At 68.4% G+C, this 50,301-nt stretch carries 49 protein-coding genes; 35 read left to right on the top strand and 14 right to left on the bottom strand.

Features of this window, described 5'->3' with window-relative positions; translation table 11 throughout:
- Positions 1–280: 280 nt before the first annotated feature.
- Both ggt and X946_RS18795 read right to left on the bottom strand, forming a co-directional pair.
- The gene (gene ggt, locus X946_RS18800; RefSeq protein ID WP_038750617.1) at positions 281–2,170 is read right to left on the bottom strand and encodes a gamma-glutamyltransferase; all 1,890 of its coding nucleotides are present in this window, start codon (positions 2,168–2,170) and stop codon (positions 281–283) included.
- 156 nt (positions 2,171–2,326) lie between these two features.
- Positions 2,327–3,229 carry a LysR family transcriptional regulator gene (locus tag X946_RS18795; RefSeq protein WP_038750614.1) on the bottom strand — a complete coding sequence of 301 codons (903 nt, stop codon included), beginning with the start codon at positions 3,227–3,229 and terminating at the stop codon, positions 2,327–2,329.
- Positions 3,230–3,387: 158 nt separating this feature from the next.
- Here X946_RS18795 and X946_RS18790 point away from each other — a divergent pair, with 158 nt between their 5' ends.
- The 7 genes from X946_RS18790 to X946_RS18760 all read left to right on the top strand — a co-directional run bounded on the left by X946_RS18790 (position 3,388) and on the right by X946_RS18760 (position 14,525).
- Positions 3,388–5,514 carry a 3-hydroxyacyl-CoA dehydrogenase NAD-binding domain-containing protein gene (locus X946_RS18790; protein WP_038750612.1) on the top strand — a complete coding sequence of 709 codons (2,127 nt, stop codon included), beginning with the start codon at positions 3,388–3,390 and terminating at the stop codon, positions 5,512–5,514.
- 51 nt (positions 5,515–5,565) lie between these two features.
- Positions 5,566–6,777, top strand: coding sequence for an acyl-CoA dehydrogenase family protein (locus X946_RS18785; RefSeq protein ID WP_038750609.1), 1,212 nt, complete (start codon positions 5,566–5,568; stop codon positions 6,775–6,777).
- 207 nt (positions 6,778–6,984) lie between these two features.
- The gene (locus tag X946_RS18780; protein WP_038750607.1) at positions 6,985–8,127 is read left to right on the top strand and encodes an acyl-CoA dehydrogenase family protein; all 1,143 of its coding nucleotides are present in this window, start codon (positions 6,985–6,987) and stop codon (positions 8,125–8,127) included.
- A 25-nt stretch (positions 8,128–8,152) separates the two neighbouring features.
- Positions 8,153–9,358, top strand: a complete 1,206-nt coding sequence (locus tag X946_RS18775) for a CaiB/BaiF CoA transferase family protein (protein ID WP_038750604.1) — start codon at positions 8,153–8,155, stop codon at positions 9,356–9,358.
- Between the two features lie 436 nt (positions 9,359–9,794).
- Positions 9,795–11,084: a dicarboxylate/amino acid:cation symporter gene (locus X946_RS18770; protein WP_038750637.1), complete on the top strand. Its 1,290-nt coding sequence runs from the start codon at positions 9,795–9,797 to the stop codon at positions 11,082–11,084.
- 2 nt (positions 11,085–11,086) lie between these two features.
- The gene (locus tag X946_RS18765) at positions 11,087–13,120 is read left to right on the top strand and encodes a sensor histidine kinase (protein WP_038750601.1); all 2,034 of its coding nucleotides are present in this window, start codon (positions 11,087–11,089) and stop codon (positions 13,118–13,120) included.
- Positions 13,121–13,166: 46 nt separating this feature from the next.
- On the top strand, positions 13,167–14,525 hold the full coding sequence (locus X946_RS18760; RefSeq protein ID WP_038750598.1) for a sigma-54-dependent transcriptional regulator: 1,359 nt from the start codon (positions 13,167–13,169) through the stop codon (positions 14,523–14,525).
- Between the two features lie 77 nt (positions 14,526–14,602).
- Here the strand turns inward: X946_RS18760 and X946_RS18755 are convergent, their stop codons facing one another.
- Positions 14,603–15,139 (bottom strand): TlpA disulfide reductase family protein, encoded by a 537-nt coding sequence (locus X946_RS18755; RefSeq protein ID WP_038750595.1) that lies wholly within the window; start codon positions 15,137–15,139, stop codon positions 14,603–14,605.
- A 311-nt stretch (positions 15,140–15,450) separates the two neighbouring features.
- Here X946_RS18755 and X946_RS18750 point away from each other — a divergent pair, with 311 nt between their 5' ends.
- Positions 15,451–16,002, top strand: coding sequence for a hypothetical protein (locus X946_RS18750; protein ID WP_038750592.1), 552 nt, complete (start codon positions 15,451–15,453; stop codon positions 16,000–16,002).
- 673 nt (positions 16,003–16,675) lie between these two features.
- Here the strand turns inward: X946_RS18750 and X946_RS18745 are convergent.
- Positions 16,676–17,512 (bottom strand): thioesterase II family protein, encoded by an 837-nt coding sequence (locus X946_RS18745; protein ID WP_081989791.1) that lies wholly within the window; start codon positions 17,510–17,512, stop codon positions 16,676–16,678.
- 513 nt (positions 17,513–18,025) lie between these two features.
- Here X946_RS18745 and X946_RS18740 point away from each other — a divergent pair.
- Complete coding sequence (locus tag X946_RS18740; RefSeq protein WP_038750589.1) at positions 18,026–18,469, top strand: GNAT family N-acetyltransferase; 444 nt, start codon at positions 18,026–18,028, stop codon at positions 18,467–18,469.
- A gap of 114 nt (positions 18,470–18,583) precedes the next feature.
- On the opposite strand, the gene X946_RS18735 is transcribed toward X946_RS18740, so the two are convergent.
- Entirely contained in the window at positions 18,584–20,158 is a 1,575-nt protein-coding gene (locus tag X946_RS18735) for a YifB family Mg chelatase-like AAA ATPase (RefSeq protein WP_038750585.1), read from the bottom strand.
- A gap of 141 nt (positions 20,159–20,299) precedes the next feature.
- Positions 20,300–20,551, bottom strand: coding sequence for an accessory factor UbiK family protein (locus X946_RS18730; RefSeq protein ID WP_004198021.1), 252 nt, complete (start codon positions 20,549–20,551; stop codon positions 20,300–20,302).
- Between the two features lie 365 nt (positions 20,552–20,916).
- Between X946_RS18730 and X946_RS18725 the strand changes: the two genes are divergently transcribed.
- The 7 genes from X946_RS18725 (at position 20,917) to ptsP (ending at position 28,329) form a co-directional block, all read left to right on the top strand.
- On the top strand, positions 20,917–21,255 hold the full coding sequence (locus tag X946_RS18725; RefSeq protein ID WP_027789049.1) for a P-II family nitrogen regulator: 339 nt from the start codon (positions 20,917–20,919) through the stop codon (positions 21,253–21,255).
- Between the two features lie 32 nt (positions 21,256–21,287).
- Positions 21,288–22,784 carry an ammonium transporter gene (locus X946_RS18720; RefSeq protein ID WP_038750581.1) on the top strand — a complete coding sequence of 499 codons (1,497 nt, stop codon included), beginning with the start codon at positions 21,288–21,290 and terminating at the stop codon, positions 22,782–22,784.
- 321 nt (positions 22,785–23,105) lie between these two features.
- Positions 23,106–24,395 (top strand): glutamate--cysteine ligase, encoded by a 1,290-nt coding sequence (gene gshA / locus X946_RS18715; RefSeq protein WP_038750578.1) that lies wholly within the window; start codon positions 23,106–23,108, stop codon positions 24,393–24,395.
- 27 nt (positions 24,396–24,422) lie between these two features.
- Entirely contained in the window at positions 24,423–25,379 is a 957-nt protein-coding gene (gene gshB / locus X946_RS18710; protein WP_038750575.1) for a glutathione synthase, read from the top strand.
- A gap of 170 nt (positions 25,380–25,549) precedes the next feature.
- Positions 25,550–26,014 carry a PTS sugar transporter subunit IIA gene (locus tag X946_RS18705; protein WP_038750572.1) on the top strand — a complete coding sequence of 155 codons (465 nt, stop codon included), beginning with the start codon at positions 25,550–25,552 and terminating at the stop codon, positions 26,012–26,014.
- 76 nt (positions 26,015–26,090) lie between these two features.
- Positions 26,091–26,360, top strand: a complete 270-nt coding sequence (locus X946_RS18700) for an HPr family phosphocarrier protein (protein WP_010101417.1) — start codon at positions 26,091–26,093, stop codon at positions 26,358–26,360.
- Between the two features lie 178 nt (positions 26,361–26,538).
- The gene (gene ptsP / locus X946_RS18695) at positions 26,539–28,329 is read left to right on the top strand and encodes a phosphoenolpyruvate--protein phosphotransferase (RefSeq protein WP_186448546.1); all 1,791 of its coding nucleotides are present in this window, start codon (positions 26,539–26,541) and stop codon (positions 28,327–28,329) included.
- A gap of 105 nt (positions 28,330–28,434) precedes the next feature.
- Here the strand turns inward: ptsP and X946_RS36575 are convergent, their stop codons facing one another.
- The 4 genes from X946_RS36575 to gpmA all read right to left on the bottom strand — a co-directional run bounded on the left by X946_RS36575 (position 28,435) and on the right by gpmA (position 31,964).
- Positions 28,435–28,569, bottom strand: a complete 135-nt coding sequence (locus X946_RS36575; RefSeq protein ID WP_268811009.1) for a hypothetical protein — start codon at positions 28,567–28,569, stop codon at positions 28,435–28,437.
- A complete protein-coding gene (locus tag X946_RS18690; RefSeq protein ID WP_038750567.1) occupies positions 28,566–29,324 on the bottom strand; it encodes a HesA/MoeB/ThiF family protein in 759 nt (252 codons plus the stop codon). The genes X946_RS36575 and X946_RS18690 overlap by 4 nt, the downstream gene beginning before the upstream one ends.
- A gap of 107 nt (positions 29,325–29,431) precedes the next feature.
- Positions 29,432–31,006: a S41 family peptidase gene (locus X946_RS18685; RefSeq protein ID WP_038750564.1), complete on the bottom strand. Its 1,575-nt coding sequence runs from the start codon at positions 31,004–31,006 to the stop codon at positions 29,432–29,434.
- 205 nt (positions 31,007–31,211) lie between these two features.
- Entirely contained in the window at positions 31,212–31,964 is a 753-nt protein-coding gene (gene gpmA / locus X946_RS18680; protein WP_038750561.1) for a 2,3-diphosphoglycerate-dependent phosphoglycerate mutase, read from the bottom strand.
- 133 nt (positions 31,965–32,097) lie between these two features.
- Here gpmA and X946_RS18675 point away from each other — a divergent pair, with 133 nt between their 5' ends.
- The 5 genes from X946_RS18675 to X946_RS18655 all read left to right on the top strand — a co-directional run bounded on the left by X946_RS18675 (position 32,098) and on the right by X946_RS18655 (position 35,079).
- The gene (locus X946_RS18675; RefSeq protein ID WP_038750558.1) at positions 32,098–32,505 is read left to right on the top strand and encodes a rhodanese-like domain-containing protein; all 408 of its coding nucleotides are present in this window, start codon (positions 32,098–32,100) and stop codon (positions 32,503–32,505) included.
- A gap of 11 nt (positions 32,506–32,516) precedes the next feature.
- The gene (gene grxC, locus X946_RS18670) at positions 32,517–32,777 is read left to right on the top strand and encodes a glutaredoxin 3 (protein ID WP_038750555.1); all 261 of its coding nucleotides are present in this window, start codon (positions 32,517–32,519) and stop codon (positions 32,775–32,777) included.
- Between the two features lie 116 nt (positions 32,778–32,893).
- Entirely contained in the window at positions 32,894–33,373 is a 480-nt protein-coding gene (gene secB / locus X946_RS18665) for a protein-export chaperone SecB (RefSeq protein WP_038750552.1), read from the top strand.
- A 25-nt stretch (positions 33,374–33,398) separates the two neighbouring features.
- A complete protein-coding gene (locus tag X946_RS18660) occupies positions 33,399–34,397 on the top strand; it encodes an NAD(P)H-dependent glycerol-3-phosphate dehydrogenase (RefSeq protein WP_038750550.1) in 999 nt (332 codons plus the stop codon).
- 148 nt (positions 34,398–34,545) lie between these two features.
- Positions 34,546–35,079: an O-acetyl-ADP-ribose deacetylase gene (locus tag X946_RS18655; protein ID WP_038750628.1), complete on the top strand. Its 534-nt coding sequence runs from the start codon at positions 34,546–34,548 to the stop codon at positions 35,077–35,079.
- A 343-nt stretch (positions 35,080–35,422) separates the two neighbouring features.
- On the opposite strand, the gene trmL is transcribed toward X946_RS18655, so the two are convergent.
- Both trmL and X946_RS18645 read right to left on the bottom strand, forming a co-directional pair.
- A complete protein-coding gene (trmL, locus tag X946_RS18650) occupies positions 35,423–35,893 on the bottom strand; it encodes a tRNA (uridine(34)/cytosine(34)/5-carboxymethylaminomethyluridine(34)-2'-O)-methyltransferase TrmL (RefSeq protein WP_038750547.1) in 471 nt (156 codons plus the stop codon).
- A 54-nt stretch (positions 35,894–35,947) separates the two neighbouring features.
- A complete protein-coding gene (locus tag X946_RS18645; RefSeq protein ID WP_038750544.1) occupies positions 35,948–36,724 on the bottom strand; it encodes a ComF family protein in 777 nt (258 codons plus the stop codon).
- 84 nt (positions 36,725–36,808) lie between these two features.
- Here X946_RS18645 and X946_RS18640 point away from each other — a divergent pair, with 84 nt between their 5' ends.
- The 8 genes from X946_RS18640 (at position 36,809) to X946_RS18605 (ending at position 43,811) form a co-directional block, all read left to right on the top strand.
- Positions 36,809–37,774, top strand: a complete 966-nt coding sequence (locus X946_RS18640; protein ID WP_038750541.1) for a methyltransferase domain-containing protein — start codon at positions 36,809–36,811, stop codon at positions 37,772–37,774.
- A gap of 235 nt (positions 37,775–38,009) precedes the next feature.
- A complete protein-coding gene (locus tag X946_RS18635) occupies positions 38,010–38,486 on the top strand; it encodes a DUF2244 domain-containing protein (RefSeq protein WP_038750539.1) in 477 nt (158 codons plus the stop codon).
- 49 nt (positions 38,487–38,535) lie between these two features.
- The gene (gene coxB / locus X946_RS18630) at positions 38,536–40,113 is read left to right on the top strand and encodes a cytochrome c oxidase subunit II (protein ID WP_038750536.1); all 1,578 of its coding nucleotides are present in this window, start codon (positions 38,536–38,538) and stop codon (positions 40,111–40,113) included.
- A 43-nt stretch (positions 40,114–40,156) separates the two neighbouring features.
- The gene (gene ctaD / locus X946_RS18625; protein ID WP_038750533.1) at positions 40,157–41,764 is read left to right on the top strand and encodes a cytochrome c oxidase subunit I; all 1,608 of its coding nucleotides are present in this window, start codon (positions 40,157–40,159) and stop codon (positions 41,762–41,764) included.
- Between the two features lie 71 nt (positions 41,765–41,835).
- Complete coding sequence (locus tag X946_RS35730) at positions 41,836–41,976, top strand: cytochrome oxidase small assembly protein (RefSeq protein WP_004550920.1); 141 nt, start codon at positions 41,836–41,838, stop codon at positions 41,974–41,976.
- A 21-nt stretch (positions 41,977–41,997) separates the two neighbouring features.
- Positions 41,998–42,603, top strand: a complete 606-nt coding sequence (locus X946_RS18615) for a cytochrome c oxidase assembly protein (protein ID WP_038750530.1) — start codon at positions 41,998–42,000, stop codon at positions 42,601–42,603.
- A 16-nt stretch (positions 42,604–42,619) separates the two neighbouring features.
- Entirely contained in the window at positions 42,620–42,823 is a 204-nt protein-coding gene (locus X946_RS18610; protein WP_038750527.1) for a DUF2970 domain-containing protein, read from the top strand.
- A gap of 130 nt (positions 42,824–42,953) precedes the next feature.
- The gene (locus tag X946_RS18605; protein WP_006024431.1) at positions 42,954–43,811 is read left to right on the top strand and encodes a cytochrome c oxidase subunit 3; all 858 of its coding nucleotides are present in this window, start codon (positions 42,954–42,956) and stop codon (positions 43,809–43,811) included.
- A gap of 157 nt (positions 43,812–43,968) precedes the next feature.
- Here the strand turns inward: X946_RS18605 and X946_RS18600 are convergent, their stop codons facing one another.
- Positions 43,969–44,178 (bottom strand): twin transmembrane helix small protein, encoded by a 210-nt coding sequence (locus X946_RS18600; protein WP_004200193.1) that lies wholly within the window; start codon positions 44,176–44,178, stop codon positions 43,969–43,971.
- Between the two features lie 88 nt (positions 44,179–44,266).
- Here X946_RS18600 and X946_RS18595 point away from each other — a divergent pair, with 88 nt between their 5' ends.
- The 5 genes from X946_RS18595 to X946_RS18575 all read left to right on the top strand — a co-directional run bounded on the left by X946_RS18595 (position 44,267) and on the right by X946_RS18575 (position 48,391).
- On the top strand, positions 44,267–44,980 hold the full coding sequence (locus X946_RS18595) for an SURF1 family protein (protein ID WP_038750524.1): 714 nt from the start codon (positions 44,267–44,269) through the stop codon (positions 44,978–44,980).
- Positions 44,981–45,044: 64 nt separating this feature from the next.
- Positions 45,045–45,686: an SCO family protein gene (locus X946_RS18590; RefSeq protein WP_038750625.1), complete on the top strand. Its 642-nt coding sequence runs from the start codon at positions 45,045–45,047 to the stop codon at positions 45,684–45,686.
- A gap of 43 nt (positions 45,687–45,729) precedes the next feature.
- The gene (locus X946_RS18585) at positions 45,730–46,839 is read left to right on the top strand and encodes a COX15/CtaA family protein (RefSeq protein ID WP_038750521.1); all 1,110 of its coding nucleotides are present in this window, start codon (positions 45,730–45,732) and stop codon (positions 46,837–46,839) included.
- Between the two features lie 12 nt (positions 46,840–46,851).
- Positions 46,852–47,754, top strand: a complete 903-nt coding sequence (gene cyoE / locus X946_RS18580; RefSeq protein ID WP_038750518.1) for a heme o synthase — start codon at positions 46,852–46,854, stop codon at positions 47,752–47,754.
- Between the two features lie 19 nt (positions 47,755–47,773).
- The gene (locus tag X946_RS18575; protein WP_038750515.1) at positions 47,774–48,391 is read left to right on the top strand and encodes an SCO family protein; all 618 of its coding nucleotides are present in this window, start codon (positions 47,774–47,776) and stop codon (positions 48,389–48,391) included.
- A 232-nt stretch (positions 48,392–48,623) separates the two neighbouring features.
- On the opposite strand, the gene X946_RS18570 is transcribed toward X946_RS18575, so the two are convergent.
- A complete protein-coding gene (locus tag X946_RS18570; protein WP_038750623.1) occupies positions 48,624–48,914 on the bottom strand; it encodes a YciI family protein in 291 nt (96 codons plus the stop codon).
- Positions 48,915–49,101: 187 nt separating this feature from the next.
- Here X946_RS18570 and X946_RS18565 point away from each other — a divergent pair.
- Positions 49,102–50,301, top strand: a 1,200-nt coding sequence (locus X946_RS18565) for a methyl-accepting chemotaxis protein (RefSeq protein WP_038750620.1), incomplete at its 3' end; no start/stop codon positions are given.

Raw genomic sequence — 50,301 nt, 5'->3', positions numbered from 1 at the left:
CGACGGGCGATTCACCGGGCGATTCACCGGGCGATTCACCGGGCGATTCACCGGGCGATTCACCGGGCGATTCACCGGGCGATTCACCGGGCGATTCACCGGGCGGCTGCGATCGCTGATTGGACGGCCAACGGGCAACCGGCCGGGCCGCCCGCCCATCGTTACGGCGAGCCGGGCCAGCGCTGTGGCCCCGACGCGCCGCGCGGCTCCGGCCGCAGCCGCATGCGGCACGGCGCGGCGCGCGAGCGCCCCGACCACGGCTCGAAGCGCCGTCAAGCGCTCAATCCCCCGCGACCACCCCGTCGCGCCGCGGATCTGAACCGCCGAACCACACCGACTGCCCCTCGACATTGATCCGCTGGATTCCCTGCAGGCTCGACCCCAGCTCGACCACGCGCACGTCGTGTCCGCGCTCCTTCAGCGCGTCGGCGAGCGCGTCGGACACGCGTCCCTTCTCGAGCTCGGTCGGCCCGTTGCGCGAGCCGAAGTTCGGCAGCGCGATCGCCTGCTGCATCGTCATGCCCCAATCGATCATGCCGACGAGCGTCTTCGCGACATCGTTCGCGGTCGACGCGCCGCCCGCCGAGCCGAGCGCCATCATCAGCCGCCGCGAGCCTTTCTCGAACACGAGCTCGGGCGCGAGCGTCGAGCGCGCGCGCTTGCCCGGCTGCACGCGGTTCGCGACCGGCTTGCCGTGCTCGGCCGATACGGGCGAGAAGTCGAGCAACTGGCTGTTGAGCAGGAAGCCGCGCACCATCAGCCGCGAGCCGAAGCGCGCGTCGAGGGTCGACGTCATCGACACCGCGTTGCCGTAGCGGTCGACGACCGTGATCTGCGATCCCGACGCCGGCTCCGCGCCGCGATCGGCGGCCGACGCGGGCGGCAGGCCGGACGGCGAGCCGGCGCTCGCGCCGCCGAGGCTCGCATCGCCGATCAGGCGCGCGCGCTCGGCGACGTAGCGCCGCTCGACGAGGCTCTTCCAACTGCCGCCCGGCGGCGCGACGAAATCCGGATCGGCGACGTACTGCGCGCGATCCGCGTACGCGAGGCGCCCCGCCTCGCTGAACAGATGCGCGGCGAACGGCGTCGGCTCGACACCCGTCGCGTTGCGCACGGGCTTCTGCGCGCCGATCTGCCGCCAGTCCGGCTGGGCCTCGAGCAGGCCGAGCATCTGCGCGACGACGAGCCCGCCCGCCGACGGCGGCGGCATTCCGCACACGGTCCACTTGCGATAGTCGGCGCACAGCGGCTCGCGCACTTTCGCGCGATATTGCGCAAGATCCTGCACGCTCAGCACGCCCGGATTCGGCGCCTGGCGCACCTTCGCGACGATGTCGCGCGCGATCGCGCCCGTGTAGAACGCGTTCGCGCCGTGCGCGGCGACGAGCTTGAGCGTCGCCGCGAGCTGGGGGTTCTTCAGCGTCGCGCCGGCCGGCTTCGGCGCGCCGTTCTTGTCGTAGAAGACCGCGCGCGCGGCCGGATCGCTCGCGAGCGACGGATCGTTCGCGAGCGCCGCCGCAAGCCGCGGGCCGAGCGGAAAGCCTTGTTCGGCGAGCCGGATCGCGGGCTGGAACAAGCGCCGCCACGGCAGCTTGCCGTGCGCGCGGTGCGCGAGCTCGAGCATGCGCAGCACGCCCGGCGCGCCGACCGCGCGCGCGCCGAGCGCCGCGCGCGGCAGCGGCTTGCCGTTCGCGTCGTAAAAGAGTCGATCGGTCGCGGCGGCGGGCGCGGTCTCGCGGCCGTCGTACGCCTCGACCTTCTTGCCGTCCGCGTGCAGCAGGAACGCGCCGCCGCCGATGCCCGACGCTTGCGGCTCGACGAGCATCAGCACCATCTGCGCGGCGATTGCCGCATCGACGGCCGTGCCGCCCGCCTTCAGCATTTCCTGGCCCGCCTGCGCGGCGAGCGGATGTGCGGCCGCGATCATGTCGCGCTGCGCGGTCCAGCCCGGCTTGTCGACCCAGCTCGAGAGCTCGGCGGGCGAGGCCGGCGATTCCGCGGCCGACGTCGCTGAAGCCTCAGCCGTTGCCGACGCCGGCGCGGCCGAGGCGGCGGCGTTTCGCGCGCCCGAGCCGGGCGCGTTCGCGCAGCCGGCGGTGACGGCGAGGAGGGCGGCGGCGAGCGCGCCCGCCCACGGGCTGGTCGAGCGCGGGCGAATCCGGTCGGTCATGAATACCTCGGTGCGAAGGAAGGACGGCGTCAGACGGCAGCAGCAAATACGAACGCCCGTGCGCCGCCGCGCGGGCGGGGTATTGTCGCCGCGTCGGAAGCGGCTTGTCATCCGACAACAAACCCTAGGGGGCGGGCGTCGGAAAAGGGCGGCGCGTCATGCGCCGCGCCCGGCGTTTCTCGCCTCGTCGAGCATGAAGTCGATGAACGTCGAGGTCGCGCGCGTGTGATGCCGGTTCGGCATGTACAGCATGTACATGTGCGTGCCGAAGATGCTGAGCCGGTATGCATCGAGCGTGGTCACGACCGCGCCGCGCCGCACGTCGTCGTGGACGACGTAGTCCGGCACGATCCCGACGCCGAGCCCCGCCAGGATCGCCTGGCGCAGGAACAGGAAGTTCTCGGAGATGAGCGTCGGCTCGAGCAGCACCTCGTGCCGCTCGTCGCCGAGATACGCGGCGACGCGCAATTGCCGGCCGACCACCGTCGCCGTGATGACGGGCGCGTCGAATAGCTGATCGAGCTCGGTCGGCATCCCGTGCGTCGCGGCGAAGCCGGGCGACGCGCACGCGACGTAGCGCACCGCGCCCATGTCGCGCGCGACGAGGTTTTGCGGCGGCTCGGACATCACGCGCACGGCGATGTCGACTTCGTCGCGCATCAGATCCTCGACGCGGTTCTCGAACACGACGTCGAGCACGATCCCCGGATAGAGCCGCTTGAACGCGATCAGCCAGTTCGACATCACGAGCTGCCCGTAGCCGCTCGGCACTGATAGCCGCACGCGCCCCTGCAGTTCCTGGCCGAGCGTCGTCACCGCCTCGCGCGCGGCGAACAGCTCGTTCTGGATTCGCCGCCCGTGCTCGTACAGGCGCAGCCCGATCTCGGTCGGCTCGATGCGCCGCGTCGTGCGCCGCACGAGCTGCAGCCCGATCGATTTCTCCAGCTGATTGAGCCGGTAGCTGACGTTCGCGCGGCTCATCTTGAGCCGCTGCGCCGCCTTGCTGAGGTTGCCCGCGTCGAGGATGTCGACGAGCAGCGTAAGCGCATTCAGATCCATCGCCGTGCCCGTGTGTCGAAATTCATTGTCAAAACCGGCTTGACAGGTTGTTAAAGAGTGATGGAATTGTCAATCAATCTCGATCAATCGAGAATCGTGGCAAACCCCGCGCCTTCCGCGATGAAGCGAACGCGCGCCTTCCGTACGGAGCGAGACACATGAATCAGCAGGCATCCCACGCAACCGGCACCGTCATGCGCGAGCGGCGCGACAAGGTGCTCGTCGTCACGATCGACCATCCGCCCGTCAACGCGCTGTCCGCCGACGTGCGGCGCGGCCTCGTCGACGCGCTCGACGCGGCCGACGCCGAGGCGGCCGTCGGCGCGGTGCTGATCGTCGGGGCCGGACGCAACTTCATCGCCGGCGCGGACATCCGCGAGTTCGGCAAGCCGCCCGTGCCGCCGCTGCTGCCCGACGTGTGCAACCGGATCGAGACGAGCGGCAAGCCGGTCGTCGTCGCGCTGCACGGCGCGACGCTCGGCGGCGGGCTCGAGATCGCGCTCGCCGCGCATTACCGGATCGCCGTGCCGGGCGCGAAGCTCGGCCTGCCGGAAGTGCAGCTCGGGCTGCTGCCGGGCGCGGGCGGCACGCAGCGCACGCCGCGCCTGATCGGCGCGCAGGCCGCGCTCGACCTGATGCTGAGCGGGCGGCACGCGTCGGCCGAGGAGGCGCTCACGCTCGGCCTCGTCGATCGGCTCGCGCGCAGCGACGACACGCTCGCGGAAGGGCTCGCGTACGTCCAGGAACTGCTCGCGGCGGGTGCGCCCGCGCGTCGCACGCGCGACGCGCAAGGGCTCGCCGATCGCGCGGCGGCCGAAGCGGCGCTCGACGCCGCGCGCGCCGACGTCGCGAAGAAGTCGCGCGGGCTGTTCTCGCCGGCGAAGATCGTCGAAGCGGTCGCCGCGGCGCTCGCGCAACCGTTCGACGAAGGCTTGCGCACCGAGCGCAAGCTGTTTCTCGAATGCCTCGACAGCCCGCAGCGCGCGGGGCTCGTGCATGCGTTCTTCGCGGAGCGCGAGGCGGCGAAATCGCCGGAGACGCGCCGCGGCGCGCCGCGCGCGATCGAGCGGATCGGCGTCGTCGGCGGCGGCACGATGGGCGCGGGCATCGCGGTCGCGGCGCTCGACGCGGGCTTGCCCGTCACGATGATCGAGCGCGACGAAGCGTCGCTCGAGCGCGGCCGCGCGCACGTCGAGAAGGTCTACGCGGGCCTCGTCGCGAAGGGCCGGATGACGCCCGCCGCGCAGGCCGCGCGCCTCGCGCGCTTCAAGGGCGGCACGTCGTACGACGCGCTCGCGCAGGCCGACGTCGTGATCGAAGCGGTGTTCGAGGACATGGCGGTGAAGAAGGCCGTGTTCGCGGCGCTCGCGCGCGCGTGCAAGCCGGGCGCCGTGCTCGCGACGAACACGTCGTATCTCGACATCGACGAAATCGCCGCGAGCGTCGAGCGCGCGTCCGACGTGATCGGCCTGCATTTCTTCTCGCCCGCGAACATCATGAGGCTGCTCGAGGTGGTGGTGCCGGCGAAGGTGAGCGCGGACGTCGTCGCGACCGCGTTCGAGCTCGCGAAGAAGCTGAGGAAGATCCCGGTGCGCGCGGGCGTGTGCGACGGCTTCATCGGCAACCGCGTGCTCGCCGTGTACCGGACGGCCGCCGATTACATGATGGAAGACGGTGCGTCGCCGTATCAGATCGATCGCGCGATCCGCGAATTCGGCTTCCCGATGGGGCCGTACCAGGTCGTCGATCTGGCGGGCGGCGATATCGGCTGGGCGACCCGCAAGCGCCGCGCGCCGACGCGCGATCCGCGGCTGCGCTACGTCGAGATCGCGGACCGCCTGTGCGAGCGCGGCTGGTTCGGCCAGAAGACGGGCCGCGGCTACTACCTGTATCCGGACGGCGCGCGCGTCGGCGCGCCGGACCCGGACGTCGAGGCGATCATCGCCGGCGAGCGCGCGAAGAAGGGCGTGACGCCGCGTGCGTTCGCCGACGACGAAATCGTGCGCCGCTATCTCGCCGCGATGATCAACGAAGGCGCGAACGTCGTGCACGAGAAGATCGCGCTGCGCCCGCTCGACGTCGACGCGGTGTTCCTGCACGGCTACGGCTTCCCGCGCCATCGCGGCGGCCCGATGCATTACGCGGACACGGTAGGCCTCGCAAACGTGCTCGCCGACATCCGCGCGTTCGCGAGCGAGGACCCGGTCTTCTGGAAGCCGTCGCCGCTTCTCGTCGATCTCGTCGCGCGCGGCGAGACCTTCGCGAGCCTGAACCGCATCGACTGACGCCGATCGTCAATCGGCGATCGCCTATCCCGCACTCGAGAACGACGTCACATGGATCTGAATTTCACCGCAGACGAGGAAGCGTTTCGCGCGCAGGTGCAGCGCTTTCTCGCCGACAAGCTGCCGCCGCGCATCTCGCGCAAGGTGAAGGGCGGCTTGCGGCTCACGCGCGACGACATGCGCGAATGGCACGCGACGCTCAACGCGCAGGGCTGGCTCGCGAGCCACTGGCCGCGCGAATGGGGCGGCCCCGGCTGGAGCGTCGCGCAGAAGTTCCTGTTCGACAACGAGTGCGCGCTCGCGGGCGCGCCGCGCATCGTGCCGTTCGGCGTGAACATGCTCGGCCCCGTGCTCATCAAGTACGGCAGCGAAGCGCAGAAGCGCCGCTGGCTGCCGCGCATCCTCGACGGCACCGACTGGTGGTGCCAGGGCTATTCGGAACCGGGCGCGGGCTCCGATCTTGCGTCGGTCGCGACGAGCGCGGTGCGGGGTGTCGACGCGCAGGGCGATCACTACGTCGTGAACGGCCAGAAGACGTGGACGACGCTCGGCCACTACGCGAACATGATCTTCTGCCTCGTGCGCACTGCGACCGACGTGCGCAAGCAGGAAGGCATCAGCTTCCTGCTCGTCGACATGAATTCGCCCGGCGTCGAGGTGCGCCCGATCGTCACGCTCGACGGCGAGCATGAAGTGAACGAAGTGTTCCTCACCGACGTGCGCGTGCCCGCCGAGAACCTCGTCGGCGAAGAAAACAAGGGCTGGACCTACGCGAAATACCTGCTCACGTACGAGCGCACCAACATCGCGGGCATCGGCTTCTCGGTCGCGGCGCTGGAAAAGCTGCGCGCGGTCGCGGCGAAGGTGAAGAAGAACGGCCGGCCGCTCGCCGACGATCCGCTCTTCGCCGCGCGGCTCGCGCGCGTCGAGATCGAGCTCGAGAACATGAAGACGACGAACCTGCGCGTGCTCGCGGCCGTCGCGGGCGGCGGCGCGCCGGGCGCGGAGAGCTCGATGCTGAAGATCCGCGGCACGCAGATCCGGCAGGAGATTTCGTCGCTGTTGCGGCGCGCGATGGGGCCGTACGCGCAGCCGTTCGTCGACGCGGCGCTCGACGCCGACTACGACGGCGAGCCGCCGGGCGGCCTGCCCGAAGCGGCGAGCGCGGCGGCGCAGTACTTCAACAATCGCAAGCTGTCGATCTTCGGCGGCTCGAACGAAATCCAGAAGAACATCGTCTCGAAGATGATTCTCGGGCTTTGAGCTTTGCATGGGACCAGGGTAAGCGCTAAAGCGCCAACCCTGGTCGACAGCTTTGCATGGGACCAGGGCGCGAAGCGTGGGACCGGCGTAAGCGCTGAAGCGCTCACTCCGGTCGACATAAGCGCTAAAGCGCCAACCCTGGTCGACAGCGTTGCATGGGACCAGGATAAGCGCTAAAGCGCTAACCCTGGTCGACAGGAAACGACTATGGACTTTCAACACACCGAAGACCGCCGGATGCTGGCGGACAGCCTGAACCGCTTCATCGCCGAGCAATATCCGTTCGCCGCGCGCGACCGGATCGCGCTGTCGGATGCCGGCTACAGCAGCGACATGTGGCGGCGCTTCGCCGAGCTGGGCGCGATCGGCGCGCTCTTTCCGGAGGACTGCGGCGGCTTCGGCGGCGCGGGCTTCGACATCGCGCTCGTGTTCGAGTGCCTCGGGCGCGGGCTCGTCGTCGAGCCGTTCGCGGGCGCGCTGATGGCAGGCCGCGCGCTCGCGCAGGCGGGCGGCGACGCGCATCGCGCGCGGCTCGCGGCGCTGATCGACGGCCGTGCGATCGGCGCGTTCGCGCACGCGGAGCCCGATACGCACTACGAACTGCACACGGTGAGGACGCGCGCGACGCGCGAGGGCGATCGATGGGTGCTCGACGGCACGAAGGCCGTCGTCGACTGCGGCGAGCACGCGACGTTCTACGTCGTCAGCGCGCGCACCGCGGGCGCCGACGACGACGCGGCGGGCCTGTCACTGTTCGTCGTGCCGAAGGCGGCGCCGGGCGTGTCGGTGCGCGGCTACCGGAAGATCGACGGCGGCCGCGCGGCCGACGTGCGCTTCGCGCGCGTCGCGCTCGAAGGCGACGCGCTCGTCGGCGCGCCGGGCGAAGCGGCCGGCGCGATCGAGCGCGCGATCGGCTTCGGCCTGCTCGCGCTCGCGGCGGAAGCGCTCGGCGCGATGGACGTCGCGAAGGCGCACACGCTCGAATTCCTGCGCACGCGCCGCCAGTTCGGCGCGCCGATCGGCAGCTTCCAGGCGCTGCAGCACCGGATGGCGGACGTGCTGCTCGAGATCGAGCAGGCGCGCTCGGCGGTGATCAACGCGGCCGCGCAGCTCGATGCGCCGCGTGTGGCGCGCGAGCGCGCGCTGTCGGCCGCGAAGTACAGCGTCGGGCGGATCGGCGCGCTCGTCGCCGAGGAGAGCATCCAGCTTCACGGCGGCATCGGGATGACGTGGGAGCTGCCGCTTTCGCACTACGCGAAGCGGCTCGTGATGATCGATCACCAGCTCGGCGACGAAGATCATCATCTCGCGCGCTACGTCGCGCTGTCGAAGCCGCAGTCGATGCAATGACCGCGGACCAACGGAGGAGACGAAGATGCGCAACGAACTGGGCGCGCAGCCGCTCGCGGGCGTCAAGGTGCTCGATTTCTCGCGTGTGCTGGCCGGCCCGTGGTGCGCGATGGTGCTCGCCGATCTCGGCGCGGAGGTGATCAAGGTCGAGCACCCGGCGCGCGGCGACGATACGCGCGACTGGGGCCTGCGCGTCGGCGACACCGAGACGACCTACTTCAACAGCGTGAACCGCAGCAAGCGCTCGATCTGCGTCGATCTGCAGACGGAAGCGGGGCAGCGCATCGCGCGCGAGCTCGCCGCGCAGGCGGACGTCGTCGTGCACAACTTCAAGGCGGGCGGCGCGGAGAAGCTCGGCCTCGGCTACGGCGCGCTCGCCGCGCTGAATCCGCGGCTCGTTCATTGCGCGATCTCCGGCTACGACCGCTCGGGCCCCGAGGCGAGCCGGCCGGGCTACGACCTCGTCGTGCAGGGCGAGGCCGGCCTGATGGCGCTCAACGGCGAAGCGGGGCGGCCGCCGCTGAAGTTCGGCGTCGCGGTCGCGGATCTCTTCACCGGCATGTACTCGGCGCAGGCGATCCTCGCCGCGCTCTACGAGCGGCACGCGACGGGACGCGGCCGGCGCATCGAGATGGCGCTCTTCGATTGCGGGCTGATGGTCACGTCGTACTACGGGCTGGAGGCGCTCATGATGGGCGAGGACCCGCCGCGCTACGGCAACGCGCATCCGTCGATCGTCCCGTACGGCGTGTTCGACGCGGCGGACGGCCCCGTCGTGATCACGGTCGGCAACAACCAGCAGTTCGCGCGCTTTTGCGACGTGATCGGCCGGCCGGAGCTCGCGGCCGACGCGCGCTTCGCGACGAACATCGCGCGCGCCGCGAATCGCGCGGAACTGCTGCCGGAGATTCTTCGCGAGCTCGGCCGCCGGCCGCGCGCCGCGCTGCTCGCCGCGCTCGCCGACGCGGGCATCCCGTGCGGCGAAGTGCTCGGCTTGCGCGAGGCGCTCATGTCGGAGCGCGCGCAATCGGCGGGGCTCGTCACGCGGCAGCCGCATCCGGTCGCGGGCGAAGTCGACGTGCTCGCGCCGCCGTACCGGTTCGACGGCGAGCGCCTGCCCGTGCGCGGCGCGCCGCCCGCGCTCGGCGCGGATACCGAACGCGTGCTCGGCGACTGGCTCGGCCTGTCCGCGCGCGAGATCGCGCAACTGCGCAGCGAGCGCGTCGTCTAGCGCGCGGCGCGTTCGCACGGCAGGCGTTCTGCGCGCAAACGGGCGCGCTCGCCGCGCGGGCCGTCGCGCACCGAAACATCAGACGAAATGCGCGGGTGCGCACGAATCGTCCGGCGATCCGGACGGCCGCAATCCGGAAATCCGGATTTCCGGATTGCGCGCGCTCGTCACGATTCGGAAAAGCCAGAGAAATCAACAGGCTGAGCCTGATCGAGCGGCTGGCATCGACCTTGCGAAGTAAACGCCCAAGGCCCGCCTAGGCCTCATTACTACAGCAAGGAGACATTCGATGCCCCACCTCGTCCACCTCCCTCGGATTCGCTGAGGCCATCGCTTGTTGCGGCGCGGCAGCCGCGCGGGCGAGTGGCACCCCTGACATTCGTCCGCGCGCGTGACGCCGGCCGGCTTCGACTCATCCTCTCTCTTCTCTGGAACCATCGTGAAGAAACCGTTTTATAAAGTCCTCTACGTGCAGGTGATCTTCGCCATCGTCGTCGGCGTGCTCCTCGGTCACTACTACCCGTCGCTCGCCGTCGACATGAAGCCGCTCGGCGACGGCTTCATCAAGCTGATCAAGATGGTGATCGGCCCGATCATCTTCTGCACCGTCGTGACGGGCATCGCCGGCATGCAGGACATGAAGAAGGTGGGGCGCGTCGGCGGCAAGGCGCTGCTGTATTTCGAGATCGTGTCGACCTTCGCGCTCGTGCTCGGCCTCGCGGCGACGCACATCCTGCGTCCCGGCGTCGGCTTCAACATCGATCCGGCGACGCTCAACGGCAAGGAAGTCGCGTCGTACGCGGCGAAGGCGCACGGCCAGTCGACCGTCGACTTCCTGATGCACATCATCCCGAACACGATGATCGACGCGTTCGCGCAAGGCGAGATCCTGCAGATCCTGCTGATCGCGCTGCTGTTCGGCAGCGTGCTCGCGCACCTCGGCGATCGGGGCCGCGTCGTCACCGACTTCATCGACGGCATCACGCGCGTGCTGTTCGGCATCGTGCACATCGTCACGAAGCTCGCGCCGATCGGCGCGTTCGGCGCGATGGCGTTCACGATCGGCAAGTACGGCGTCGGCTCGCTGGTGCCGCTGCTCAAGCTGATCGGCACGTTCTACCTGACCTCGGTCGTGTTCGTGCTCGTCGTGCTCGGCGCGATCGCGCGCTTCACCGGCTTCTCGATCATCCGCTTCGTCGGCTACATCAAGGAAGAGCTGCTGATCGTGCTCGGCACGAGCTCGTCGGAGGCGGCGCTGCCGCAGCTGATGGAGAAGCTCGAGAAGGCGGGCTGCTCGCGCTCGGTCGTCGGCCTCGTCGTGCCGACCGGCTACTCGTTCAACCTCGACGGCACGAACATCTACATGACGATGGCCGTCCTCTTCATCGCGCAGGCGACCAACATCGAGCTCACGTGGATGCAGCAGCTCACGCTGCTCGCGGTCGCGATGCTGACATCGAAGGGCGCGAGCGGCGTGACGGGCGCGGGCTTCATCACGCTCGCCGCGACGCTCGCCGTCGTGCCGACCATTCCGCTCTCCGGCATGGTGCTGATTCTCGGCATTGACCGCTTCATGAGCGAGTGCCGCGCGCTGACCAACATCGTCGGCAACGGCGTCGCGACGGTCGTCGTGTCCGCGTGGGAGAAGGAGCTCGACCGCGCGAAGCTGCGCGCGGCGCTCACGGGCAACGGCGAAGCCGCCGCGGGCGAAACCGCCCGCGTCTGACGATGAGCGGGAACACGGCGGGGCGCGCAGCGGCGCCCGCGCCGGGCGGGGCCGGGCCGGGCGCGCCGACGCGCGCTTCGCTCGGCCCCGCGGCCTTTTCGGGCGGGGGCTATGCCACAATAGACGATCCTTACAGTCCGGAAGCCGTCACCGTGAAGCGCCGCCTGCTCGTCCTTCTCGCGCTCGCCGCGATGCTCGCGGCGGCGTGCGCGCTCACGTGGGCCGTCACGTGGCGGCGCGGCGTCGCCGATCTGCGCGACAGCGCGGCGGCGCGCGTCGACCGCACGACCAACGCGCTGAAGAGCACGCTCGACCGCTACGAATCGCTGCCTTACCTGCTGGGCGGCCACCCGTTCGTGCAGGACGTTCTCGCCGCGCCCGGCAATCGCCGCCGCGTGAACCGCGCGAACCTGTACCTCGAGGACATGAACCGCCACGCGCACGCGACGGCGACTTACGTGATCGCCGCGAACGGGCTGTGCGTCGCCGCGAGCAACTGGCGCGGCCCGGACAGCTTCACCGGCATCGGCTACCAGTTCCGTCCGTATTTCATCGATGCGGTGAAGGGCGGCACGGGCCGCTTCTTCGGGATCGGCACGATCTCGCGCGATCCCGGCTACTACATCTCGCAGCCGGTGCGGCGCGACGGCAAGATCATCGGCGTCGCGGTCGTGAAGCTCAATCTCGAATGGTTCCAGGGCGCGGACGCGTCGGAGCCGCTCGTCGTCGCCGACGATCACGGCGTGATCTTCCTGTCGTCGGTGCCCGAATGGAAGTACCACACGCTCAAGCCGCTGCCGGGGCCGATCGCGACGTCGATTCACGAGACGCGCCAGTACGCGCAGCATCCGGTGACGCCGCTGCCGCTGCGCGTCGAGCGCGTGCTCGGGCCCGATGCGCAGATCGTCCGGATGGGCGCGGGGCGGCGCGCGCCGCGCTATCTCGCGACGCGCCGCCTGCTCGGCGAGCCCGACTGGCAGCTCGTCACGCTCGCGCCGATCGAGCCCGTCGACGCCGACGCGCGCAACGCGACGATCGTCACCGCGTTCGGCTTCGTGTCGCTCAGCCTGCTCGCGTTCTACTGGCGCACCCGCCGCGCGCGCGTGAAGGAGATGCTGCGCAGCCGCGTGCTGCTGCAAAGCGCGTATGCGGAGCTGAACCGGCGCGTCGAGGAGCGCACGGCCGATCTGTCGCAGGCGAACGCGCGGCTCAAGCAGGAAGTCGGCGAGCGGATTCGCGCGGAGCACGAGCTGCGCGCGGCGCACGACGAGCTCGTCCAGGCGAGCAAGCTCGCCGCGCTCGGCCAGATGGCGGCCGGCATCACGCACGAGCTGAACCAGCCGCTCGCCGCGCTGCGCAGCTTCTCCGACAACACGCGCGTGCTGCTCGACCGCGGCGATCAGGCGGCCGCGCGCGAGAACCTCGAGGCGATCGCGGCGCTCACCGAGCGCATGGGCAAGATCACCAATCAGCTGAAGCTGTTCGTCGGGCGCGCGAAGCCGCGCAACGAGCAGGCGCACGTCGCGCGCGCGCTGCGCAACGTGCTCGCGCTGCTCAAGGAGCGGTTGAAGGGCGTCGAGCTCGCGATCACGCTGCGCGACGAAACGCGCGATCCCGCCGAAGCGGCGCGCTTCGATCCGTCGCGCGACGAGCCGGCGCTCGTCGCGCGCTGCGAGGATCTGCGGCTCGAACAGGTGCTCATCAACCTGCTCGGCAACGCGCTCGACGCGGTCGCGGCGGCCGCCGCGCCGCGCATCGACGTGACGATCGACGCGACGGCCGCGACGCTTGCGATCGTCGTGCGCGACAATGGGCCGGGGATTGCGCCGGAATCGCTCGCGCGGCTGTTCGAGCCGTTCTTCACGACGAAGGAAATGGGGCGCGGGCTCGGCCTCGGCCTCGCGATCTCGTCGTCGATCGCGCGCGACGCGGGCGGCTCGCTCACCGCGCGCAACGCGCCGGCGGGCGGCGCGGAGTTCGTCTTGACGCTGCGCCGCGCGCGCACGCATCATCCGGACACTTCCGCCGCGAGCTGAGCGCGCGTCCGCGCGCGGCCCGCACAGCATCATTGGGTGACAGAAGATGGCGAACCGCCTGCAAGTGATCTACATCGAAGACGACGAGCTCGTGCGCCGCGCGGGCGTGCAGAGCCTGCAGCTCGCGGGCTTCGACGTCGTCGGGTTCGGTTCGGTCGAGGCGGCCGAGAAGGCGATCGTCGGCGATGCGGCCGGCGTGATCGTGTCCGACATCCGCCTGCCCGGCGCGAGCGGCCTCGATCTGCTGGCGCAGTGCCGCGAGCGCACGCCCGACGTGCCGGTCGTGCTCGTCACCGGGCACGGCGACATCTCGATGGCCGTGCAGGCGATGCGCGACGGCGCATACGATTTCATCGAAAAGCCGTTCGCGGCCGAGCGCCTGATCGAGACGGTGCGGCGCGCGCTCGAGCGGCGTGCGCTCGTGCTCGAGAACCACGCGCTGCGGCGCGAGCTCGCGGGGCAGGGCGTCGTCGCGCCGCGGATCATCGGCACAAGCCCGGCGATCGAGCAGGTCCGGCGGCTGATTGCGAACGTCGCGCCGACCGACGCGTCGGTCCTCATCAACGGCGACACGGGCGCCGGCAAGGAGCTGATCGCGCGCAGCCTGCACGAGCTGTCGCCGCGCCGCGACAAGCCGTTCATCGCGGTCAACTGCGGCGCGCTGCCGGAGCCGATGTTCGAATCCGAAATGTTCGGCTACGAGCCGGGCGCGTTTACCGGTGCGGCGAAACGCCGAATCGGCAAGCTCGAATACGCGTCGGGCGGCACGCTGTTCCTCGACGAGATCGAGAGCATGCCGCTCGCGCTGCAGGTGAAGCTGTTGCGCGTGCTGCAAGACGGCGTGCTAGAGCGGCTCGGCTCGAATCAGCCGATTCGCGTGAATTGCCGCGTGATCGCGGCGGCGAAGGGCGACATGAGCGAGCACGTCGCGGCCGGCACGTTCCGGCGCGATCTGCTGTATCGCCTCAATGTCGTGACGATCGCGCTGCCGCCGCTCGCCGAGCGCCGCGAGGACATCGTGCCGCTCTTCGAGCACTTCATGCTCGACGCGGCGGTTCGCTACGGGCGCCCCGCGCCGCTTCTCACCGATCGGCAGCGCGCGAGCGTGATGCAGCGCGACTGGCCGGGCAACGTGCGCGAACTGCGCAACGCGGCCGACCGCTTCGTGCTCGGCGTGACGGAGGGCATCGTCGGCGACGCGGGCGCAGGGGACGCGCAAGAGGATGCCGGGCAGTCGCTCAAGGAGCGCGTCGAGGAATTCGAGCGGGCGGTGATCGCCGAGACGCTGAACCGCACGGGCGGCGCGGTCGCCGCGACGGCCGACAAGCTGCACGTCGGCAAGGCGACGCTCTACGAGAAGATGAAACGCTACGGATTGACGGCGAAGGGAGAAACGGACCGCTGACGCGGCCCGTCGTCGAGCGATCCGTTCGAGTTCGAGGGGAGGCGGCGCGGCCGGAAGGCTTGCGCGCTTGCGTGCTTTTATGCGCTCGTGTCGAGCGCCTTTTGCAGCAGCTGGTCGAGCTCCGCGAACTGCGGCGCGCCGACGTAGCGCTTCAGGATCTTGCCGTCCTTGCCGATCACGAACGTCGTCGGCGTCAGCTGAACGTTGCCGAACTGTTTCGCGACGCTGCCGTCGTCGAGCGCGACCTTGAACGGCAGCTGGCGCGTTTGCGCGTAGTTCGCGACGTACATCGGCGGATCGTAGTTCATCGCGACCGCGACGAATTCGAGCCCCTGGCCCTTGAAGCGGTTGTACGTTTCGACCATCTGCGGCATTTCCTGCATGCAGGTCGCGCAGCTCGTCGCCCAGAAGTTGACGAGATAGACCTTGCCCTTCAGATCGGCGGCGGTCGAAATCTTCTGGCCGGACAACAGCGTAAACGTTGCTTCGGGCGCGCTGGACTTGCCGTTGAACGCGAAATAGCCGGCGACGGCGATCGCGACGGCGGCGACGGCGATCGCCACGTAGCGCAACGGGCCGGCGCGGCGGCCGGTGGGGGCGGGAGCGGGGCTCATCTGCAAGACCTCTGGAATGCGGACTCCGGGCGACGCCGCGCGGGGCGTCCGACCGGTGCGAACGGCGCTCATTGTACCGTCAATCTGGCGCGCGCACCGGCGCCGCGCGTTCGCGCCGGCCGGCATAATGCGGCTTCGTTCAACGTTCATTGCTACCCGTTTTCTTCATGATTCGTGCCGCTCTTCGCCACGCGCGCTCGCTTCGTCCGCTTCGTCGGCCCGGGGTGGCCGGCCTGTCGGCTCCTTTACGCCCGCGGCGGCCGGCGCGCACGCTTGTCGCGTCGTTCGGCGCCCGCGCGCGCCGCGCGGCCATGGTGCTCGGCGCGCTCGCGTCGCTTGCCGCCTGCTCGCCCGCTTACGACTGGCGCACGCTGCACAACGACGCCGGCTACACGATCGATCTGCCGGCCAAGCCGACCGTCGAAGAGCATCCGGTCGCGATCGGCGGGGCGCCGATGAAAATGCGGATGCAGGCGGCGCACGTTGGCGGCGCGGTGTTCGCGGTCGGCACGGTGATGCTGCCGGACGATCGCGACGCGACCCAGCACGCGGTGCTCGACTATCTGCGCACTGGTTTGGCGCGCAATCTGCGCACGCAGCCCGCCGAGCAGGCGGTGCTCGTGCCGCTCGCGGCCGGGGGCCAGGCGGCGGGCGTCGAGCTGCGGATGAGCGGAGCGCCCGACGGCGCGTCCGGCGCGCAGGGGCAGGCGGGCGGGGCGTCGTCCGGCGTGCGAGCGTCGAAGACGGTGATTGCGCGGCTCGTCGCGCATGGCCGGCACGTGTACGAAGTGATCGTGATATCCGATGCGCCGCTCGCATCCGAGCCGCTCGAACAATTTTTCGGCTCGTTAAAACTCGATTGATCGGGCGACGCAGGCCGCCTAAGAGCCGATGCGAAAGTGAAAGTTCCTTCGCAAGAACGGTGGCTAATCGCCGGATTTTGCGGGATTTTTCCGGCTATCCACAGACTGTGTGGATAACTTTGTTGAAAAGTTCGGCGGGTGGGCGGCAAAGGCCCACCGGAGGGGCTTTCAGTTAGATTGCCCGCAATCTTCGCACTTGCAAAAAATCAATAAAATCAATGCATTGCAAAATAGGCTTCAAGTGATCGGTGGGGCGCGCGATAGTCGGGTCGGTTTCCGCTAATTGTGCATAAGTCAAGTCTTGACAGGCATTTTTTTGCCAATCGATCGAAAGTGGCCGACCTCGAAGCTGTGCGCGGAGGGCCGCTGACGGCGGGGGGAGGCCGGCTCCGGCGGTCTCCGCTCGCCTCGCGCGGCGCGTTGGCCGACGTCGGCTGGCCGGCTGGAGGAGGAATGGGCCGGAAAAGGGGGCCGGAAAAAGGGGGCCGGAAATGGGGCGGGAAAGGGCCGGCCGGCAGCTTGCCGGCGCGTTCGCGCATCGAGCGCCGATGTGGCGATCGCACGTTCGCGCGCCGCGCTTCGGTGCTCGTCTGATCGCGGGCGAGGTCCGCCGGGCCGTGACGCGACGCCTGAACCACATTTGCCGGGCAAACGAAAGCGCCGGGCGTTGCGGCTAACCGGCGCAGCGCGCTCCGTCGAATATGCCGGCGCCCGTGCCGCCTTCCTCCGGTTGCGGGGTGGCTGGCAGGCTCGAGCGCCGTTCGTGCTTCGTCAATGCGGCTTCTATCGCGTCGCGGACCGCGGACGGGGTGTCAAGCAGATAGAAATGTCCGCCGTCGAACGTCTTGCGTTCGATCGGGAGCGTCGACGCGCGCCGCCAGTCGTGCAGCCCGTCCTCGGACAGCACCGCATCGCGTTTGCCGGCGAAGACCGTGACGGGCACGGGCAGCGGCGTCGGCGACGCGAGTGGGAAGAACGCCTCGACGATCCGGAAATCCGCCTTCGCGAGCTTCAGCAGGATCGCGCGCAGCTCGTCGTGCGCGAAGACTTCGGGCGGCGTGCCGCCGAGCGACGCGAGATGATCGACGATCGCCGCGTCGGGACGCGCGTGGACCGGATGCGCGCGGCGTCGCGACGCCGCAAACGGCGAATCGGCTCCCGACACGCCGAGCCAGCGCGGCGGACGCCCGAGTTGCGTCATATCGTGCGCGAAGCAATACGCGACGAGCGCGCCCATGCTGTGGCCGAAGATCGCGTAATCGGCCGGAAGCTCGGGGGCGAGTTCGCGCAGGTAGTCGCGCAGTTGCGGCAGCGTGTCGAATGCGGGGCGGTGGAGGCTTCTGCCGCGGCCCGGCAGCTCGACGAGCCACACCTCGATGTGGGCCGGAAACGCGGCCGCCCATCTGTAGTAATTCGTCGCGGAGCCGCACGCGTGATGGAACATCAGCAGCCGGTGCCGCGCGCGTTCGCGCCGGTCGGGAATGGTGAGGGTGCCGGGCAGCAAGGCCATGCGCGATCGCTCCAGTCAGGGAAGGCCAATCTTGGACGGTCCGGCGGCGCCGCGAATGCTCGCGGCGCGGGACGCCGGACGGTGTCGTCGTTGAGGTTCGGTGCGTCAATCGGCGTACTATATTACGATTTGCCGCTGCTTCCCGTCGTCGCTTCGCGGTACGATCGCCCGGCCTGGCCGCGCCCTCTTCCTCGGCGGCAGCGCGTCGGGCGCGGAGATTACCGGACCCATTGCGCGACGCTCGCGTGGCGGCGAGCGACGATTCCGGAACGCATTTCGAACGCCTTTCCGCGTTTGCGTCACGCAGGCGCCGCTTGAAAATCGCTGCTTGAATGGCGGCGATCGCCGGCCGTGCGAGGGCGTCGATCGACCGGTTGCCGAGGCGATGATTTCGTGCCGCTCGTAACCCGGTGGGCATCCCGATCGCGGCTCGGCACGGTCCGTCAAGCAGGCGTCAAGCAGGCGCCGAGATGGCCATGGATACTTCTTTGCCTACCGTCCGCGGATACGACCATGACGATTCTCGTTCGCGCCGCCGCCCCCGCCGACCAGCCCGCGTTGCGCCGGCTCTATTTGCGCGCGCGCCGCGGCACGTTCGCCTGGTTGCCCGCCGACGGCTTCGCGCTCGATGATTTCGACGAACACACCCGAGGCGAATCGCTGCTCGTCGCGCAAGCGCCGCGCGAGGGCATCGTCGGCTTCATTTCGGTGTGGGAGCCCGACTGCTTTCTCCACCATCTGTACGTTGCGGGTTCGCGGCTGCGCGAGGGAATAGGCAGCGCGTTGCTGCGCGCGCTGCCCGGCTGGCCCGCCACGCGCTATCGGCTCAAATGCCTGCGATTGAACGAGCGCGCACTCGCGTTTTATCGCGCACACGGGTTCGTCGAGATCGATTCGGGCGTATCCGAGGACGGCGACTATCTGCTGCTGGAACTCCGCCCGACGGGCGGCCGATGACGTGCGGCCGCCGAGCGGCTCGCGACGGCGCCGCGGCGCCGCGCATTCGAGCCTGCATCGCCGAGCGCGCCGTTCTTCCTGTCGCCGGGCGGCGGACTGTCGTGCGATAGGCGCTCAGGCGGGCGAAAACACCCTTCGATACCGGATCGCCTCGGCGATCTGCCCGGCGCTCGGCGATTCGTCGCCCGCGAGATCCGCGATCGTCCGCGCGACCTTCAGCACCCGGTAGTGCGCGCGCGCCGACCAGCGGAACCGCTCGCCCGCTTCGCGCAGCAGCGTCTCGCCCGTGCTGTCCGGACGGCAGAACGTATCGGTTTCGCGCCCCGTCAGCATGTGATTGGTCTTGCGCTGCCGCGCGAATTGCCGCACGCGCGCGTGCGCGACGCGCTCGGCGACGGCCGCGCTCGATTCGCCCGCCGCCGCCGGCCGCTCGGCCAGCTCGGCGGGCGTGAGCGCGGGAATTTCGATCTGGATGTCGATGCGGTCGAGAAGCGGCCCGGACAGCTTGCGCAGATAGCGCGCGGCGACGTCGGGTGAGCAGCGGCAACGGCCGCCGGGGTCGCCGCGCCAGCCGCAGGGGCACGGATTCATCGCCGCGATCAGCTGGCATGCGGCCGGGAAATCCGCCTGCAGCGCGGCGCGCGAGATCGTGATGCGGCCCGCCTCGAGCGGCTCGCGCAGCGTCTCGAGCACGTGCCGGTCGAATTCGGGCAGCTCGTCGAGGAACAGCACGCCGAGGTGCGCGAGCGTGATTTCGCCCGGCTGCGGCGGATTGCGCCCGCCGACGAGCGCGGCCGAACTCGACGAGTGGTGCGGCGCGCGAAACGGACGCCGCCGCCATTGCGCGGGCGAGAAGCCCGCGCGGCTCGATGAAAGAATCGCGGCGGACGTCAGCGCCTCGTCGTCGTTGAGCGGCGGCAGGAGGCCCGGCAGACGCGCGGCGAGCATCGACTTGCCCGCTCCCGGCGGCCCGATCATCAGCATGTGATGGCCGCCCGCCGCCGCGACTTCGAGCGCGCGCTTCGCGCCCGTCTGGCCGATCACGTCGGCGAGGTCGGGGGCGGATGCGGCAGGCAGATCGTCGAGGCGGGGTGCGGCGACGGGCGCGAGCCGCCCGTCCGGCGCGCCGGCGAGATGCGCGCACAGCGCGGGCAGATCAGCCGCGCCGTACACCGTCACGCCCGGCGCGAGCGCCGCTTCGCCCGCGCTCGGCAGCGGCAGGTAGAGCTCGGCGGCGCTCGGCGCCGCCGCCGGTTCGCCATCCGCCACCAAACCGGTTTCGTCCGCCTGCTGCGCGCGCGCCGCGCCGCACGCCATCGCGAACGCACCGCGCATCGGGCGCAGCGCGCCCGTCAACGAGAGCTCGCCCGCGAACTCGCGGCCATCGAGCGCATCGGCCGGAAGCTGGCCGCTCGCGGCGAGAATGCCGAGCGCGATCGGCAGGTCGAAGCGGCCGGACTCCTTCGGCAGGTCGGCGGGCGCGAGGTTGACGGTAATGCGCCGCACGGGGAATTCGAAGCCGCAATTCTGCAGCGCGGCGCGTACGCGCTCGCGACTTTCGCGCACCTCGAGATCGGGCAGCCCGACGATCGAGAACGAGGGCAGCCCGTTGGCGAGATGGACTTCGACGGTGACTTCCGGCGCGCGGCCGGCAGCGGGCGCGCGGCTGCGCACCACGGCAAGCGACATGATTCGACTCCGCGTGGACCGGACCGGGCGGCGCGGATGGCGCCGCCCGTGGCGTCCGGAGATTGGTTTCGATGCGCGCTTGCCGGCGTGGCGCGAGCTGCTGGGATGGGCCGCTTCAGCGAATGCGAGCGGCGGCGGCCGTCACGATTGGACGTCGGCCAGTTTCTGTTCGAGCTCGGCGACGCGCTTCTCGAGTTCCTCGAGCCGCGCGCGAGTGCGCGCGAGCACTTGCGCCTGCGTGTCGAATTCCTCGCGGGTGACGAGATCGAGCTTCGAGAAGCCCTGCGTGAGCATCGCCTTCACGTTGCGCTCGACATCCTTGGCCGGCGAGTTTTTCAGCAGATCGCCGATACGCGCCTGCAGGTCGTTGAAAACGTCGCTGGGTTGCTTCATGGTGTTCCCCTTCCAGATGCACAAAATCTGTGCAATAGCCGTTGCCGTCGTGCCCACGAATCGCGCATGACCGAAATTGGTGCGCTCGCAGGCCCGTTTTCCGGGCATTCGATCGCGTGAAGCCGCGTTCGCCGTGCGCCGGACGTGCGTGCACTCTAGCAACCTTCCTTTCAGTGCGCCAGCAAACCGGGCCCGCGTTGGCCGTTCGGCCAAGGCGCGCTTGCGTTCGCGCAAGCGCGCATCCGTGGCGGAAATCTGCCTGAAAGCCTTTCAAGACCTGCATGAGCCGACATGGCATGCGAGTTGCTGTAGATGTTCCGCTACACATTGCTGCACTGATGGGACAACCATAGCGAGAGGACTTCATGAAACTGATTACCGCAATCATCAAGCCGTTCAAGCTCGATGAGACGCGCGAGGCGCTCTCGGCCCTCGGCGTCTCGGGCATCACGGTGACGGAGGTCAAGGGGTTCGGCCGCCAGAAAGGGCACACCGAGCTGTACCGCGGCGCCGAGTACGTCGTCGATTTCCTTCCTAAGATGAAAATCGAAGCCGCGGTGTCGGACGATCTCGTCGATCAGGCCGTCGAGGCGATCGAGCGTGCGGCACGCACGGGGAAGATCGGCGACGGCAAGATCTTCGTCACGGCGATCGAGCAGGTGATTCGGATCCGTACCGGGGAGACGGGCGCTGACGCCCTGTAACAAGAGACACGAGCGATAAGAGGAAATCCAAGATGCGCAAAATACTGATGTCACTGTTGATGGCCGGCTCGCTGCTTGCGGGCGGCATCGGCGCCGCGATGGCCGACGACGCGTCGTCGGCACCCGCAGCCGCCTCGGCCGCAGCGGCTTCCGACACGTCGGCGAGCGCCGCCGCCGCGTCCGCGCCTGCCGCCTCGGCGCCGGCCGCATCCGCGCCGGCCGACGCATCCGCGGCCGCTTCGGCCGCCGCGCCGGCATCGGCCGCCGCCGCACCCGCCGCGCCGACCGCGCCGTTCTCGGTCGATTCGTCGAAGATCAATTCGGGCGACACCGCGTGGATGCTGACGTCGACCGCCCTCGTGCTGTTCATGACGATTCCGGGCCTCGCGCTCTTCTACGGCGGCATGGTTCGCAAGAAGAACGTGCTCGCCACCGTGATGCAGAGCTTCGCGATCACCGCGCTGATCACGGTGCTCTGGACGGTCGTCGGCTACAGCCTCGCGTTCACGCCGGGCAACGGCTTCATCGGCGGCTTCTCGCGCGTGTTCCTGTCCGGGATGAACTACATCCACGGCGACAAGGCGACGACGCTCACCGTCAGCCACCTCGCGCCGACGATTCCCGAGACGGTCTACTTCGTCTACCAGATGACGTTCGCGATCATCACGCCCGCCCTCATCTGCGGCGCGTTCGCCGACCGGATGAAGTTCTCGGCGATGCTCGTGTTCATGACGCTCTGGTCGCTGATCGTCTATGTGCCGATCGCGCACATGGTCTGGGAACCGACCGGCTGGCTGTCGGCCGACGGCGTGCTCGACTTCGCGGGCGGCACGGTCGTTCACATCAACGCCGGCATCGCGGGCCTGATGTCGTGCCTCGTGCTCGGCAAGCGCGTCGGCTACGGCCGTGAGGCGATGGCGCCGCACAACCTCGTGCTGACGCTGATCGGCGGCTCGATGCTGTGGGTCGGCTGGTTCGGCTTCAACGCGGGCTCCGCGGTCGCGGCGGACGGCCGTGCCGGCTTCGCGATGCTGACGACGCAAGTGGCGACCGCGTGCGCCGCGCTCGGCTGGATGTTCGCCGAGTGGATCGCGAAGGGTAAGCCCTCGGTGCTCGGCATCGTGTCGGGCGCGGTGGCGGGCCTCGTCGCGATCACGCCGGCGGCCGGCTTCGTCGGCGTCGCGGGCGCGCTCGTGATCGGCATCGCCGCGGGCGTCGTGTGCTTCTGGTCGGCCACGTGGCTCAAGTCGAAGCTCGGCTACGACGATTCGCTCGACGCGTTCGGCGTGCACGGCGTGGGCGGCATTCTCGGCGCGCTGCTGACGGGCGTGTTCGCGGTCAAGGACATCGGCGGCGCCGACGGCAGCCTGCTGCTGCAGGCGAAGGGCGTGCTGATCACGCTCGTCTACAGCGGCATCGTGAGCTTCGTGCTGCTGAAGGTGATCGATCTCGTGATCGGCCTGCGCGTGACGGAGGAAGAAGAACGCGAGGGCCTCGACGTGATCCTGCACGGCGAGCACGTCGAATAATCGGATTCATCCCCGAACCCGGGACGGCGCGGCGCACGCACGCTTCGCCGCCCGACGGACAGAATGAGCGCAGCGACTTCGACCCGCCTTCCCGGCGGGTTTTTTTTCGTCTATTCGCGCGTTGCCGCATGCGGCGCCGACATCGCGCGCTGCGGCAAACACCCGTCTGAAGCCCGTGCGGCAAGGGCGCGCGCGATAACCCTTCGGCCTATCGGGTCAATAGCGACAATCATGCGGTAAATCCTTGCGATCGCGGGAACAATCCCCAAATGCACGGGGCAATTGCTCTACAATCTTTTTTCTCCCGTCCGCGAGTTACACATGGTTCCCCATCTCGTTACGGCGTTAAACGGCCCGCTGCTCGAGCTCGAGCGGAAGATCCTCGACGCCACGCCTGCGATCGAACGCTGGTTCAGGCTCGAATGGCAGGAACACACGCCGCCGTTTTATTGTTCGGTCGATCTGCGCAACGCGGGTTTCAAGCTCGCGCCCGTCGACGCGAACCTGTTTCCGGGCGCGTTCAACAACCTGCCGCCCGAAGTGCTGCCGCTCGCCGTGCAGGCGGCGATGGCCGCGATCGAGAAGATCTGCCCCGACGCGAAGAACCTGCTCGTGATTCCCGAGCTGCCGACGCGCAACGCGTTCTATCTCGAGAACGTCGCGCGCCTCGCGACGATCATGCGCCAGGCGGGGCTGAACGTGCGCTTCGGCTCGCTCGATCCGAGCATCGCCGACATCACGCCGATCACGCTAGCCGACGGCCAGAAGATCGTGCTCGAGCCGCTCGAGCGCACGCCGCGCCGCCTCGGCCTGAAGAATTTCGATCCGTGCTCGATCCTGCTCAACAACGATCTGTCGGCAGGCATTCCGGGCGTGCTGGAAAATCTGCACGAGCAGTATCTGCTGCCGCCGCTGCACGCCGGCTGGGCGGTGCGCCGCAAGTCGACGCACTTCTCCTGCTATGACGACGTCGCGAAGAAGTTCGCGAAGATGGTGGGCGTCGATCCGTGGATGCTGAACCCGTATTTCTCGCACGTCGAAGGCGTCGACTGGCATGAGAGCGACGGCGGCGAGGCGCTTGCCGACGCGATCGACGCGGTGCTCAAGAAAATCGCGCGCAAATATCGCGAATACGGGATCGGCGAGAAGCCGTACGTCGTCGTGAAGGCGGACGCGGGCACGGCGGGGCGCGGCGTGATGACCGTGCACGACGCGTCCGAGATCGGCCGGATGACGAAGCACGAGCGCGCGCAGATGGCCGAATCGAAGGCGGGCGTGCCGGTGCGCGACGTGATCGTGCAGGAAGGCGTCTATACGTTCGAGCGGATCGGCGACGAGGTGGCCGAGCCCGTCGTCTATATGATCGACCGTTACGTGGTGGGCGGGTTCTACCGCACACACGGCGCGCGCGAGCGCGACCAGAATCTGAACGCGCCCGGCATGCACTACGTGCCGCTCGGCTTCGAGCACACGGCGCTGCCGGACACGCACGCGAAGCCCGGCGCCGCGCCGCCGAACCGCTTCTACATGTATGGCGTCGTCGCCCGGCTCGGGCTGCTCGCGTCGTCGGTCGAGCTCGAGAAGACCGACCCGGAAGCGATCCAGGTGTGACGCCTCCCTTCTAGCATCAGGACCCGCATGGACATTCTCTTTATCGCCGACCCGCTCGAGCGCTTCAAGATCTACAAGGACTCGACCTACGCGATGATGGCCGAGGCGGCGCGGCGCGGGCATGCGGTGTACGCGTGCGAGCCGAACCAGCTTGCGTGGACGGGCGCGGGCGTCGAGGCCGACGTGCGCCGCGTGACGATCGCGGGCGACACGGCCGATCTGCATCGCGACCGCTGGTACGAAGCAGGGGCGCACGAATCGCGCGCGTTGCCGTCGTTCGGCGCGATCCTGATGCGCAAAGATCCGCCGTTCGACATGGAGTACGTGACATCGACGTGGCTGCTCGAGCTTGCCGAGCGCGCGGGCGCACGCGTGTTCAACAAGCCGCAGACGATCCGCGATCATTCCGAGAAGCTCGCGATCGGCGAGTTCGCGCAGTTCGTCGCGCCGTCGCTCGTCACGCGCGACGCGGCGCGGCTGCGCGCGTTCCACGCCGAGCATGGCGACGTGATCCTGAAGCCGCTCGACGGCATGGGCGGGATGGGCGTGTTTCGCGTGAAGCCCGACGGCATGAATCTCGGCTCGATCATCGAGATGCTGAGCCACGACGGCGCGCGATCGGTGATGGTGCAGAAGTTCATCCCGGAGATCAAAGCCGGCGACAAGCGCATTCTGCTGATCGACGGCGAGCCGGTGCCGTATTCGCTCGCGCGGATTCCGCAGGGCAACGAGGTGCGCGGCAATCTCGCGGCGGGCGGCGTCGGTGTCGCGCAGCCGCTCACCGAGCGCGACCGCGAGATCGCGGCGACGCTCGGCCCGGTGCTCGCGGCGCGCGGCTTGCTGCTCGTCGGGCTCGACGTGATCGGCGACTGGCTGACCGAGGTGAACGTCACGAGCCCGACTTGCTTTCGCGAAATCATGGAGCAGACTGGATTCGACGTCGCCGGCATGTTCGTCGACGCATTGGAGCGCGCGGTCGGCTGACGCGCGCACGGTTGGGCGGCGGCTGCGCAGGCCCCCGTCGCCGGACCGGTTCGGCCGGCTAGGCACGCTCGGCCGGACAGGCTCGACTGGCCTGCTACAATGCCCGTTCGCCGGCACGGTTTTTCGTGCGCCAGGCCCGGCGGTCGGGCCGAACACGTTGCAAGGCTGACATGGCAGGCATTCTCATCATCGCGCATGCGCCGCTCGCTACCGCTTTGCGGGACTGCATCGCGCATATCTACGGCGGGCTGCCCGCGCGGATCGGCTGCATCGACGTACAGGCGGAAAACGATCCGGCCCAGGTGATGGCGTTCGCGCACGCGGAACTCGCGCGTCTGAAGGAAGAAAACGGCGCGCTCGTGCTGACCGACATGTACGGCGCGACGCCCGCGAACATCGCGGGGCAGCTCGCGAAGGTCGAGGGCGTGCGGGTGCTCGCGGGCGTCAATCTGCCGATGCTCGTGCGCGCCGTGTGCTACCGGACGACGCCGCTCGACACGCTCGTCGACAAGGCGCTCGCCGGCTCGACGAAGGGCATCCACGAGATCGCGGCCGGCACGCCGCCGCGCGCAAGCGCGCTTGGCTGCGGCGAATGCGCGCCGATTCCGCCGGAGCCGAAGGCGCAGCCGCACTGAGCCTGCGCACCGATTCGCATTACCCCAGTGCGGCCGGCAGGCCGGCCGCAGCCCGTTTTGACCTCATCGGAACACCATGCTTCAACAAGAAACGACCATCGTGAACAAATTGGGGCTCCATGCGCGCGCGTCGGCCAAGCTCACGCAGCTCGCGGGCAATTTCCAGTCGGAAGTCTGGATGACGCGCAACGGCCGCCGGATCAACGCGAAGAGCATCATGGGCGTCATGATGCTGGCGGCGGGCATCGGCAGCACGGTGACGATCGAGACCGAAGGGCCGGACGAGCGCGAGGCGATGGATGCGCTTCTCAAGTTGATCGCCGACAAATTCGGCGAAGGGCAGTGACGCCGCGGCGGCACGCCGCTCAGCTATCCAGCGAGAATGCCGCGCGACGCCGCGGCATTTTTTTCGTCACGTGACGCCGCGCCGCGATGCTGCGCCGCACGCAGTCAGATGGCGGGCGCGGAATTTATAATCGGTGGTCGGGGTCATAAGCGCATCGCAGCGGTGCGCCGCGGCTCACGTGATCAAGGAGGTGCGCGTGTCTTTCACGCTGCATGGCATTCCCGTTTCAAGAGGCATCGCGATCGGAAGAGCGTATCTGATCGCGCCGGCGGCGCTCGACGTCGCGCATTACCTGATCGAGGTCGAGCGGATCGAGGCCGAGATCGAGCGTTTCCGTACGGCGCTCGGCGCGGTGCGCCGCGAACTCGACGAGCTGCGCGCCGATTTGACCGACGAAACGCCGACCGAAGTCGCGGCTTTCATCGACGTGCACGCAATGATTCTCGGCGACGCGATGCTCGTGCAGGAAACCATCGACCTGATCCGCACGCGCCGCTACAACGTCGAATGGGCGCTGACCGAGCAGCTCGACGTGCTCGCCAGCCACTTCGACGACATCGAGGACGAATACCTGCGCGAGCGCCGCGCGGACATCGAGCAGGTCGTCGAGCGGGTGCTGAAGGCGCTCGCGGGCGCGCCGTCCGCCGCGCAGGCGCTCGACTGCGCCGCGGGCAACGGCCACGACGAGATGATCGTGGTGGCGCACGACATCGCGCCCGCCGACATGATGCAGTTCAAGACGCAGGCGTTCCAGGCGTTCGTCACCGACCTGGGCGGGCGCACGTCGCACACGGCGATCGTCGCGCGCAGCCTCGGAATTCCGGCCGCGGTCGGCGTCCAGCATGCGAGCGCGCTGATCCGCCAGGACGATCTCATCATCGTCGACGGCGACCAGGGGATCGTGATCGTCGATCCCGCGCCGATCGTCCTCGAGGAATATTCGTACCGGCAATCGGAGAGGGCGCTCGAACAGCGCAAGCTGCAACGGCTCAAGTTCTCGCCCGCGCTGACGCTCTGCGGCGCGAAGATCGATCTCCTCGCGAACATCGAACTGCCCGACGACGCGAAGGCGGCCGTCGACGCGGGCGCGGTCGGCGTCGGTCTGTTCCGCTCCGAGTTCCTGTTCATGAGCAAGAACCGGATGCCGGAGGAGGAGGAGCAGTTCGCCGAGTACAAGCGCGCGGTCGAGCTGATGCGCGGCATGCCCGTGACGATCCGCACGATCGACGTCGGCGCGGACAAGCCGCTCGACATGCACGACGAAGGCTACGAGACCGCGCCGAACCCGGCGCTCGGCCTGCGCGCGATTCGCTGGAGCCTGTCGGAGCCGCAGATGTTCCTCACGCAGCTGCGCGCGATCCTGCGCGCGTCGGCGTTCGGCCAGGTGAAGATCCTGATCCCGATGCTCGCGCACGCGCAGGAGATCGACCAGACGCTCGACCTCATCAACGAGGCGAAGCGGCAGCTCGACGCGGCGGGGCTCGCGTACGATCCGAACGTGCGTGTCGGCGCGATGATCGAGATTCCGGCCGCGGCGATCGCGCTGCCGCTGTTCCTGAAGCGCGTCGATTTCCTGTCGATCGGCACGAACGACCTGATCCAGTACACGCTCGCGATCGACCGCGCGGACAACGCGGTCGCGCATCTGTACGATCCGCTGCACCCGGCGGTGCTGCACCTGATCGCGTTCACGCTGCGCGAGGCGAAGCGCGCGGGCGTGCCGGTGTCGGTGTGCGGCGAGATGGCGGGCGATCCGGCGTTGACGCGCCTTTTGCTCGGCATGGGGCTCACCGAGTTCTCGATGCATCCGAGCCAGTTGCTCGTCGTCAAGCAGGAGATCTTGCGCGCGCATCTGAAGGCGCTCGAGAAGCCGACCGCGGACGTGCTCGCGTCGTTCGAGCCGGAAGAGGTGCAGGCGGCGCTCAATCGCCTCGCGAGCGCCGAGCCTCGGGCCGACGTCGCGGCCTGATTTGGCGGCGCGCGTGGGCGCGCATTCGTCAGCGGAGGCGGAAGGCGGGGCGCGAGCGGCGGGATCGCTTGCTTGTCGCCGTTCGCTCGAAAGCGCGATCGCGCGTCATGTTTCCATGCCGAAGCCGAAGCCGAAGCCGAAGCCGAAGCCGAAGCCGAAGCCGAAGCCGAAGCCAACGCCAACGCCAACGCCAACGCCAACGGTTGCGGCGACACCCTGCGCCGCCGCCGCCTCGCTCAATGCGCGCCGCCCGCGCCGCACACCGGGCAATCCGGCTGCCGCGCGATCTTCATCGTGTTCCATTCCATCCGCAGCGAGTCGAGCATCATCAGCCGGCCGACGAGCGTCGTGCCGATTCCGCCGATCACGCGCAGCGCCTCGGCCGCCTGCATCGCACCGATGATGCCGACAGTCGGCGCGAACACGCCCATCGTCGAGCACGCGACCTCCTCGAACGGCTGATCTTCCGGAAACACGCACGCGTAGCAGGGCGAGCCCGGATCGCGGAAGTCGAACGTGCTGATCTGCCCGTCGAAGCGCAGCGCCGCGCCCGACACGAGCGGCACCCGGTGCTCGACGCATGCGCGGTTGATCGCGTGGCGCGTCGCGAAATTGTCGGTGCAGTCGAGCACGACGCTCGCTTGCGGCACATGCGCGTTCAGCCACGCATCGTCGACGCGCTCGGCCACCGCGTTCACCTTCACGTCGGGATTGAGCCGCGCGAGCGCGTCGCGCCCCGATTCGACCTTCTTGCGGCCCACCGACGCGCTCACGTGCAGGATCTGCCGCTGCAGGTTCGTGAGGTCGACCGTGTCGGCGTCGACGAGCGTGATCGTGCCGACGCCCGACGCCGCGAGATACATCGCAGCGGGCGATCCGAGCCCGCCCGCGCCGACGACGATCGCATGCGCGTCGAGAAAGCGCTGCTGCGCTTCGATGCCGATTTCGTCGACGAGGATGTGGCGGGAATAGCGGAGGAGTTGATCGTCGTTCATCGTGGGCCGCGGGGCGGAGAAACGGTCTCGAACATTATTCTAGGCGCACAAAGAAAACGGGCCATCGCGGCAAGCCGCCGCGATGGCCCGTGCGTTGCGTCGCGCGCTTACTGCGGCTGCGGTGCCGAAGCGGGCTTCGGCGCCGGCGCCGGCTTCGCGGCCGCTTTCGGCGCCGCCTTCGGCGCGGACGCGGCGGCCGCCTTGTCGGCCGGGCTCTTCGACGCGCTGTCGGCGACGAGCATCTTCGACTGCTCGACCGGCTTGCCTTCGAGCTTGTTGAGTGCCTGCTGCATCATGAAGTCGTCGGCGCTGCCGAATTCGACCGGCTTGCGCTCGCGATCCTTCTGACGCTGCTCGGGCGTCTTCTTGTCGTTCTGCTCCTCGAGAATGCGCAGTTGCTCCATCCGGCGCTGCTCGCGATCCTCGAGCTCCTTCTTCTCGTTCGGGTCCTGCGTGTTCGCGAGGTGGTTCGTGTAGTCGACTTCGCGCGTGACGAGCACGTCGTCCGGATCGCCGTCCGCGAACTGATCGACCGGAACGTCGGGCAGGATGCCCTTGTTCTGGATCGAGCGGCCGCTCGGCGTGTAGTAGTACGCGGTCGTCAGGCGCAGCGCGGAGTCCGCCGTCATCGGCCGGACCGTCTGCACCGAGCCCTTGCCGAACGTCGCCTTGCCCATGATCACCGCGCGGTGCGAATCCTGCAGCGCGCCCGCGACGATTTCCGACGCCGACGCCGAATAGGCGTTCGTCAGCACGACCATCGGCACGGTCTTGAAGACGGCCGGCAGGTTCTTCAGCGGGTCGGAATCGAACGACGGCAGGCGGTAGTTCTCGTAGTTGTCGCGATAGATCTGCTTCGAATCCGGAATCTGGCCGTTCGTCGAGACGACGACGGAATCCGGCGGCAGGAACGCGCCCGCGACGCCGACCGCGCTCTGCAGCAGGCCGCCGCCGTTGTTGCGCAGATCGAGGATCAGGCCCTTCAGGTTCGGCTGCTGGCGCGCGATGTCTTGCAGCTTCGCGGCGAGATCGGGCGTCGTGCGCTCCTGGAAGCTCGTGATGCGGATGTACGCGTAGCCCGGATCGAGCAGCTTCATCTTCACGCTCTGCACGCGGATCACCGCGCGCGTGACCGTGACGGGGAACGTGCGGTCGTCGCTCTTGCGGAAGATCGTCAGCGTGACCTTCGTGCCGGGTTCACCGCGCATCTGCTTGACCGCCTTGTCGAGCGTCATGCCGCGCACCGGGCGATCGTTGATGCGGGTGATCAGGTCGCCCGGACGGATGCCGGCGCGGAACGCGGGCGTATCTTCGATCGGCGAGATCACCTTGACGAGGCCGTCTTCCTGCGAGATTTCGATGCCGAGTCCGGCGAAGCGGCCCTTCGTCTGCTCCTGCAGCTCCTGGTAGTCGGTCTTGTCGAGATACGACGAATGCGGATCGAGGCTCGACACCATGCCCTTGATTGCCGCGGTCAGCAGCTTCTTGTCGTCGACGGGCTCGACGTATTCGCGCTTGATCTGCCCGAAAACTTCCGCGAAGAGGCGTAACTGGTCGAGCGGCAGCGGCGCGGCGGCCGTCGTGACGGCCTGCTGGGCCGACGCGGAGATTTGCAGCGTCGCGAAGACGCCGGTCGCGAGGCCCGCGGCAATCAGGCCGATGTTCTTCAATTTCATACGCATAGAGTCTGGTGCGGTCGGAAAGCGCGTGGCTGTCGCGGGAGCAAACGGGACGGTCATAGGACGGTCAAGTATAACTGTTCGTCCGGATGCCTTGTGGATTGGGGCGAAATGGGAAACGCCAGCAAGATTCTGACAACGCCGCGCGAAACAGGTTCGCGCGGCGAGGTGCGCGCACGGGATGCCGCCCGCGCGCCGCGCGCGGCGATTACGCCGCCGACGCCTTGCCCTGCTGCGCGACGGCGGCCTGCGCTTTCGCGATCGCGTCCTGATCGCCGAGGTAGTAGTGCCGGATGGGCGTGAGGTTCTCGTCGAGCTCGTAGACGAGCGGCACGCCGTTCGGGATGTTCAGGCCGACGATGTCCGAATCGGAGATGCCGTCGAGATACTTGATCAGCGCGCGCAGCGAGTTGCCGTGCGCGGCGATCAGCACCTGCTTGCCGGCCTTCACCGCAGGCGCGATCGATTCGTTCCACAGCGGCAGCACGCGCGCGACCGTATCCTTCAGGCACTCGGTGAGCGGCAGCTGCTCGCGCGGCACCTTCGCGTAGCGCGGATCTTCGTACGGCGCGCGCTCGTCGGTCGGCTCGAGCGCGGGGGGCGGCGTGTCGTAGCTGCGGCGCCAGACCAGCACCTGCTCGTCGCCGTACTTCGCCGCGGTTTCCGCCTTGTTCAGGCCCGACAGCGCGCCGTAGTGGCGCTCGTTCAGCCGCCACGAATGGACGACGGGCACGTACATCAGGTCCATCTGGTCCTGCACGTGCCAGAGCGTGCGGATCGCGCGCTTCAACACCGAGGTGTACGCGATGTCGAACGTGTAGCCGGCTTCCTTCAGCAGGCGCCCCGCCTGCTGGGCTTCGCTGTTGCCTTGTTCGGTCAGGTCGACGTCGACCCAGCCGGTGAAGCGGTTTTCCTTGTTCCAGGTCGATTCGCCGTGGCGGATGAGAACGAGCTTGTGCATAGATGCTTGCGGTCGGTAGTGAGGAAGCGGTAGGCGCCGATGCGGACCCGGCTCGGGGGCGACATCGCGTAAAGCGGTTATTTTATAATGGCGGGATTGCCCTTTCCGATTTCTCTTTTTCGGCGGATTTTCCGTGACGTTCTTCACCGATTACACGAACCTCGCGCTCATCGCGATCCTGGTGGTTTCCGGCGGTCTTCTCGCGTGGCCCGCGCTGCGGCGCGGCGGCGGCGGGCTGTCGGCCGCCGAGGCGACCCAACTGATCAACCGCCGCAACGCGATCGTCGTCGATTTGCGCCCGTCGGCCGAGTACGGCGCGGGCCACCTGCCGTCGGCGCGCTCGATCGAATTCGGCGAGCTGCAGGCGAAGGCGGGCCAGCTCGCGAAGAACAAGGGCACGCCCGTGCTGCTCGTGTGCCAGAACGGCCAGCAGTCGCAGAAGGCGCGCAAGATCGTCGAGGCGGCGGGCTACCAGGACGTCCACGTGCTGCAGGGCGGCCTGAGCGCGTGGCAGCAAGCCGGCATGCCGGTCGTCAAATAAGGAGTGGCGAAGTGAACAAAGTGGTCATGTACAGCACGCAGGTGTGCCCGTATTGCATCCAGGCCGAGCGGCTGCTCAAGCTGCGCGGCGTCGAGCACGTCGAGAAGGTGCTGGTCGACAAGGAGCCGGAGCGTCGCGCCGAAATGATGGAGCGCACCGGCCGCCGCACCGTGCCGCAGATCTACATCGGCGACACGCACGTCGGCGGCTACGACGACCTGTCGAAGCTCGACCGCGAAGGCGGCCTGAAGCCGCTCCTCGAAGCCGCCTGACAAGGCGCAAGCCATCGCGCGGCCGCCGTCTTGCGCGCGGCGCGCGATCCACGCACGATCGCACCGGGCGTGCCGGAGGGTTCCGGCCGCCGCGAAAACATTTTTAGGGAGCCACCATGTCCGACGTCGAAAACCAACCGTTCTTCAACATCCAGCGCATCTACCTGAAGGATCTGTCGCTCGAGCAGCCGAATTCGCCCGCGATCTTCCTCGAGCAGGAGATGCCTGCCGTTGAAGTCGAAGTGGACGTGAAGGCCGAGCGCCTCGCCGACAACGTCTACGAAATCGTCGTCGCGGGCACCGTCACCGCGAAGGTGCGCGAGAAGGTCGCGTTCCTCGTCGAAGCGAAGCAGGCAGGCATCTTCGACATCCGCAACATCCCGGCCGAGCAGATCGATCCGCTTTGCGGCATCGCGTGCCCGACGATCCTGTTCCCGTACCTGCGCTCGAACATCGCCGATTCGATCACGCGCGCGGGCTTCCCGCCGATCCACCTCGCCGAGATCAACTTCCAGGCGCTGTACGAGCAGCGTCTCGCCGAAATCGCGCAGCAACAGCAGCAAGGCGGCGCGCCGAACGGCACGACGCTGAACTGAGCGTGAACGACGACCGGTGCTGAGCATGAAAGTCGCTGTCCTCGGCGCCGGCGCGTGGGGCACCGCGCTCGCGGCGCATCTCGCCGCGCGGCACGACACGCTGCTCTGGGCGCGCGACGCCGCGCTCGTCGCCGAGCTCGCCGCGCGGCGCGAGAACGCCCGCTACCTGGACGGCGTCGCGCTGCCGCCGGCATTGCGTTACGAGGCCGATCTCGTCGCGGCGCTGTCGCACGCGCAAGCGGACGACGCGCTGTGCGTGATCGCCGCGCCCGTGGCCGGATTGCGCGCGCTGTGCCGCGCGATGCGCGACGCAGGCTGCGTGCCGGCTCACTTCGTCTGGGTCTGCAAGGGCTTCGAGGCCGACACGCGGCTGCTGCCGCACCAGATGGTCGGCGAAGAGCTGCCCGGGCATGCGAGCTACGGCGTGCTGTCCGGGCCGAGCTTCGCGCGCGAGGTCGCGCAGGGGCTGCCCGTCGCGCTGACGGTCGCCAGCGCGTCGGCCGCGTGCCGCGAGCGTACGCTCGCGGCGTTCCATCACGGCGCGATGCGCATCTACACGGGCGACGACGTCGCGGGCGTCGAAGTCGGCGGCGCGGTGAAGAACGTGCTCGCGATCGCAACGGGCATCGCCGACGGCCTGGGCCTGGGCCTGAACGCGCGCGCGGCGCTCATCACGCGCGGGCTCGCGGAGATGTCTCGCCTCGGCGTCGCGCTCGGCGGCCGCGCGGAAACGTTCACGGGCCTCACGGGCCTGGGCGATCTGATCCTCACGGCGACGGGCGATCTGTCGCGCAACCGGACGGTCGGCATGCAGCTCGCGGCCGGCCGCACGCTCGACGATATCCTGGCCGCGCTCGGCCACGTCGCCGAAGGCGTGCGGTGCGCGCGCGCGGTGTTGTCGATCGCGCGCGAGCGCGGGGTCGACATGCCGATCACCGAAGCGGTGTGCGCCGTGCTGTTCGACGGCGTCGCGCCGCGCGACGCGGTGAGCGGCCTGCTGCGGCGGGACGCGAAGGCCGAATAGGGCCCCGCGCGCCGAACCGAAACCAACCGCACCGAGCGAACGAGCGAACGCGGGCGCGCCGCATCGAGCGCCCGCTCTCGCTCGTCTGTGCGCTTGCGCCGCGCGGGCGTACGCTGTGCGTATCGCGATCAACTCGATGGAGGGCATCATGCCGAACATCGGTTCGACGTCGGTCGAAGCGCGCGTCGTCGACATCACGACGCTCGCGCTCGACGCGATCGTCAACGCGGCCAACGAGTCGCTGCTGGGCGGCGGCGGCGTGGACGGCGCGATCCACCGCGCGGCGGGGCCCGAGCTCGTGAACGAATGCGCGATGCTCGGCGGCTGCGCGACGGGCGACGCGAAGCTCACGCGCGGCTATCGTCTGCCCGCGAAGTACGTGATTCACACGGTCGGCCCGGTTTGGCACGGCGGCGGGCGCGGCGAGCCCGCGCTGCTCGCGTCGTGCTACCGGCGCGCGCTCGAAGTGGCGGCCGACGCCGGCTGCGCGTCGATCGCGTTTCCGGCGATCAGCTGCGGCGTGTATCGCTTTCCGCCGGACGACGCAACCGCGATCGCGGTGCGCACGGTCGCCGACGCGCTGGCCGGCGACCTGGCCGAGGCGAAATTCGAGCGCATCGTGTTCGCGTGCTTTTCCGACGCGATGCTCGATCTCTATCGTGCGGCGCTTGCGCGCGTTTGAGCGCGCGTTCGTGCGCCGCTTGCCGCCGCCGGCCGGTTTCGGCGTCGGCTTGCGGCCGACGTCCGGGCGAATCGGCTGTCGATCGGAGACTGGCGGCGCGGCGCCGCGCAACGCGTGTCGACGACGTTCGCGCTCGGGTCATGTTCCGCGCATGAAGTATGCTCGCGCCGTCACGAAGCGACGGTCGCTGCGGCGTAGCTTCCGCCGGGCGAAAGCCGGCGAAGCGTCGCTGTCCGGCGTTTTATGCCGATCCGATCCCAATCGATCCGATTGCGCTTCGCCGTCACGACCATTCTCGCCGCCCCCGCGTTCGACAGAACGCGCCGGCCGGCCCGGCGCGCGCTCAAGCGCCGCCTTCGAACCCCGCCTGACGCCACGCCTCGAACACGACGACCGCGACCGTATTCGACAGATTGAGGCTGCGATTGCCCGGCCGCATCGGCAGCCGCACGCGCTGCCCGGCGGGAAAGCGCTCGACGAGCTCGGGCGAGAGGCCGCGCGTCTCCGAGCCGAACACGAACCAATCGCCCGGCTCGAATGCGCGATCGTGAAAGCGTCCCGCGCCGCGCGTCGTGAACGCGAACATCCGGGCGGGGTCGGGCGCTTCGGTCGCGACGAACGCTTCCCAATCCCGATGGACCCGCATCTGCGCGTACTCGTGATAGTCGAGCCCCGCGCGCCGCATCTTCGCGTCGTCGAGCGGAAAGCCGAGCGGCTCGATCAGATGCAGCCGCGCGCCCGTGTTGGCGCACAGCCGGATCACGTTGCCGGTGTTCGGCGGAATTTCGGGCTCGACGAGGACGACGTTGAACATGATTCGATCGGTGAAAAGCGTGTGAACGTTTAGCAGGCGCGATGCGGCGCGCCTTCAATCCTTCGCGGTGCGCAGCGCGACGAAGTTCGTCACGCGCCGCGCGCCCGCTTCCTTCAGTTTGCGCGCGAGCGCGTCGAGCGTCGCGCCCGACGTCATCACGTCGTCGACGACGCCGACGTGCAGCCCCGCAACCGGCCGCGCGATGTCGAACGCCGCCGCGACGTTCGCGCGCCGCGCGTCGAACGCGAGCCGCGATTGCGGCGCGGTGTTGGCGACGCGCGCGGCAAGCGTCGCGTCGGCGCGCACCTGCAGCGCGCGTGCGAGCGGCCGCGCGATCGCCCACGCCTGGTTGTAGCCGCGCTCGACGAGCCGGCGCGGCGCGAGCGGCACGGGCGCGATTACGTCGAGCGGCGGCGCGCCGTCGAGCGCGTCCGCCGCGAGCCGCGCGAGCCGCTCGCCGAATTCGCGGCCGAGCGCGAGCCGCCCGTGAAATTTCAAATCGAGCGCGAGGCCGTCGAGCGGCGCGCGGTAGTCGGCGAGCGCGAGCGTCGCGTCGAACGGCGGCGGCGTGCCGGCGCACGCGCCGCAGCGGTAGCGCATCGCGCCGCCCGGCGCGCGCGAGCCGGACAGCGGCAGCGCGCAGCGCGGGCAGCGCAGCCGCGCCTCGTTCCAATAGGCGGCGTCGCAACAGTCGCAAATCGTCCGATGTGACAAATTGCCGCACAACGCGCAGCGGTTCGGCAGCGCAGCAGCGAAAAAACGTGCCAGGACAATGCCCAGGCGCGACGCCGCCAAGCGTATGCCGCATCGCAAAACGGCCGGATTCGCCATCGTTCGGTTCCTGCGGAGGGGCCGCTTCGCTGAATGGCGCGAAGCGAGCGAGTATACTTCGGGCTCTTCGCCAGTGTGCCCGACATGTCCCCAGCTTCCGCAAAAACCAGCCGTCCGGCCTACGATCCCCGGCGCTTGCGGCGAATCTTCGACCGCCGAGCCGCCGCGTTCGACGCCGTGTCGTTCCTGCCGCGCGAAATCGCGCAGCGGATGCGCGAGCGCCTCGATTTCATCAAGGTGAATCCGGCTGGCGTGCTCGATGCGGGCTGCGGCACGGGCGACGATTTGCCGTTGTTGCGCGCGCGCTTTCCGGAGGCGCCCGTGTTCGGCGTCGACGTATCGGGCGGAATGCTCGCTCGCGCGGCCGCGCGCGATACGGCCGAGACGAGCTGGCGCCGCTTCCTGCCCGCGACGCTCACGAAGGCGCTCGGCCATCGCGGGCCGCGCGTCGCGCAAGCCGATTTTTCCGCGTTGCCGTTCGCGAGCGACGCGTTCGATTTCCTCTGGTCCAACTTCGCGCTGCATTGGCACGCGCGCCCCGATCTCGTGTTTCCCGAATGGCATCGCGTGCTGCGCGTCGACGGGCTGCTGATGTTCAGCACGCTCGGCCCCGACACGCTGCGCGAGCTGCGCGCCGCGTGCGCGGAGGCGGCGGCCGCGGCGGGCGAAGCGCGCGCCGTCGCGCGCGTGATCGATTTCGTCGACATGCACGATCTCGGCGACATGCTCGTCGAGAGCGGCTTCGAGATTCCGGTGATGGACCAGGAGACGCTGACCGTCACCTACAAGTCGCCCGATTCGCTGCTCGCGGACGTGCGCCGCCTCGGCGCGTATCCGTTCGAGCGGGGTGCGTCGGGGGGCGCGTCGCGCCGCCTGCGCGCGGCGCTGTACGACGCGCTCGAGGCGCGCCGGCGCGACGACGGCACGATTCCGTTGACGTTCGAGGTGATTTACGGGCACGCATGGAAAGCGGCGCCGCGCGCGAGCGCGGAAGGCTTCAGCATCGTGCGCGTGCAGGACATCGGCAGAGGGCGGCCGAAGCGTTCGTGACGCGGTGAAGAGCGGTTTCGTTATGCCGGAAATTAACGGTCGCGGGCGGCTGGAAAAAGCCTCCTAAAATGGCCGGGAAGCTTGTCGCGCTTGGCTCGCCGGGCGATGGCCGTTTGCTTGTGGATGACTTTGAACCCGCCTATAATGCGACAGTTTGTCGTCCTGGGGGTCCTCACAATACAGGACGGCCGGCCCGATGCGGGCAAGCATCAGACGCCATTCGCGAGAGGCAGCGATGGAAGCAGCGAAGGGTTTGCACGACGCTGAACCGGTTCTCGCGGACTGGCTGATGAAGCGCAACTGTTCGGTGTCTCCGCGGCAATTCGTGGGGTTCTACGTTTCGCTCGCGGCGTTTTCGCTGTTGATCGCGATCCTGTTGTCGTGGCGCGGAGCGTGGCTCGTGCTGCCTTTCACCGGGATCGAGTTGCTGGCGGTGGGCGTCGCGTTTGCAATCTACGCGCGCCATGCGGTCGATTACGAGCGCATCCGGCTGTTTCCTCACCGGCTCGTCATCGAGCGGATGAGCGCGGAGCGGCTGACGCAGATCGAGTTGAACCCATGCTGGGTGCGGGTCGAGCCGGGTGCGTCGCCGCGCGATCCAATCAAGTTGGTGTCGCGCGGAGAGGCCGTCGTGGTCGGGCAGCACCTCGCGCAATACCGGCGCGCGCAGTTCGCGCGCGAGCTGCGCGCTTCGCTTTCGCGCTGCGGCTGAGCGGGGCGGCCGGCTCGAGGCGGGCGGCCTGCGATGGGGGAGGGTTTGAATGGAAATTTTGGGTAAGGAAGCTATGAAAACAATCAAGCGAGCCCTCACGGGCGTGCTGGCATGCAGCGGGTTGCTCTTGTCCGGCGCCGCTCTGGCGGTCGGCGACAGCCCGGGCGGCCCCCGCGTCAACGAGATCAATCTCCAGCAGCCCGTGACGAAGATCGCAGAAGAGCTCTACGACCTCCACACGATGATGCTCATCCTCTGCACGGTGATCTTCGTCGGCGTGTTCGGCGTGATGTTCTATTCGATCTTCGCGCACCGTAAGTCGAAAGGCCACAAGGCCGCCAATTTCCACGAAAGCACCACCGTCGAAATCATCTGGACGATCGTGCCGTTCATCATCGTCGTGCTGATGGCGCTGCCCGCCACGAAGGCCGTCGTCGCGATGAAGGACACGACGAACGCCGACCTCACGGTCAAGGTGACCGGCTACCAGTGGAAGTGGGGCTACGACTACGTGAAAGGGCCGGGCGAGGGCATCAGCTTCCTGTCCACGCTGTCGACGCCGCGCAGCGAAGTGAACGGCCAGCAGCCGATCAGCGACACCTATCTGCAGGAAGTCGACAATCCGCTCGTCGTGCCGGTCAACAAGAAGATCCGCGTCATCACGACCGCGAACGACGTCGTCCACTCGTGGTACGTCCCGGCGTTCGGCGTCAAGCAGGACGCGATTCCGGGCTTCGTACGCGACACCTGGTTCAAGGCCGAGAAGGTCGGCACCTACCGCGGCTTCTGCACGGAGCTCTGCGGCAAGGAGCATGCGTACATGCCGGTCGTCGTCGAAGTGCTGTCGGACGACGACTACGCGAAGTGGGTGAGCGCGCAGAAGGCGAAGCTCGCCGCCGGCGCGGTCGATCCGAACAAGGTGTATACGCGCGCCGAGCTGATGGCGCACGGCGAAGAAGTCTACAAGGCGAATTGCGCGGCGTGCCACCAGCCGAACGGCAAGGGCGTCGGCGCATTTCCGGCGCTCGACGGCGGCAAGATCGTCAATGGCCCGATCGCCGGCCACCTCGAGCAGGTGCTCAAGGGCAAGGGCGCGATGCCGTCGTGGGCGTCGCTGTCGGATCTCGACATCGCGTCGGTGATCACGTACGAGCGCAATTCGTGGGGCAACCACAAGGGCGATTCGCTGCAGCCGAAGCAAGTGGCCGACGCGCGCAACGGCAAGCTGCCGGAAGACGCGCAGCAGGCGGACGGCGGCGCGGCTGCGCCGGCGGCGGAAGCATCGGGCGCGGCTGCGCAGACGCAGGCCCAGGCGCTGCCGGCCGCGATCTATTTCGAGACGGGCAAGAGCGAGCTGCCGGCCGATGCGAAGGACGCGATCGCCGCGGCGGCCGAATATGTGAAGGCGCATCCGGACGCGAAGCTCGCGCTGTCGGGCTTCACCGACAAGACGGGCTCGGCCGACGCGAACACCGAGCTGGCCAAGCGCCGCGCGCAGGCCGTGCGCGATGCGCTGAAGTCGGCCGGCGTCGCGGAGGACCACATCATTCTGAAAAAGCCGGAAACGATCACGGGCGGGGCTGACGCGAAGGAAGCCCGGCGGGTCGAGATCGGCCCGGCGGCTTGACGTGTCGCTGTGTTTGTCGACGTATTCGCATTAGGAGATTCTCATGTCTAGCATCGGGCACGACGTAGCCGCGGGCCACGCGCACGACGACCACGCGCACGAAACCCCGCACGGCTGGCGGCGCTGGCTGTTCGCCACCAACCACAAGGATATCGGTACGCTGTACCTGCTGTTCTCGTTCATCATGTTCCTGTCGGGCGGCGTGATGGCGCTCGCGATTCGCGCCGAGCTGTTCGAACCGGGCCTGCAGATCATGCGGCCCGAGTTCTTCAACCAGCTGACGACGATGCACGGCCTCATCATGGTGTTCGGCGCGATCATGCCGGCCTTCGTCGGCTTCGCGAACTGGATGATTCCGCTGCAGATCGGCGCGTCGGACATGGCGTTCGCGCGGATGAACAACTTCAGCTTCTGGCTGCTGCCCGTCGCGGCGGTGCTGCTCGTCGGCTCGTTCTTCTCGCCGGGCGGCGCGACGGCGGCCGGCTGGACGCTCTACGCGCCGCTGTCGACGCAGATGGGCCCGGGCATGGACTTCGCGATCTTCGCGGTGCACATCATGGGCGCGTCGTCGATCATGGGCGGGATCAACATCGTCGTGACGATCCTGAACATGCGCGCGCCGGGCATGACGCTGATGAAGATGCCGATGTTCGCGTGGACGTGGCTCATCACGGCCTACCTGCTGATCGCGGTGATGCCGGTTCTGGCCGGCGCGATCACGATGGTGCTGTTCGACCGCCACTTCGGCACGTCGTTCTTCAACGCGGCGGGCGGCGGCGATCCGGTGATGTACCAGCACATCTTCTGGTTCTTCGGGCACCCCGAGGTGTACATCATGATTCTGCCGGCGTTCGGGATCGTGTCGCAGGTGATCCCGGCGTTCTCGCGCAAGCCGCTGTTCGGCTATAGCTCGATGGTGTACGCGACGGCGTCGATCGCGATCCTGTCGTTCATGGTCTGGGCGCACCATATGTTCGCGACCGGCATGCCGGTCACGGGCCAGCTGTTCTTCATGTACGCGACGATGCTGATCGCGGTGCCGACGGGCGTGAAGGTGTTCAACTGGACGGCCACGATGTGGCGCGGCTCGCTGACGTTCGAGACGCCGATGCTGTTCGCGATCGGCTTCCTGTTCGTGTTCACGATGGGCGGCTTCACGGGCCTGATGCTCGCGATGGCGCCGCTCGACATCCAGTACCACGGCACGTACTTCGTCGTCGCGCACTTCCACTACGTGCTCGTCGCGGGCTCGCTGTTCGCGCTCTTCGCCGGGTGGTACTACTGGGCGCCGAAGTGGACGGGCTGGATGTACAACGAGACGCGCGGGAAGATCCACTTCTGGGCGTCGATGATCACCTTCAACATCACGTTCTTCCCGATGCACTTCGTCGGCCTCGCGGGCATGCCGCGTCGCTATGCGGACTACCCGGCGCAGTTCACCGACTTCAATCAGCTCGCGACGATCGGCGCGTTCGGCTTCGGCCTCGCGCAGGTGTACTTCCTGTTCGCGGTCGTGCTGCCCGCGTATCGCGGCGGCGGCGAGCTCGAGCGCGCTTCCGACAAGCCGTGGGACGGCGCGACGGGCCTCGAGTGGACGGTGCCGAGCCCGGCTCCGTTCCACACGTTCGAGCATCCGCCGACGGTCGAGTAACGGATTGACGGCGTTCGCCGCCCGCGTCGCGCGACGCGGGCGGCGGAAAACACGATCGAAGAATATTTCGCATGACCCGGAATTCACAAAAAAGACGAACGCCCGACGAGATTCGCGCGGGCAACAAGCGGCTGCTCTTGATCCTGCTCATCGTCGTCGCCGTTTTCTTTGTGGGTGCCGTCGTCCGGCAGTGGATCGCGTCCACGTCGTGACGCAGTATTGAGGAAGTCCTGATGTCGAAGTCCGACGCGAACGTCGATCGCGCGTTCAACCGGTCGATGCTCCTGAAGCTCGTCGTCGTGGCGGGGCTGATGTTCGGCTTTGGCTTCGCGCTCGTGCCGATGTACCGCGCGATTTGCCAGATCACCGGCATCAACAACCTGCTGCAGCGCGACGTCAGCGAGCGAGAGGCGAAGAATACGCAGATCGATTACACCCGGACGGTGTCGATCGAGCTCGACGCGAACGCGCGCGGCCCGCTCGGCTTCAAGCCGCAGCGCAGCAGCATCGACGTGCATCCGGGCGAGTTGACGACGGTCGTCTACGAAGTGACGAACGGGCAGGGCCGCACGGTGGTCGCGCAGGCGATCCCGAGCTATGCGCCGAAGCAGGCCACCGAGTTCTTCAAGAAGATCGAGTGCTTCTGCTTCACGCAACAGACGCTCGCGGCGAACGAGACGCGCGACATGCCGGTGGTGTTCGTGATCGATCCGAAGCTGCCGAAGGACGTGAAGACGATCACGCTGTCGTACACGTTCTTCGAGCTGAACACGCCCGCGCCCGCCGTGAAGGGCGCGGCGGGGCAGGCGGGCGGCGCCGCGGCGAAGCCTGCCGCGTGACATTGGGGAGGCGACGTTGGTGAGCGGAGCGAACAACAAGAGCACGTTCGTCCAGACGATCAAGGCGGTGATGTGGTCGTTCTTCGGCGTGCGCAGGCGGCGCGATCTCGAGGCGGACGCGACGCAGCTGAACCCGCTGCACGTGCTGGTCGCCGCGCTGATCGGGGCGGCGATCTTCGTCGGCGTGCTGATCCTGATCGTGCACGCGGTGGTCGGGTAGCAAGTGCGGATCGAAGCGGGCGCGCCGCCGTGCGCATTCGCGAGCAGAAAGCGAGGCGGCGCCGCGTGCGCCGCCTGAGAAATAAGCCGGATCGTTCCGGAACAAATTGGACTGAAGCGGAGAATCAAGCATGACCGGTCAAAACGAGAGCCCGTACTATTTCGTGCCGCACCCGTCGCAGCACCCGATCAGCGCGGCCATCGGCCTGCTGATCATGCTCGGCTCGTTCGCGCTGTGGGTCAACGGCGAGCCGTGGGCGCCCTACACGGCGCTCGTCGGCCTGCTGTGGCTGCTGTTCGTGCTGTATCACTGGTTCGGCGACGCGATCGCCGAGTCGGAAGGCGGAATGTACGGCAAGCGCGTCGACAAGTCGTACCGCTGGAGCATGAGCTGGTTCATCTTCTCCGAAGTGATGTTCTTCGGCGCGTTCTTCGGCGCGCTGTTCTATGCGCGCGAAATCGCGATGCATCAGCTCGGCAGCCTCGACTACAAGCTGATCTGGCCGGATTTCTCCGCCGTGTGGCCGAACGAAGGCCCGGGCGCGCTCGTCGGCCACTTCAAGACGATGGGCCCGTGGCCGATCCCGACCCTCAACACCGCGCTGCTGCTGTCGTCGGGCGCGACGCTGACCGTGTCGCACCACGCGCTGCGCGAAGATCACCGCGGCAAGGCGATCGCATGGCTCGCCGCGACGCTCGTGCTCGGCGTGTGCTTCCTGTTCCTGCAGGGCTTCGAATACTTCCACGCGTACAACGAGCTGAACCTGACGCTCGGCTCCGGCGTGTACGGCTCGACGTTCTTCCTGCTGACGGGCTTCCACGGCTTCCACGTGTTTCTCGGCGGCACGATGCTCGCGGTGGTGCTGGTGCGGATGATCCGCGGCCACTTCAAGCCGGATCACCATTTCGCCTTCGAAGGCGCCGCGTGGTACTGGCACTTCGTCGACGTCGTCTGGCTCGGCCTGTACGTCGTCGTCTACTGGCTGTAAAACGAAACGGCCCGCGCAGTGATGCGCGGGCCGTTTGCTTGGTTCGTCGGCGTTGCGATGCGCGCCGAAGCGCCGCGGGCCGACCAGTGCGCCGCCCCGACTTCGTCGGGCGGCGCTTTTGCTTGAATGGGCGGCATGCGTGCGGCGTTATGCCGCATCAGCGGCCGATCGGAATGCCGGTCGAATGAATCCAGCCCATCCAGTTCGCGAACAGGATGAAGAGGAACAGCGAGATCGACAGCCCGACCCGCATCGCGAGCGACCAGACCATCCGCTTCGTATGGCCGCGGTCGTGCATCATGAAATACAGCGCCGACACCATGCTGGCGATGATGAGTACGAAGGCGATCGGAACGAGAATGTGCATGAAGCAAACCGGTAACCGGCAGTTAGAGGAAGAAAAATTCATTATCGCATTTCGGTCGGGCGGCCGTCGCGCCCGGGGGGGCGGCGCGATGAAGATTCGCTGGCTGCCCGCGCTGCTGATTCTCGCGGTGATCGCGGTGACGGTGCGGCTCGGTTTCTGGCAGCTCGATCGCGCGCATCAGAAGGAGGCGCTCGAGGCGCGGATCGCGCGCTACGAGCACGCGAATCCCGTCGACGTGCCGCGCGAGAGCGTCGCGCTGAAGGACATCGAGTTTCATCGCGTGCGCGCGGTCGGGCGCTTCATGCCGGAACTCGCGGTGTTTCTCGACAACCGGCCGTACAACGATCAGCCGGGCTTCTACGTCGTGATGCCGATGAAGCTCGCGAACGGCGGCTACGTGCTCGTGAATCGCGGCTGGCTGCCGCGCAATTTCGCGGACCGCACCGCGATCGAGCCGTTCGCGACGCCCGCGGGCGACGTGACGGTCGAGGGCATCGCGCGCGGCGACGCGTCGCGTGCGTTCGAGCTCGGCGAGGGCGGCTCGGCCGAGCGTCAAAAGATCCGGCAGAATCTCGACGCCGCCGCGTACGCGCACGAAACGGGCCTGCCGCTGCAGCCGTTCGTGATTCAGCAGACGAGCGACGACGGCGACAAGCTCGTGCGCGACTGGCCCGCGCCGACGACGGGCGTCGAGCGCAACTACGGCTACATGTTCCAGTGGTGGGGCATGGCGGCGGCCGCCGCCGGCTTCGGCCTGTATGCCGCGCGCCGCGCGGCGAAAAAGCAATCCGGCGACGCGTGAGCGCGGCGCAGGCGAGTCGCGCGGCGCCGCGCGACGTCCATCGTTTCAAGAGGTCTTTCTGGTGATGCAATCTTCCCGTCCGACGCAGCCGCAACGCGGCCAGCAAGCGGCACCCGCGCAGCGCGGTTCTTGGAAGCGCGGCCGCTGGGTGCTGCTCGCGCTCGCGCTCGTGTGCGCCGCGCCCGTGATCGCGTCGTATTTCACGTATTACGTGATCAAGCCGCGCGGCGGCGCAACCAACTACGGCACGCTGATCGAGCCGCAGCGGCCGATTCCGCCCGATCTGAGCGTCGTCGACGAGACGGGCAAGACGGTGCCGCTCGCGTCGCTGCGCGGCGTGTGGCTGTTCGTGATGGAAGACGGCGGCGCGTGCGGCGACGCGTGCGCGAAAAAGCTCTACTTCATGCGCCAGGTGCGCGCGACGCAGGCGGGCGAGCGGCACCGGATCACGATGGTGTGGCTCAAGAGCGACGCGGCGAACGTGCCGGCGGCGATCGCCGACGCGTATCCGGACACGCGCACGCTGCGCGCCGATCCGGCCGCGGTCGCCGCATGGCTGCCCGCCGACGCGGGCACGCAGGTTGCCGATCACCTCTATCTCGTCGATCCGAACGGCAACCTGATGATGCGTTTCCCGAAGAATCCGGACCCGAGCAAGATCAAGAGCGACGTGACGAAACTCCTCAAGTGGTCGAGCATCGGTTGAGCGCCGGCCGCGACCGGCGATAGAGGGTAAGAGAGAGATTCAGATGTATCTATTGCAACTCGGCCTGATCGGCCTCTGCATCGCGCTGCTGCCGCTGTCGTACGTGTGGGTGAAGGCCGACGACGACAAATTCCGCAAGCTCGTCTGGTTGACGACGTTCCTCACGCTCGATCTCGTGATGTTCGGCGGCTTCACGCGCCTGACCGATTCCGGCCTCGGCTGCCCGGACTGGCCGGGTTGCTACGGCACGTCGTCGCCGTTCATCGCGCACGCGGCGATCACGGCCGCGCATCAGGCGATGCCGACGGGGCCCGTCAGCATGACGAAGGCGTGGATCGAGATGATCCATCGTTATTTCGCGATGGCGATCGGCGTGCTGATCATCGCGCAGACGGTGATCGCCTGGGCCGCGCGGCTGCGCCGCAAGCCGCTTCACGTGTCGCCGTGGTGGCCGACGAGCCTGTTGCTGCTGATTCTCGTGCAGGGCGCGTTCGGCGCATGGACCGTGACGATGAAGCTGCAGCCCGTGATCGTGACGATCCACCTGCTGCTCGGCCTGGCGCTGCTCGGCACGCTCGGCTGGCTCGCCGCGCGCCAGACGCCGCTGCCCGCGCACGAGCCCGAGGCCGGGCGCCATCGCGCGGCGGCGCTCGCCGCGCTCGTGCTGCTCGTCGCGCAGATCGCGCTCGGCGGCTGGGTCAGCACGAACTACGCGGTGCTCGCGTGCACCGATTTCCCGACCTGCAACGGCGCGTGGATTCCGCCGATGGATTTCCGCAACGGCTTCCATCTGTGGCGCGCGCTCGGCATGACGAACGACGGCGACGCGATCACGCAGGACGCGCTCGTCGCGATCCACTGGACGCACCGGACGTTCGCGTTCGTCGTCGTCGCGTACCTGATCGCGTTCGCGCTGAAGATGCGCCGCTTCGCGTCGCTGCGGCGGCCGGCGAACGGCGTGCTCGCCGTCGTGGTGCTGCAGTTCGTCACGGGTTTGACGAATATCGTGCTGCAGTGGCCTTTGCCCGTCGCGGTCGCGCACAACGGGGGGGCCGCGATCCTGCTTCTCCTCGTCGTCATGCTAAACTTTCGCATCCTTTCAAGCCGTCCCGGCCGCGTCGCGCAACCCGCGCGCGACGCCGCGCCCGCGTGACGTTGACCTTACATGGACACCACACTTTCCCAAACGCCCGGTAGCCGCCTCTCCCAGTATCTGGCGCTGACGAAGCCTCGCGTCACGCAGCTCGCCGTGTTCTGCGCGGTGATCGGGATGTTCCTCGCGACGCCGGGGATGGTGCCGTGGAAAGTGCTGCTCGGCGGCACGGTCGGCATCTGGCTGCTCGCGGGCGCGGCGTTCGCGATCAATTGCCTCGTCGAGCAGAAGATCGACGCGATGATGCGGCGCACCGCGTGGCGGCCGTCCGCGCGCGGCGAGATCACGACCGCGCAGATCCTCGCGTTCTCCACCGTGCTGGGCGGCCTCGGCGCATGGACGCTCTACACGTTCACGAATCCGCTGACGATGTGGCTCACGATCGCGACGTTCGTCGGCTACGCGGTGATCTACACGCTGCTGCTCAAGCCGATGACGCCGCAGAACATCGTGATCGGCGGCGCGTCGGGCGCGATGCCGCCCGCGCTCGGCTGGGCGGCCGTCACGGGCGCGGTGCCGGGCGACGCGTGGATTCTCGTCCTCATCATCTTCGTGTGGACGCCGCCGCACTTCTGGGTGCTCGCGCTGTACCGCCGCAAGGACTACGAGAACGCGGGCCTGCCGATGCTGCCCGTCACGCACGGCGAGAAGTTCACGCGGCTGCACATCCTGCTGTACACGGTGATCCTGTTCGCCGTCACGATGATGCCGTTCATCTCCGGGATGAGCGGGGCCGTCTATCTGACGAGCGCCGTGCTGCTCGGCGCGATCTTCCTCGCGTATGCGTGGAAGATCTATCGCGACTATTCGGATGCGCTCGCGCGCCGCGCGTTCCGCTATTCGATCGTCTATCTGTCGTTGCTGTTCGCGGCGCTCCTCGTCGACCATTACGCACGTCCCGTGATCGGGATGTAACTCCAACGGTTCGATTGCAATGCTCAAATCCCTGTTCGCACGCCGCCGCGCGCAGCGCGGCTGGTTGTTCGCCTGCGCGCTCGCGGGCGCGCTGCTGATCGCGGGCTGCGACAAGCAGCCCGCATTCCAGAATCTCGACATCACCGGCAACACGCAATTCGGCAGCGACTTCGCGCTGCCGGACACGACGGGCAAGGTTCGCACGCTCGGCGAATTCAAGGGCAAGGCGGTTGTCGTGTTCTTCGGCTACACGCATTGCCCGGACGTGTGCCCGACGACGATGGCGGAGCTGTCGCAGGCGCTGCAGCAGCTCGGCCCCGACGGCAAGCGCGTGCAGGTGCTGTTCGTCACCGTCGATCCGGAGCGCGACACCGCGGCGCTTCTCGGCCAGTACGTGCCGGCGTTCAACCCGACGTTCATCGGCCTGCGGCCCGCCGACGAAGCGCAACTGAAGAAGGTGACGAAGGACTTCCGCGTGTACTACGCGAAGGTGCCGGGCAAGACGCCCGACAGCTATACGATGGACCACACCGCCGCGAGCTACGTGTTCGATCCGAACGGCAAGCTGCGCCTGTTCGTGCGCGACGGCCAGGGGCCCGGGCCGTGGGTCCACGATCTGAAGCTGCTGCTCGACTGACGCCGGAACGAGCGGCTGTCCGCCGATACGACACGCACCCCGAAGCGCCGGACGTTCCGTCCGGCCTTCGGGGTGTTTTTCATCGCGAGGGCCGCGTGCTCGCCGCGGCGGCTGCGAGCGCCGCGGCGAGCGTCGCGCGCACGGGGGTGTTCGCGCCGGGCAGCCGGTTCCGCTTTCCGGCGATTCGGCCCGCGTCGCGCATCTTCCCCGCGCTGGCCGATTCCGCGAGCGCTTACGGCAGCGCCGGCAGATTGACGCCCGGCGCGACGCGCGTCGTCCTGAATTCGGTGACGGCGTACGTGACGAGCCCCTCCGTGACGAACGGATCGGTTTCGAGGATCGCGTCGAGCTTGTCGCGGTCGATCCGCACCGCGAGGATCACGCCGCCGTCGCGCGGCACCTTCGGCCCGCACGCGACGAACACGCCGGCGTCGAATTGGCGCTGCAGATAGGCGCGGTGGCGTTCGAGCGCGTCGTCGATGCGCTCGAGCGGCGCGGTGTAGCGGATGTCGATCACGTACATGCAGACCTCGTCGAAAAGCGGCCGCGACGCGGTGCCGCGGCCGAGCCGACCTTGTAGCACAGCCTTCGCCGTCGCGCTTCCATTCAAGTTGTAAGCCGGCGTGCCGTAAATAGCGGCAGCGATCGTTCGCGGCCGGGGCCGCGGCGCGGACGGTGCGCAACGAACACGACACGGGAAGGCACACACGATGAACAGAATGAGCTTGAACCGCAAACTGTGGCTGGCGCTTGCGCTCGTATGGATCGGATTGCTGGGGGTAGGCGCGTGGAGCGCCTTCGAGACGCGCGCGACGATGCTCGCCGAGCGCAAGGAAGGGATGGCGAACCTCGTCGATTCGGCGGCGGGCGTCGTGAAGGCGTATCACGCGCTCGCGCAGAGCGGCAAGATGAGCGACGACGACGCGCGGCGCGAAGCGCTCGAGCGCCTGTCGGCGATGCGCTACGGCGATTCCGGCTATCTGTTCGTGATGGATTCGAAGCCGGTCGTGCTGATGCATCCGACGCTGCCGAAGCTCGTCGGCACGCAGGTCGGCGATTATCTGGACCCGGACGGCAAGCCGCTCTTCGTCACGATCCTGAACGCGGCGAAGGAGAGCGGGCGCGGCTTCGCCGAGTATCGCGGCCGGCTGCCGCACAGCGAGACGGCGGTGCCGAAGATCAGCTACGTGACGCGCTTCGCGCCGTGGGACTGGAACATCTCGAGCGGCGTGTTCGTGAAGGACATCGACACCGTCTACTACGAGACGCTCGTCGGCCACCTCGCGGTGGTGTTCGTGATCGGCCTCGTGATCACCGCGGCGATGCTCGTCATCATCCGCAACGTGCGCGCGAGCCTGGGCGGCGAGCCGGACGAGGCGGCCGCGCTCGCCGCGCGGATCGCGTCGGGCGATCTGAGCCGGCCCGTCGCGGTGCGCGCGGGCGACAAGTCGAGCATGATGGCCGCGATGCGCGACATGCAGGGCCGTCTGCAAGCGACGATCGGCGGAATTCGCCAGGCGGCGGAGTCGATCGCGGCGGCGAGCCACGAGATCGCCGCGGGCAACCACGATCTGTCGCAGCGCACCGAGCAGCAGGCCGCATCGCTCGAAGAAACCGCGGCGAGCATGGAAGAGCTGACCGCCACCGTCAAGCAGAACGCCGAGAACGCGCGGCAGGCGAGCGGGCTCGCGAACAGCGCGTCCGAGATCGCGCTGAAGGGCAACGACGTCGTGAGCCGCGTGATCGGCACGATGGGCGAGATCAACGACAGCTCGCAGAAGATCGCCGACATCATCGGGGTGATCGACGGCATCGCGTTCCAGACCAACATCCTCGCGCTGAACGCGGCCGTCGAGGCGGCGCGCGCGGGCGAGCAGGGGCGCGGCTTCGCGGTGGTCGCGGGCGAGGTG

The sequence above is a fragment of the Burkholderia sp. ABCPW 111 genome (genome assembly GCF_000773065.1).
Taxonomy (GTDB): Bacteria; Pseudomonadota; Gammaproteobacteria; order Burkholderiales; family Burkholderiaceae; genus Burkholderia; species Burkholderia savannae.
This window is presented reverse-complemented; position numbering and strand designations above follow the sequence as displayed.

What these genes read in the sequence shown, in the direction of transcription:
- trmL (WP_038750547.1), bottom strand. Translation starts at nt 35,893, where the DNA reads ATGTTCAACGTCGTCCTCGTCGAGCCCGAAATTCCGCCGAACACCGGC.
- X946_RS18740 (WP_038750589.1), top strand. Translation starts at nt 18,026, where the DNA reads ATGACGATTCTCGTTCGCGCCGCCGCCCCCGCCGACCAGCCCGCGTTG.
- ctaD (WP_038750533.1), top strand. Translation starts at nt 40,157, where the DNA reads ATGTCTAGCATCGGGCACGACGTAGCCGCGGGCCACGCGCACGACGAC.
- X946_RS18780 (WP_038750607.1), top strand. Translation starts at nt 6,985, where the DNA reads ATGGACTTTCAACACACCGAAGACCGCCGGATGCTGGCGGACAGCCTG.
- X946_RS18745 (WP_081989791.1), bottom strand. Translation starts at nt 17,512, where the DNA reads ATGGCCTTGCTGCCCGGCACCCTCACCATTCCCGACCGGCGCGAACGC.
- X946_RS18600 (WP_004200193.1), bottom strand. Translation starts at nt 44,178, where the DNA reads ATGCACATTCTCGTTCCGATCGCCTTCGTACTCATCATCGCCAGCATG.
- X946_RS18615 (WP_038750530.1), top strand. Translation starts at nt 41,998, where the DNA reads ATGTCGAAGTCCGACGCGAACGTCGATCGCGCGTTCAACCGGTCGATG.
- X946_RS18575 (WP_038750515.1), top strand. Translation starts at nt 47,774, where the DNA reads ATGCTCAAATCCCTGTTCGCACGCCGCCGCGCGCAGCGCGGCTGGTTG.
- cyoE (WP_038750518.1), top strand. Translation starts at nt 46,852, where the DNA reads ATGGACACCACACTTTCCCAAACGCCCGGTAGCCGCCTCTCCCAGTAT.
- X946_RS18785 (WP_038750609.1), top strand. Translation starts at nt 5,566, where the DNA reads ATGGATCTGAATTTCACCGCAGACGAGGAAGCGTTTCGCGCGCAGGTG.
- X946_RS18605 (WP_006024431.1), top strand. Translation starts at nt 42,954, where the DNA reads ATGACCGGTCAAAACGAGAGCCCGTACTATTTCGTGCCGCACCCGTCG.
- X946_RS18655 (WP_038750628.1), top strand. Translation starts at nt 34,546, where the DNA reads ATGCCGAACATCGGTTCGACGTCGGTCGAAGCGCGCGTCGTCGACATC.
- X946_RS18645 (WP_038750544.1), bottom strand. Translation starts at nt 36,724, where the DNA reads ATGGCGAATCCGGCCGTTTTGCGATGCGGCATACGCTTGGCGGCGTCG.
- X946_RS18570 (WP_038750623.1), bottom strand. Translation starts at nt 48,914, where the DNA reads ATGTACGTGATCGACATCCGCTACACCGCGCCGCTCGAGCGCATCGAC.
- X946_RS18795 (WP_038750614.1), bottom strand. Translation starts at nt 3,229, where the DNA reads ATGGATCTGAATGCGCTTACGCTGCTCGTCGACATCCTCGACGCGGGC.
- X946_RS18760 (WP_038750598.1), top strand. Translation starts at nt 13,167, where the DNA reads ATGGCGAACCGCCTGCAAGTGATCTACATCGAAGACGACGAGCTCGTG.
- secB (WP_038750552.1), top strand. Translation starts at nt 32,894, where the DNA reads ATGTCCGACGTCGAAAACCAACCGTTCTTCAACATCCAGCGCATCTAC.
- X946_RS18720 (WP_038750581.1), top strand. Translation starts at nt 21,288, where the DNA reads ATGCGCAAAATACTGATGTCACTGTTGATGGCCGGCTCGCTGCTTGCG.
- X946_RS18725 (WP_027789049.1), top strand. Translation starts at nt 20,917, where the DNA reads ATGAAACTGATTACCGCAATCATCAAGCCGTTCAAGCTCGATGAGACG.
- gshA (WP_038750578.1), top strand. Translation starts at nt 23,106, where the DNA reads ATGGTTCCCCATCTCGTTACGGCGTTAAACGGCCCGCTGCTCGAGCTC.
- X946_RS18730 (WP_004198021.1), bottom strand. Translation starts at nt 20,551, where the DNA reads ATGAAGCAACCCAGCGACGTTTTCAACGACCTGCAGGCGCGTATCGGC.
- X946_RS18750 (WP_038750592.1), top strand. Translation starts at nt 15,451, where the DNA reads ATGGTGCTCGGCGCGCTCGCGTCGCTTGCCGCCTGCTCGCCCGCTTAC.
- X946_RS18685 (WP_038750564.1), bottom strand. Translation starts at nt 31,006, where the DNA reads ATGCGTATGAAATTGAAGAACATCGGCCTGATTGCCGCGGGCCTCGCG.
- X946_RS18640 (WP_038750541.1), top strand. Translation starts at nt 36,809, where the DNA reads ATGTCCCCAGCTTCCGCAAAAACCAGCCGTCCGGCCTACGATCCCCGG.
- X946_RS18755 (WP_038750595.1), bottom strand. Translation starts at nt 15,139, where the DNA reads ATGAGCCCCGCTCCCGCCCCCACCGGCCGCCGCGCCGGCCCGTTGCGC.
- X946_RS18635 (WP_038750539.1), top strand. Translation starts at nt 38,010, where the DNA reads ATGGAAGCAGCGAAGGGTTTGCACGACGCTGAACCGGTTCTCGCGGAC.
- X946_RS18765 (WP_038750601.1), top strand. Translation starts at nt 11,087, where the DNA reads ATGAGCGGGAACACGGCGGGGCGCGCAGCGGCGCCCGCGCCGGGCGGG.
- ggt (WP_038750617.1), bottom strand. Translation starts at nt 2,170, where the DNA reads ATGACCGACCGGATTCGCCCGCGCTCGACCAGCCCGTGGGCGGGCGCG.
- X946_RS18590 (WP_038750625.1), top strand. Translation starts at nt 45,045, where the DNA reads ATGCAATCTTCCCGTCCGACGCAGCCGCAACGCGGCCAGCAAGCGGCA.
- X946_RS18735 (WP_038750585.1), bottom strand. Translation starts at nt 20,158, where the DNA reads ATGTCGCTTGCCGTGGTGCGCAGCCGCGCGCCCGCTGCCGGCCGCGCG.
- X946_RS35730 (WP_004550920.1), top strand. Translation starts at nt 41,836, where the DNA reads ATGACCCGGAATTCACAAAAAAGACGAACGCCCGACGAGATTCGCGCG.
- coxB (WP_038750536.1), top strand. Translation starts at nt 38,536, where the DNA reads ATGGAAATTTTGGGTAAGGAAGCTATGAAAACAATCAAGCGAGCCCTC.
- X946_RS18595 (WP_038750524.1), top strand. Translation starts at nt 44,267, where the DNA reads ATGAAGATTCGCTGGCTGCCCGCGCTGCTGATTCTCGCGGTGATCGCG.
- X946_RS18775 (WP_038750604.1), top strand. Translation starts at nt 8,153, where the DNA reads ATGCGCAACGAACTGGGCGCGCAGCCGCTCGCGGGCGTCAAGGTGCTC.
- X946_RS18585 (WP_038750521.1), top strand. Translation starts at nt 45,730, where the DNA reads ATGTATCTATTGCAACTCGGCCTGATCGGCCTCTGCATCGCGCTGCTG.
- X946_RS18705 (WP_038750572.1), top strand. Translation starts at nt 25,550, where the DNA reads ATGGCAGGCATTCTCATCATCGCGCATGCGCCGCTCGCTACCGCTTTG.
- X946_RS18700 (WP_010101417.1), top strand. Translation starts at nt 26,091, where the DNA reads ATGCTTCAACAAGAAACGACCATCGTGAACAAATTGGGGCTCCATGCG.
- X946_RS18660 (WP_038750550.1), top strand. Translation starts at nt 33,399, where the DNA reads ATGAAAGTCGCTGTCCTCGGCGCCGGCGCGTGGGGCACCGCGCTCGCG.
- gshB (WP_038750575.1), top strand. Translation starts at nt 24,423, where the DNA reads ATGGACATTCTCTTTATCGCCGACCCGCTCGAGCGCTTCAAGATCTAC.
- X946_RS18790 (WP_038750612.1), top strand. Translation starts at nt 3,388, where the DNA reads ATGAATCAGCAGGCATCCCACGCAACCGGCACCGTCATGCGCGAGCGG.
- X946_RS18690 (WP_038750567.1), bottom strand. Translation starts at nt 29,324, where the DNA reads ATGAACGACGATCAACTCCTCCGCTATTCCCGCCACATCCTCGTCGAC.
- gpmA (WP_038750561.1), bottom strand. Translation starts at nt 31,964, where the DNA reads ATGCACAAGCTCGTTCTCATCCGCCACGGCGAATCGACCTGGAACAAG.